Raw genomic sequence first — 57,671 nt, forward strand, 5'->3', positions numbered from 1 at the left:
GTACCAACAAGAAACTATACTAATTCAGATTTCTTAGCAGGTAGCCAATATCAAATAGGAAATTTTGCTAGCCCAGAATTCATCGGGAACCTAGACCTTTACAATACTGAATTATTTGAAGGTGAAGATCTTCCTGAAGAATACATTACAGGAAACTTTGACGTCAATGAAGATGTATATGCTGGTTACGCGATGTTAACTCAAAATTTATCAGACAAATTCAGCATATTAGCTGGTATAAGAGTAGAACATACGTCTATTGAAAGTGAAGGTAGCGAGTTAGTTTTTGATACAGATGGTGATGTTTCAGGAATTAATACGTTGAAAGATAAAAACACTTATACTAACGTATTACCAGGTGTGCATTTAAAATATGATATTAATGACAACACGATATTAAGATTTGCTTGGACAAATACTTTAGCGCGCCCAAACTATGTAGATTTAGTAGCTTACCGTGAAATAAGCAATGAAGATGAAGAGATATTTTTAGGAAACCCTGAACTTAATCCTACAACATCTATGAATTTTGATATTATGGCAGAACATTACTTTAAGTCTGTGGGTATTATTTCTGGTGGTGTATTTTATAAAGATATTCAAGATTTTGTTTACACTTTTCAATCAGAAGATGAAAACGGTTATGAAGTATACCAACCATTAAGCGGTGATGATGCTTCTGTTTTAGGTGCTGAATTTTCTTTCCAACGTCGTTTAGACTTCCTACCTGGTTTTGCTAAAAACCTTAGTGTGTATTTAAACTATACATACCTTACTTCTAGTACAGACGGAATTAGAAATGAAGATGGTGAAGAGCGTGTGGACTTAGATTTACCGCAAACATCACCTAACATGTACAATGCTTCTTTAGGTTACGCAGGTAAAAAATTCAGTTTACGTGTATCCACTAATTACTCAGATTCTTACATCGATGAAATTGGCGGAAATGCTTTTGAAGATCGTTATTATGACGAGCAGTTTTTCTTAGATTTTAATGCAAACATTGCACTTAGTAGCAACTTAAGCATGTATGTTAACTTAAACAACATCACTAACCAACCGTTACGTTATTACCAAGGTGTAAAAGGTAGAACAATGCAAATGGAGTACTACGAAAAACGTTTAACTGTAGGATTAAAATATGACCTATTTAAAAAATAAGAAGATGAAGAAAGTAATAATATTAGGTATCATAGCTATGGTAATTGTTTCTTGCGGAAACGGCTTACCAAAAATAGCACCAACTTTAGTAACCGAAAAACTACCACACGATAGTGATGATCCTGCCATATGGATTAACAAAGAAAACCCTGAACAAAGTATTGTTTTCGGTACCAATAAGGACGAAGTTAATGGTGGTGTTTATGCGTTTGACTTAGACGGAAAAATTATCAAAGAAAAAAGTTTAACAGGAATTGCTTATCCTAATAACGTCGATGTAGAATACGGATTTAAAATCAACGACTCTACAGAAACGGATATTATGGTATTTTCAGAAAGAGAAAAACATCAAATACGTATGTACTCTATTCCAGATATGACACCTTTAGATAATGGCGGATTTAAAGTATTTACTGAGGAAACCGATGTAGAAATGAAACGACCAATGGGAGTTTCTATATATAAAAATCCTAAAACAGAAGCTATTTCTGTATTTGTAAGTCGAAAAAATGGTCCTGTAGAAGGTTATTTACATCAGTATAGTTTAGAATCTGATTCTTTAGGTGTTCATGCCAATCTTTTAAGAAAAGTAGGGAAATTTAGTGGGAAAAAAGAAATCGAAGCTATTGCTGTAGATGATGAATTAGGTTTTGTGTACTGCTCTGATGAAGGTGTTGGCATTAGAAAAATATATGCAGATCCTAAAATGGGAAATGAAGAGATTTCGTTATTTGGTGGTGAAAACTTTAAAAAGGACATTGAAGGTATTGCTATAGCAACTTACCCAAATGATGAAGGTTTTATTATAGTATCTAACCAACAAGATCATAGTTTTAACTTTTATAAACGTAGTGATAATAGCTATGTTAAAACCTTAAATCTAGGAACGTTAGAAACGGATGGTTGCGATATTGTAACGACGTCCTTAGGAAAAAAATTCCCTAATGGTTTATTTGTTTCTATGAATGATGAAAAAGACTTTTTCTATCATGCTGTAGATGCTTTAAATTTGAAATAAAAGCAAACACATAATTACTAAAAACCCTTTCTTATATATTTAAGAAAGGGTTTTTTATTTATATAATTTCCATCTTCTTCAATAGAAAACTTGCATTCATATTTTGGCAAACACCTTGCTTTAATTTATAATCGAAGAAGAGCTCATCATTTATAATTTCGGCATCAAAATAATAGTTTTTTACGGCTACTAATTCTTTTTCAATTTCAGTAAGACTTAAATCGTGGGTCGCAATAATACCTGTAGCGTTTTGTTTCACTAATTTTTCAACAAACTTACGAGAGCCAATAGCTTTATCAGTACTGTTTGTTCCTTTTAGAATTTCATCTAGAATAACAAAATAATTTTTATCATTTTCAATGGTATCTACCACAAACTTTAAGCGTGTAAGCTCACTAAAGAAGTACGAACTATCATCGGTTAATGAATCTGTAGTTCGCATACTTGTAACTAACTTAATAGGCTTGTATTTGCTTTGTTTTGCACAAATTGGTAGTCCAACATTAGCCATCACAATATGAAGCGCTATAGTTCTTAAAAACGTACTTTTCCCAGCCATGTTTGCACCGGTAACAATGAAAAATTGTTCTTCTTTTAACTCTAAATCACTATCTACACGTTTTTCTGCATTTAATAACGGATGTCCTAAACCTTCTGCTAAAATAGTCACCGGATCTTCCGTTATAATTGGGTAAGTAAAATCTTGATGATTAAAGGCATAATTACCAAAACTATTAAAGGCATCAAAAAAGGTAACAACCTCAAACCAATCATCTACTTTATGTCCATATTTAGAAATCCATTTTTCAACATTAAAACTATTTCTAATATCAATAAGAAGAAATCCATTCCCAAAAACAGCAGAGATCAAATTGTTTCTATTATCTAAAGCATCTAAAACCTTTGAGAATTTTGAAAATATCTCAGAAGCTTTCACATCTTCAGACTGAATTAATTTTTGCTTTTCTTTTAATAATTTAGAAGTAAATTCTGTGGTTTCAATCGCTTTTAATAACAATGCATATTGTCTAAAAGTGTCTTTTGCGCGTTCCGTATGTTGTGAAAGGTTATTAATATGTTTTAAATAACGACCTGTAATCCCTAAACCTAACAGCAACCAATAACCGGCTATAGAAATCGATATAATTTCAGTAATTCCTAAGCCTAAAAGTACAACCGATGCCATAGCATATACGATGGTTAAAATATACTGTGTTTTACCTAAAAAAGGTTTATATTCTTTTAACCAGGTAATTATTGACGTTGCAGAATGTTCTATTTCCACACCTTGAGCTACAGCTACATAATTTTGTCGCCATTTTGGTAAATCTGCTAATTCCTTTATAGCTTCTTGTCGCTCTTTGATATTAGTTATATCGTTAGAAAGTAAATTTTCACTCAATTTCTGAGCACCTTCTTTAAGTGCTGTTCTATTCATAAATTGAAAGAAAGAGCCTTTACCAAATAAATCGATATCTAGACTAAAAAAGTGTTTAGGGTTTTGAAACTCTTCCCCATCTGCTCTTTCATAAAAATCACCCTTTGCTATTTTTAATTCTTCCTCATTAATAGCAATTAACCTTTTATGTAAGTTTCGTTTCGATTTTAGATCTGTATAGCGAGTTAATAGAAACAAAAAACAAGCAATACCAACTAAAGCAATTCCTGCAGCGATTTGCCAGTTCTGATAGGTAAAATAAATTCCTGTTACTACAAGTACAAAAATGGTAAGTCTAAGTATACTATATAAGCTAAGCTTTTTAAATATTTGTTTAGAAGCTGCTTGATTTATTTCTAGTTGTTCTTTGTAAAAAGACGCTGGATTTTGCATAAGTCTATAATAAAATTGAAATATAAGAAAAGAAAAAATCCCAAGACATAATTATGCTTGGGATTTATATATCATTTAACGTCTTCTGTTTAGAATACGTTGGGTTTTAATGTTAACCTTTTAAGGTTGTAGATAAATATTCACGATTCATACGTGCAATATTCTCTAAAGAAATTCCTTTTGGGCATTCTACTTCGCAAGCTCCAGTATTTGTACAGTTACCAAAACCTTCTAAGTCCATTTGAGCTACCATGTTTTTAACACGATCTGCAGCTTCAACTTGTCCTTGAGGTAATAATGCGTATTGTGAAACTTTAGCACCAACAAATAACATAGCTGAAGAGTTTTTACAACTCGCTACACAAGCACCACAACCAATACAAGTTGCTGCATCCATAGCTTCATCTGCTGCGTGTTTAGAAATAGGAATTGAATTAGCATCTTGTGTATTACCAGAAGTGTTTACCGAAATATAACCACCTGCTTGCTGAATACGTTCAAAAGACATTCTATCGACTACTAAATCTTTAATTACAGGAAATGCTGCTGCTCTAAATGGCTCTATTGTAATCGTATCACCATCATTAAACATACGCATGTGTAACTGACAAGTTGTAATCCCTCTATCTGGTCCATGCGCTTCACCATTGATGTACATTGAGCACATACCACAGATTCCCTCACGACAGTCGTGATCAAAAGCTACAGGTTCTTCGCCAGAATTTACTAACTGTTCATTTAAAACATCCATCATTTCTAAGAAAGACATGTGTTCTGAAATTTCAGTTACTTTGTAATCGACCATTTGACCCTTAGCTTGTGAGTCTTTTTGTCTCCAAATTTTAAGTGTTAAATTCATATCGTCTTTCTTATTTGTATGAACGTTGTTTTAGTTCAATATCTTTAAATTCTAATTCTTCTTTATGTAAAACGGCATCTGCAGGTTCCCCTTTATATTCCCAAGCAGAAACAAATGCAAAATCTGTATCGTTACGTTTAGCTTCCCCTTTTTGAGGACCATCTAATTCAGCAGATTCTTCTCTAAAGTGACCACCACAAGATTCAGCTCTTACTAAAGCGTCTTTTGCAAATAATTCACCTAATTCTAAGAAATCGGCCACACGACCAGCTTTTTCAAGTTCTGGATTCATTTCAGCAGCAGTTCCCGGTACAGAAACCTCTTTCCAAAATTCTTCTCTAATGGCTTTAATTTCTGCCATTGCTTCAGTTAAGCCTTCTGCGTTTCTAGACATTCCTGCCTTATCCCACATTACTTTTCCTAATTTCTTATGGAAATAATCTACAGATTTTGTTCCCTTGTTGTTTACAAAGAAATTAATTCTTTCAGTTACTTCTTTTTCAGCAGCGTCAAATTCTTTTGAATCTGTTGGAATTTTTCCAGTACGAATATCATCAGATAAATAATCACCAATTGTATAAGGTAATACAAAATAACCATCAGCTAAACCTTGCATTAAAGCTGAAGCTCCAAGTCTGTTTGCTCCATGATCAGAGAAATTAGCTTCACCAATACAATAACATCCAGGAATGGTTGTCATTAAATTATAATCAACCCAAACACCACCCATTGTGTAGTGAACTGCTGGATAAATCATCATTGGAGTTTTGTATGGATTTTGATCTACAATCTTCTCATACATCTGAAATAAGTTTCCGTATTTCGCTTCAACAATGGCTTGACCTAATTCGTATATTTTTTCAGCAGTTGGATTCTTTATATTATGAATTTTTGCTTGCTCTCTACCATAGCGGTCAAAAGCAGAAGCAAAATCTAAATAAACCGCTTCACCAGTTGCATTAACACCATAACCAGCATCACAACGTTCTTTTGCGGCTCTCGATGCAACATCACGAGGTACTAAGTTACCAAATGCAGGATATCTTCTTTCTAAGTAATAATCTCTTTCATCTTCTGACAAATCAGTAGGTTGTTTACGACCTTCTCTAATTGCCATAACATCTTCCATGTTTTTAGGAACCCAAATACGACCATCATTACGTAATGATTCTGACATTAATGTCAACTTCGATTGGTAATCACCTGAACGAGGAATACATGTTGGGTGAATTTGTGTGTAACAAGGGTTTGCGAAATACGCCCCTTTTTTATGAATTTTCCAAGCTGCAGTTGCATTAGAGCCCATAGCGTTTGTTGACAAGAAATATACATTTCCATAACCACCAGAACCAACTACAACAGCATGTGCAGAATGCCTTTCTATTTCACCAGTAATTAAATTACGAGCAATAATACCACGTGCTTTTCCGTCTACAATAACAACGTCTAACATTTCGTGACGGTTAAACATTTCAATTTTACCACGAGCAATTTGTCTATTCATTGCAGAATAAGCTCCCAATAACAATTGTTGTCCTGTTTGACCCTTGGCGTAGAATGTTCTAGAAACTAAAACACCCCCAAAAGAACGGTTATCTAACAATCCACCGTAATCACGTGCAAAAGGAACTCCTTGTGCCACACATTGGTCAATAATATTAGCAGAAACCTCAGCTAAACGATAAACGTTTGCTTCACGAGAACGGTAATCACCACCTTTTACAGTATCGTAAAATAATCTGTATGTAGAATCACCATCACCTTGATAATTTTTTGCTGCGTTGATACCACCCTGAGCAGCAATTGAGTGCGCTCTACGTGGTGAATCTTGATAAGCAAATGCTTTTACATTATACCCTAATTCTGCTAAAGTTGCAGCAGCAGAACCTCCAGCAAGACCTGTACCAACAACAATAACATCGATATGACGTTTGTTGGCCGGATTTACTAAATCAATTTTATTTTTATAATCTGTCCATTTATCTTTAATTGGACCCTTTGGTACTTTTGAATCTAAAGCCATATCAGCTATTTTTTAGTGTGTAAAGTGATGGAATAACGCGATGAAAATAAATCCTAATGGAATTAAAATAGCGTAAGCTTTTCCGAATCCTTGTAATCCTTTTGTGTATTTGTTGTTTACACCTGTAGATTGAAATGCAGAACCAAAACCATGTAATAAATGAAGTGCTAAAAACACAAAACCTACACAGTATAATGCAACTCTCCAGATTGGTACAAATTTCTCTTGTAACTCATGGAAATATCTGAATTCACCATCGTGCATACCAGACATATCACCAACAATGTATTTAGTGTTTATTTCTGGAATCCAAAAATCAATAAAATGAATAACTAAGAATACAAGAATAAATCCTCCACTCCATATCATATTTCTACTCATCCAAGTAGAATTGGCAGCACCATTATTTTTAACGTATTTAACACCGTTTGCTTTTTTGTTTTTGATTTCTAATACAAAACCCATTACAAAGTGAAAAATAACACCAAAAATTAATACAGGCTGCATTAAATATTGAATAACCCAAAATGTTCCCATAAAGTGTGATACTTCATTGAAAGTATCTGGACTCAATACTGAAAGCATGTTAATTACAAAATGTTGTAGGATAAAAATCATTAGGAAGAGTGCCGAAAGTGCCATGGCAAACTTTCTTCCGATCGACGAATTTAGAATTCCGCTCATTGTAGTTCTAATTTATTTTAGTTGAACAAATATACATTGCTAATGGGTTTTAGACAACAGCAACGTATCATTATTAATTTATTTAGAATGAATTTAATTAGGATAAAATCTAGAAATGATCTACGAGATATTAACCCTGTAAAACTTAATATTATACTATTAAATATAGCTCATTTATTAATCAATTTAAAATCGTTAAATTCTTTAAAGCATTGCCATAATTTCAGCAACAACAATTATTAAAACCAGAGAAAAGGGATAAACAGCAGCGTATGCAATTTGAGGGGCCTCAGATTCCGTCATAGAATCTGCAGCACTTAAACCTGGCGTAGATGTCATTCCACCTGTCAAAGCTCCTAAAATTGATAAAAAATTAATCTTCATAAAAAAGCGACCAACAATAACGGTAATAATCATTGGCACCAATGTAATAAGTGCCCCATATAAAAACAATACAAACCCATGTTCCTGAATGGCAGAAACTAAACTTTGACCAGCACTTAAACCGACAGGCGTTAAGAATAGCAAAAGCCCAAATTGACGTAATATTTGATTTGCAGGCCCAGGTAAATTCCAAATTACACCTGCAAATTTCCCTTTCCAACTTAGAAATATTGATGCTAAAAGTACACCACCTGTTAAACCTAGTTTAAGATGTATACTTCCTAATGGAATTGCAATAAAACCAAATATTACACCGATAGCGATACCAAAAGCAACAGGTAAAAAACTTGTCTCTCCTATTCTTTTTAAACTATCCCCAAAAAGCTGTGTTACCGCAGGCACATTTCCTTTTGATGAAGACACTAAAATTTTATCACCGTATTTAACCCTAGTGGTGGGGTGAGGAGCCAAATCAATACTTGCACGTCTTATGCGGGTTATAGTTGCAGAATAATTTTCTAAAAGATTAAGTTCTTGTATTGTTTTATTAACCACAGCATCATTACTAACAACATACCATTTAATGTCGTATTTACCACTACGAGGAATTTCTACATCTGTAACTTTACCTAGCAATAACTCTATACGATCTAAAGCATTTACCGTTCCTACTGCTTTTATAATATCTCCTGTTTCTAAAATAGTATCGCTTGTTGGAGAGATTGGAAGTTGATTAGGTTTCATAATTCGAGAGATGTTAGCCTTCGTCATAAAACGTATTCTCAATTCTTTAATAGTTTTTCCATTGACGTTTTCATTAGAAATAATCAAATTCTTGTTAATAACTGGTGGTGTATTTGATTTCGATACCTCTTCAAAATTCTGTTCTTCTTTTTTAATATTCACTTTAAATAATGAGGGCCCTAATTTCACAAACAAAATAACTCCTAACACTCCAAAAGGATAAGCAATACCATAACCAATGGATGCCAATGGTGATCCCGAAGCTTCTATGGATGCAGCCAAACCAGGTGTAGAAGTTAGTGCACCTGTAAGTAAACCACTCATCATATTCATATCTACATCATAAATATAAGAAATAGATATGGCTGTAAGTCCACCGGCTACAACACTAATTCCTGCAAGTAAAATAAGTTTTGCACCTTGCTCTTTAAACGAACTAAAAAACGACGGACCTGCTTGCATACCTATCGTATAAATAAACAGCACCAATCCAACACTTTGTATTATTGGAGGAATGTTAAATGTTACATCATACAAATCGTACAAATACCCAAAGAAAATAGCAACAAAAATAACAGCAGAAGTATCAAAGCTAATGCCTTTTACTCTCACATTACCAAGTGCAATTCCAAAACCAATAACTAGAAATAATACGAAGTAGTCTTTAGTGAGTAATTCTGAAATAAGTTCCATAAACAATAACTATTTTATTAAAATTCTATTTAATCGAACAAAAGTATAATGTTCACTAATTTCATTATATGATTATTATCACCTTATAAGTTTATAAATGCAACAACTCAACGTAAATCATTTGAAAAACACCTACAAACACTGAGCGAATACGTTGTAGTATTTTTTTATATTAATTTAAAAACTTAAATAAACACAAGAGATAACAGCATGTAAAATTACAATGTTTAAATGTTAAAAAGCATAGATTCAGACTCCCAATTTTTAAATATTGGCTAAATAAAACCTTAGCTTTGTGACTCAAAATTAAATTCAATAATTATGAAATACAATCTAATTAATTCTGACCTCTTCATAACTAACAGAAAAAACTTCAAAGCTAAAATGGTTAACAACAGTTTAGCTGTTTTTAATTCTAATGATGTTTACCCAATTGGAGCTGATAGTACCATACCTTTTGAACAAGATAGAAATATATTTTACTTAAGTGGTGTAGACCAAGAAGAAAGTGTTTTAATACTTTACCCTGATTGCCCTAATCCTAAACACCGAGAAATTTTATTCTTAACAGAAACAAATGATCATATTGCTGTTTGGGAAGGTGAAAAACTAACTAAAGAAAAAGCATTTGAAACCTCTGGTGTGAGTACCGTTTATTGGCTTCAAGACTTTGACCGTGTGATGAAAGAGATTATGTCTCAAGCAGACACAATCTACATTAATACTAATGAGCATTACAGAGCAAGTACAGCCACTGAAACTCGTGAAGATCGTTTTAATAAAGCTGTTAGAGAACAATTTCCTGCACACAAAGTAGAGAAAAGCAATCCAATTCTTCAGCGTTTACGTTCCGTAAAACACCCTTTGGAATTAGATATTATTCAAGAAGCCTGTAACATTACTGAAAAAGGATTTAGAAGAATTTTAAATTTTGTAGAGCCAGATGTTTGGGAATACAATATTGAGGCTGAATTTATGCACGAGTTTTTAAATAACCGATCTAAAGGATTTGCTTACACACCAATTGTAGCTTCAGGTAACAATGCTAATGTATTGCATTATATAGAAAACAATAAACAATGTAAAGCTGGTGATTTAATTCTTTTAGATGTTGGAGCAGAATATGCCAACTACGCAAGTGACATGAGTAGAACGATACCTGTTTCTGGTAAATTTACCAAACGTCAGAAAGAAGTTTATAACGCCATAAATAGTGTTAAAAATCAAGCTACCAAAATGTTAGTTCCTGGAACTATTTGGGCAGATTACCATATTGAAGTCGGTAAAATAATGACTTCAGAATTAATAGGTCTAGGCTTATTAGACAAAGCAGATGTACAGAACGAAAACAAAGATTGGCCTGCTTACAAAAAATATTTTATGCATGGAACGTCTCACCACATGGGCTTAGACACACATGATTATGGTATTTTACACGAACCAATGAAAAAGAATATGGTGTTTACTGTAGAACCTGGATTATACATCCCAGAGGAAGGTTTTGGAATTCGATTAGAGGATGATGTTGTTATTCAAGAAACTGGAGAACCATTTAACTTAATGCGCAACATCCCTATTGAAGCAGATGAAATTGAAGATCTTATGAATTAAGATTCAATTTACACCTTAGATAAAAAAAAACCAAAACATATAATGTTTTGGTTTTTTTAATATAAAAGATATTTTAAATAGAAACAGAACTTTCTTCAAAAACATAACGTTGCAATTTCTTTAAAGTTTCTAATTTATCACTTGTATTTACAAGCAATGATATGTTATTATTACTTCCTCCGTAGGCAATCATTCGGACATTAACATCTTGTAAAACCTGAAATAATTCCGGTGTATCTGGATGATAAATAATGTGGTTTCCCACCAAACAAACAATGCTCATATAATCGTCGATTCCTACTTTTGCAAACTTTTCTAATTCTCCTTTAATAGCATCTAAATGCGTGGTATTATCTATCGTTAAGGACACTGCAATTTCTGAAGTTGTGATCATATCTATAGAAGTTTCGTATTTCTCAAAAATTTCAAATACTTTCTTCAAAAACCCGTGCGCTAACAACATACGAACAGACTTAATTTTAATCGCTGTAATATTATCTTTTGCTGCTATGGCTTTTATGCCTTCTCCATGAATCTGATTGGTTATTAAAGTTCCATGCGCACCTGGATCCATTGTGTTCTTTAATCGTAATGGAATATCTAAAGTTCTAACTGGCATTACCGTTTGTGGATGTAAAATCTTAGCCCCAAAATAAGCCAATTCTGCTGCCTCATCATAAGATAAATGCGATAGAGCCTTAGTATTATCTACATAACGAGGATCATTATTATGAAAACCATCAATATCTGTCCAAATTTGAACTTCTTCTGCCTCAATAGCAGCACCAATAATTGTTGCTGTATAATCACTACCACCTCTTTGTAAATTTGTAATTACACCATCTGCATCTAAGCAAATAAAACCTTGCGTTATATAAATATCTGCTTGGTTTACAGGCTCCATTAAACGTTCTAAATTCTGTTTAACATAAAAATTATCTGGCTCATTAGCTCTATCGATTCTCATAAACTCTAAAGCTGGCAATAGAGCGACTTTTAAGCCCTCTTGTTGTAGTAATTGACTAAACATATAAGTAGAAAGCAACTCCCCATTCGCCAAAATGGTATTATGAAGCAACACTGAATGTGGCTGATTTACAGATTCTATTAGGGATGAAAAAATTGAATTTACGTACTGAATTACCTCTTCTTGTAAGGTTTTATTCTGAATTAAATCTTGAACTGTTTTTCTATAAGTCGCTTCTAGTAGTTTAATTTTTACCTCAGCGTCATTAGTTTCATTTCCCTTAATTAAATCAGAAATTTCAACCAAAGCATTTGTTGTACCAGACATGGCAGACAAAACAACAATTTTTTTTCCCTTGGTGTTTATAATTTCCTTGACGTGGTTCATGTTAACTACAGAACCTACTGACGTACCTCCAAATTTATATACTAACATAACTTTTAATTTTATGGTACAAATGTAGAGGTGACCTTTGTAATAAACATAAAAATTGAAAAAATAGTTATTTTTTACACATTTTGTTAATTATATAACAAATGAAAGTTGTTAAGTATTTAGAATAAATAAACGTTCTATATTTTCTTTCGTAGACAAATTCTCAGCATGCCAAGAAAAAGTCGTCTTAGAAGGCATTTCCCAAATACACTCAAAATCTTCAGGTGCATTATACTCACTTATAAATACTTTGTGCCCCAATTTACTTTGCTTACGGCACCAATTCCAAAATACTTTATGATCAAAATCGTCTCTATACTTTGTTGTAGAAGCATATGGTGGATCGCAATAAATAATACTATTTTTCTTAAATTTTAAATCCAAATAAGATTTACAGGACAAAATAACACCGTCAAGGTTTGGCAATTGTTTTGTGATATTACGATAATGTTCTCCCCAATAATCACGCTTGCCTTCTTTATCACGTCGATATCCGGAAAACCATTTCCCGCCAAAAGAATTAAAACCAACATAACCTACAAGATGCTTTGGGTAATCTTGCTGATTTGTTCTTATATTTTGGTATTCCGCTTCTGTTAGCAATTGTGGAGGGTCCCAATGATCATAAATTAAGGCATGCCACATAGCCATCAATTCTTCGTGCTGATCATTAGCCATTCTAACACCATCAACTTTATCAATCATGTTCATACCTCCCGCAAATGGCTCTATATAAACTTGATTTTCTAACCTATCTTTTAGAATAATAGGTAATAAATATTTTGAAAAACGCGCTTTACTGCCCATGTACTTCATAAGACTATACTTTTTTTCGTTGAAAAATAATAACACTTAAAAAAGTAATAAAAGCAGGCAAAACCCAACCTAAACTATAATTAGCCATAGGAATATACTTCGTTAAAAGTTTTAATCCCTCAGAAGGACTTAAAAAACCTATAACATCTGGAATACTAAATAAAATTGTAATCACAACAACCGTTCTAAAAACTAAAGACGTTGCTATTTTTTCGGGCAATACATTCAATAAAATAAGAATAATAGTAATTGGGTAAATAAATAATAACACCGGAACCCCCACTAGAATGATAGAATTAAAATCTAATTGACCAACTACAACACCGAAAACGCAAGCTAAAACTGCCGAAATAATATAAACCGTTTTAGAATTGTTAAGTAAACCTTTAAAATAATCTGCAGTACCAGCCACAATGCCAATAGCAGTAGTTAAACACGCCAATGAAATTAAAATGCTAAGAATAGTGTTTCCAAATTCACCTAAAGAAGCAATACTAATACCACGTAACAAATTAGCACGCTGCATGTCATTACTCAAGCCTGAATCTATAGAAATATCTGAACTATAATAAGCACCAACTGCAATTAAACCTGCATAAATAACAAAAAGCCCTAAACCGGCTATAAAGCCCGACTTTCTAATTAATGTCCGTTTAGAACCATAGGCTTCAACCGACATGTTTTTAAAATTTAAAGACACAATAATCACAGCACCTACAACAACAGAAGCAATAGCATCAAAGGTTTGATAGCCTTCTAAAAAACCTGTAATAATTGGTGTTTTAGATTGTGAAACTCCCGTATTAAATTCTGAAGAAACCAAAGCAATACCAATAACAGCTAATAAAAGCAATACGATAAAAGGAGTTAAAAACTTTCCGATTACATTGAGGATTCTAGTTCGATTAAGCACAAAAATTAAAACTAAAGAGAAATAAATTGAACTTGTTAGCAACGGACTTGTTCCAAAAGCAGGAAACACAGCAACCTCATGTGTTGCCACAGCAGTTCTTGGTGATGGAATAGCAACAGCAATGACATAAATTAAAATACAATAAATTATACTAAAACTTTTAGATACTTTTTTACCAAAATCAAATAGTGTTCCTTGTAATCTTGCATGAGCAAGAATCCCGAGAATAGGAATAACAACAGCTGTAATCATGAAGCCAATGGTTACTAAAAACCAATTCTCTCCTGCATTATAACCTAATAATGGTGGGATTAATAAATTTCCTGCTCCAAAAAATAAAGAGAACAGACCAAAACTAGTTATTAAAAGTTCTTTACGTTGAATATTCACTTACTCCTTTTTCTTAAGTTCTAAATCTCCAAAATCGAAACTAAAATCGGTAATTGGAGCAATGTAATTCATTGTTGCAGAAACAGCTTCTCCTTTTTCATTAAAGGTAAATTGGACATAAACATCAGCATCAAAACTTCGATTATTCCACTTCGCCACAAAAGTTGTAGCATTAAATGGTAATAACTCACCAAATAATTGGGAAGATCTCACACTCTTTATTGTATATCCTTTTTTAGCTTCATGAGAAATAACAATATCACCAAACCATTCATCGGTATAAGTCCCCACAATCTGTTCCGGTTTTGGTATCGTTTTTAATTTCTTTGCTTTTTTTACTTTAGCATACACCTCAGCTTTTATACTATCATTAAATTTAATGTAATCAACGTTTCCTGAACCATAATTCTCTAACCAATTTCTATTATCATAACCTAAATAAGCATCTTTAATGGTATTTGTAATTGTACTAAAAGCAGAACCATTCATTTGATTGGTTAAAACAACAATTCCTAAGTCTAAATCCGGAATCATTGTAAACTGAGTTACGGTACCTAATAAACCACCGGTATGATAGACTTGTTTATACCCTCCTTTAACATCAGATACAAACCAACCTAAACCATAACCCTTAAAGTTAGAATTATAAGAATCGTTTGGATAAACTTTTAAAGGTGTTTGCAACTGCCAAAGTTCATTAAATTGTTTTTGACTCAATAGACGCTCTCCATTTTTAGTTACAGCATTATTCATTAAAAACTGAGACCATGTTAGCATGTCTGTAATATTACTTACAATTCCACCAGCTGGGTTTGCAAGCGCACTCCAATCATGCGGAATCTGAATAACCTCACCTTCAGTCATTGTATGCGCATCAATAATATTCGATTTATCGGTAACACGATTGTATGATGCTTTACTACTTGTCATTCCAACAGGTTGCAAAATTTTAGTTTCAATAAATTCTTCCCAAGACAAACCACTTACACGTTTTAAAACTTCACCCGCAATGATAAACATGTTATTATTATACTTAAACTCACTTCTAAATGAACTTTCAGGCTCTAAATACTGAACATTAGCAATAACATCGTCAATTGTAAAATCTCCCCCTTCAGGAAAAAACATCAAATCACCTGCGCCTAAACTCAATCCGCTACGATGTGTTACTAAATCTCTAACCGTAAATTGCTCAGTTACCCAAGAATCATGGAGTTTGAATTCTGGAATATACTGACGGACTTTATCATCCCAATTCAACTTACCCGCATCCACCATCATTGCCAAAGCAAAACATGTAAACCCTTTACTATTTGAAGCAATACCGACTAAAGTCTCGTCATTCATTTCCTTGTTATTAGTCAATGAACGCACACCATGACCTTTAGAATACACAATTTCTCCATCCTTATATATACCAACAGAAATACCAGGAACATCAAATGTGGCTAATGTTGCTTCAATTAAGCTATCTAAGGATTGTTCTTTAATTTGTGCATTTAACAAGAAAGCTGAAACAAATAGAACCGAAGTAAAAAATCGTTTTAAAAACATGAAATGAAAATTTAATTTTGAATGCCACCAAAGATACTAAAATGTTACAATGATTAATGGTCCATAATGTTTTCAAAATATATCTTTGCAAATATGATTTTAGACTATAAAAACTGCACTATACATTACACTATTGAAGGGAAAGGACAACCCGTTGTTTTACTTCATGGTTTTTTAGAAAGCGTGAACATGTGGAATAATTTAGTTCCAAAATTATCTAACGCACATCAAGTTATTTGCATTGATCTTTTGGGACATGGAAAAACCGGATGCTTGGGTTATGTGCACACCATGGAAAATATGGCAGAAGCTATTTTTGCTGTTTTAGAATATTTAAATATTGAAAAAGCTCACTTTATTGGTCACTCTATGGGAGCTTATGCCGCTTTAGCCCTCGCTGAAACACAACCAAATTTATTTAACGGACTCTGCTTAATGAATTCTACATTTGAAGCAGATACAGACAAACGAAAACTAATTAGATCTAGAGCCTGCAAAATGGCACAGACGAATTACGAAGCTTTGGTAGGAATGTCTTTTTCAAATTTATTTACAGACAAAAGTAAAATGAAATTTGAAGCAGAATACAATAACGCACTTAAGCTCGCTTTATTAACACCAGTACAAGGTTACATCGCAGCACAAGAAGGCATGAAACTCAGACCTGATCGTTATGAAGTTTTAAGTCAATTAAATTGTAATAAGCTAATTATCATTGGCGTAAATGACGGACTTACTAACAAAGAGCAAATTATACATAAAATAGAAGGCACAACAATTAATTTTATAGAACTTCGGAGTGGGCACATGAGTCATATTGAAAGTAAAAAAGAATTATCTTACAATATATTACACTTTATCGAAAATTAAAGCGTTTTAGCGTTTTGTTTTCATATATTTTCTATGTTTACAATATAAAACAGATAATTAATTGTAAACCGCTTAATATGACACCAACCAAATTTTACTGTGATTTATTTGGGCACAACTACGAAGTAACTAAAAAAGTCACCAACCATGTAAACGAATACACATGCAAATGCTGTAAAAAGCAATTAACTACTGGTAGCAACGGTAAATTAACAGAATTAACACCTAAACATCAAGAGATAAACTTTGATTTAGAACGTATTTACAACAATAAATTAACGCGTTTAAAGCAAAAAACACTCCGTTCGTCGATTTGCTAATTGTTAATAACTTTTTTTCTGCTATTTTTCTTATATTCCAATTTCCCTTTAAAAGTGCGCAAACTCCTAAGAAAACTAGTTAATGAAAAATCTTTATTGTTCCTTGTTTGGCCACCATTACAAAGTGTCCAAAAAAATCACTTATCACGTTAAAGAATACAAATGTAAAAACTGTAAAGCCGAAATGACCATAAATGGTAATGGCGCATTAATCCCTTTAACACCAAAATTTAAAGAAATAAATACGGTATTAAGTTACATCCACAAAAAACGGTTAGAAAAAGGTCAAAAACTTTTTATGACTGATCTTTAAGCGCATTCCATCCTTTAGCAATTATAGGAATTTTCTCTTCCCCTCTTGTTACTAAGTGCATACCTCTGTCTTCATCTGTCATAAATCCGATAACAGTTAAATTAGGGTTACCTTTAATTTTAAGAAAATCTTCTTGCGCAATTGTCATTAACAATTCATAATCTTCACCACCGCTAAGTGCTATTGTAGTACTATCTAAATTAAACTCCTCACAAGTAGAAATAACCTGAGGATCTAATGGGATCTTATTTTCGTAAACATCAACACCAACTTTACTTTGCTTACATAAATGAATTACCTCAGAAGATAAACCATCACTAACATCAATCATACTTGTTGGTTTAACATCCAAATCTTTCAACAAAGCAACTATATCTTTTCGCGCTTCAGGTTTTAGTTGACGTTCAATGATGTAAGTATACATTGATAAATCGGGCTGATTTTGAGGATTCACTTTAAAGACTTCTTTTTCGCGCTCTAAAACTTGCAACCCCATAAAAGCCCCACCAATATCACCTGTAAGCACTAACAAATCATTCGGTTTAGCACCAGATCTTAATACCTCATCACCTTTTTCGACTTCACCAATAGCCGTTACAGAAATAATTAAACCAGAAGTTGAAGAAGTCGTATCACCACCAATCACATCCACATTATAAGTCTCTGCTGCCGCAGTAATACCCGCATACAATTCTTCTAACGCCTCTAACGGAAAACGATTAGAAACAGCAATCGAAACCGTAACTTGAGTTGCCGTAGCATTCATAGCATAGATATCTGATAGATTAACAACAATAGCTTTATAGCCTAAATGCTTTAATGGAGCATAACTTAAATCAAAGTGTACACCTTCAATTAATAAATCAGTAGAAACAACCACTTGTTTCTTACCAAAGTTAAGAACCGCTGCATCATCACCAATACTTTTTATCGTTGACTTCTGAGAGACTTTAAAATGGTCTGTAAGGTGTTCAATTAATTTAAACTCTCCTAATTCACTCAAAGGAGTTCGCTGTGGGTTTTTATCTTCAATCATAATGCAAAAATATTATGCTTTTTTTTAATAAGTTGAATTAATACGATAATTTCTAAAACTATTTCATAACAATTTATTTCACACTCTAAAACGTGAGCTCAAAACACCAACCTTAAAAAACTCATATTCAAACGTTAATCATTATCTAAAAATCTAAATTGGTCTATTTTACTTTTAAAATAGAACTAAAGCTTTAAAAAAAGATGCATTTCATCGAAAAAATAGGCATTTCAACCCGATGTTATTTTCGTTTATTATATATTGTTAATCCCAAACTACCTTAACTAATGAAACCTACTTCTACAAAAACACTTCCGTGTGCCATATTTGGCCATAATTACGTAAAATCTAAAACCAATACAGATCACACCACAGAGTTGACTTGTTCACACTGTAAAACAATTGTTTTAACGGATAGTCATGGCAATTTTGAAAATCATACGGTTTACAACAGCCAAATTACAACCACCTTACAAGAACTTTATCGCCTTACTAAACGGGGCTCAAAAACTAAAGTAACCTCATAAATAATAATCTACTTTGCCTATACTTCATTTCTGCATCATAGTCAAAGCTTATTAAATCATATACTAATATAATGTTAGTACCTATGGTATAACACTTCCTATATTGTATATTTGCAATCTATTTAGAATTAATCTAGCTATGAAATATGATTAAAGTCTCTGAGCATGCAAAAAAGAAAGTCATAGAACTTATGACTGATGATGGTTACGACCCAAATACTGACTTTGTAAGAGTTGGTGTTAAAAGTGGTGGCTGTTCTGGTTTATCTTACGATTTAAAGTTTGATAAAACACAACTAGAAGACGACAAGGTCTTTGAAGTAAATGACGTTAAAATCATTGTAGACAAAAAAAGCTTCCTTTATCTCATTGGTACTACCCTAGAATATTCAGGGGGACTAAATGGGTCAGGTTTCGTATTTAACAATCCCAATGCAAACCGTACTTGTGGTTGTGGAGAATCTTTCTCTCTTTAAACCAAGCCTATCTCAACCTTCCAATTCGGGGGGAGCTTAAACAAACGTAAAAACTATTATGAGTAAATATACAGAAGACGATCTTAGAGAAGAATTAAAAACCAAAGAATATGAATATGGTTTTTTCACAGATATAAAATCTGAAACTTTTCCCATTGGTCTAAATGAAGATATTGTTAAGGCTATTTCTAAGAAAAAAGATGAGCCTCAATGGATGACAGATTGGAGACTAGAAGCTTTTAAGGCTTGGAAAGAAATGACTGAGCCAGAATGGGCGAATGTACATTACAAAAAACCAGACTTTCAGTCTATTGCATATTATTCTGCACCAGTTGCAATAGATCCTAATAAAACATTAGACGATGTAGATCCTGATTTATTAGCGATGTACAAAAAGTTAGGTATATCTGTAGATGAGCAGAAAAAGATGAACAACGTTGCAATGGATATTGTTGTAGATTCTGTTTCTGTGGCAACTACTTTTAAAAAGACTTTAGCTGAAAAAGGGATTATTTTTATGTCTATTTCTGAAGCTATAAAAGAGCATCCAGAATTAGTGAAAAAATATATAGGAACAATTGTACCTATAAAAGACAACTTCTATGCTGCTTTAAATTCTGCTGTATTTAGTGATGGATCATTCTGTTACATTCCAAAAGGTGTAAAATGCCCAATGGAATTATCTACTTACTTCAGAATTAACCAAGGAGGAACGGGGCAATTTGAAAGAACACTTCTTGTTGCAGACGAAGGAAGTTATGTTTCTTATCTAGAAGGTTGTACAGCACCAAGTAGAGATGAAAATCAGTTACACGCTGCTGTTGTAGAGCTTATTGCTTTAGATGATGCTGAAATAAAATATTCAACAGTACAAAATTGGTACCCAGGAAACTCTGAAGGTAAAGGTGGTGTTTACAATTTTGTAACAAAAAGAGGGCTTTGTGAGAAAAACGCAAAAATTTCTTGGACACAAGTTGAAACGGGTTCTGCTGTAACATGGAAATATCCTAGTTGTATTTTAAAAGGTGATAATTCAGTTGGTGAATTTTATTCTATTGCTGTAACTAATAACTATCAGCAAGCAGATACAGGAACTAAAATGATTCACTTAGGTAAAAACACAAAATCAACTATTATTTCAAAAGGTGTTTCTGCTGGTAAATCACAAAATTCTTATCGAGGATTGGTTCAAATTGGACCTAGAGCAGATAATGCACGTAATTTTTCGCAATGTGATAGTTTATTAATGGGTAACGATTGTGGTGCACACACATTCCCATATATTGAAGCAAAAAACAAAACAGCTAAAATAGAGCACGAAGCAACAACAAGTAAAATTGGTGAAGACCAAATTTTCTATTGCAACCAAAGAGGTATTGATACCGAGAAAGCCATTGCGTTAATCGTTAACGGGTTTAGTAAAGAGGTACTGAATAAATTACCAATGGAATTTGCAGTTGAAGCTCGTAAATTATTAGAAATTAGTTTAGAGGGTTCTGTTGGATAACAAACCTAGAGTTGATCGCTACGCTTAGTTGAACAGAAAAATATTGTAGATATAAAAATTTAAATATGAAAAAAATCAACTTAATCATCGTTTTAGCCTTAGCATTATTTGCTTGTAAAAACGAAACAAAACAAGAAGAGGTAAATTTAGAAGCAAATCGTTCAAAATCTTACGATCAAAACGACGGATTTACAACTTTAAAAGGTGAATTTGTATACTATGGAGATGCAGCCGTTTTACAAACAAACAACGAGATATATGGCGTGGTAATAGATCACAATATGCATCAACTAAATAAGCAAGTAACTGCTTATAAAAAAGAAGCTACAGATATGATACCTGTAACCGTTAGAGTTAGAAAGTTTGAAAAAGACACTAACGAAGAAGGTTGGAAGTATCGTGTAGAAATAAAAGAAATTTTAAAGGTGGAAGCACCTGATCCAGAATCAAAAGACGTTATAAAATTAGCAAAATAAGACTATGTTAAAGATCAATAATTTACACGCAAGTATAGGAGATAAGGCCATATTAAAAGGAATAAATCTTGAAGTAAAACCAGGAGAAGTTCATGCTATTATGGGACCAAACGGTTCTGGTAAAAGTACTTTAGCTTCCGTAATTGCTGGTAAAGAAGAATACGAAGTTACTGAAGGTTCTATTTTATTAGAAAATGAAGACATCGAAGAATTAGCAGCAGAAGAGCGTGCACACAAAGGTGTTTTCTTATCATTTCAATATCCTGTAGAAATACCTGGAGTTAGTGTAACTAATTTTATAAAAACGGCAATCAACGCCACTCGTAAAGCTAAAGGCTTAGATGACATGCCAGCTAAAGACATGTTAAAAATGATTCGTGATAAATCTGAATTATTAGAAATTGACCGTAAGTTTTTATCGCGTTCTTTAAACGAAGGCTTTTCTGGTGGAGAAAAGAAAAGAAACGAGATCTTTCAAATGGCGATGTTAGAGCCAAAGTTGGCTATTTTAGATGAAACAGATTCAGGTTTAGATATCGATGCGCTTCGTATTGTTTCTAACGGTGTTAATAAACTAAAATCTAAAGACAACGCTGTAATTGTAATTACACACTACCAACGTTTATTAGATTATATCGTACCAGATTTTGTTCACGTTTTATTAAACGGAAAGATTGTAAAATCTGGAGGTAAAGAATTAGCACATGAGTTAGAGGCTAAAGGTTACGATTGGATTAAAGAAGAAGTAAACGCATAATTTAGTAAGTAGTAATAAGTCTATATTGAGCACAAAGCCCCTAAAGACTAACAACTAACGACTAACAACTGATAAACATGAGTTTAAAAGAAAAATTAGTATCGTCATTTATGGCATTTGAGGACACAGTAGATGTGAACTCGTCAATACATGACATTCGTACTGAAGCTATAAAAACTTTTGAAGCTGAAGGATTTCCTTCAAAGCGTCAAGAAAACTGGAAATACACATCATTAAATTCTATTTTAAAACAGGATTATAGTGTTTTTCCTAAGAGCGAAAATGCTCTTGAATTTAAAGATGTTAAAAAATATTTTATCCATGAGATTGATTCTTATAAAATCATTTTCATAGATGGAAAATATTCATCACACCTATCTCAAACCACACATGATGGTTTAGATGTTTGTTTGATGTCTGCAGCTTTATCTAAGCCTAAATACAAAGTAATTATAGACAACTATTTTAATAAAATAGCGACTAAAGACAGCTTATCTTCATTGAATACTGCTTTTTCTATGGAAGGTGCTTACATCAATATCCCTAAAAACAAACTTGTAGATAAGCCTATTCAAATTATACATTTTTCAACAGGAAACGAAGCGGCAATGCTATTGCAACCTCGTAACTTAATTGTTGTGAATGAAAACGCACATGTTCAAATTATTGAGCGTCACCAAAGTTTAACAGAAAACCCTGTTCTAACTAATAGTGTTACCGAAATATTTGCCAATAAACGTGCTATAGTAGATTATTACAAAATTCAAAATGATAAACCAAGTGCGTCATTAATTGATAGTACTTTCATTAACCAAAAACAAGAGAGTTTAGCAAAAGTCCATACCTTTTCTTTTGGAGGTAAATTAGTTAGAAACAATCTTGAATTCTACCAAAACGGAGAGCGTATTGATTCTACAATGAAGGGTATTACCATTATTGGAGATAAGCAACACGTAGATCACAACACCTTAGTACATCATATTGAACCTAATTGCGAAAGCCACCAAGATTACAAAGGTATTTTTGATGATAGCTCTACAGGCGTATTTAATGGTAAAGTTTTGGTTGATAAATTAGCACAAAAAACAAATGCCTTTCAAGCAAACAACAATATTTTAATCAGCGACAAAGCAACTATTAATACCAAACCTCAACTTGAAATTTTTGCAGATGACGTAAAATGCTCTCACGGTTGTACTATTGGTCAATTAGATGATAGTGCAATGTTTTACTTACGCTCTCGAGGTATCCCTGAGAAAGAAGCAAAAGCATTACTAATGTTTGCATTTAGTAATACGGTTTTAGACTCTGTAAAAATTCCAGAAATTAAAAACAGAATTACTCAGATTATAGCCAATAAATTAGGAGTAAATATTGGGTTTGATTTGTAAAAAGAATTCCAAACCTGTCTTGTTCTAACAACGCGACAGGTTTTATATTTAAAGAAACTATGTTCGACGTACAAAAAATAAGAAAAGACTTCCCTATCCTTAATCGTAAGGTCAATGGAAAACCATTAATATATTTTGACAACGCTGCAACATCGCAAACACCTCAGCAAGTTATAGATGTTATTGTAGATTATTACACCAACTACAATGCAAATATTCATAGAGGCGTTCATAGTCTAAGCCAAGAAGCAACTGATGCTTATGAGCAAGCACGTATTAAAATTCAAAAACATTTTAATGCCAAGCAACCCTACGAAATTATTTATACAGCAGGTACAACTCATAGTATTAACTTAGTTGCTAATGGATTTACTTCCCTATTACAAAAAGGTGATGAAATAATTGTCTCGGCTTTAGAACATCACAGCAATATTGTGCCTTGGCAAATGCTTTGTGCACGTACTGGAGCAGAATTAAAAGTTATTCCTATGAATGAGGATGGTGAATTAATACTATCTGATTTCGATGAGCTTTTAAATAAAAACACAAAATTAGTTTTTGTAAACCATATCTCTAACGCTTTAGGAACTATAAACCCTATTGAATATATTATAGAGAAAGCACACTCAGTCGGTGCTGCTGTATTAGTTGATGGCGCCCAATCTTGTCCACATTTAAAACCAGACGTTCAAGCTTTAGATGTTGATTTTTATGTTTGTTCTGCACACAAAATTTGCGGACCAACAGGAGTTGGAATGCTTTATGGAAAAGAAGAATGGCTTAATAAACTTCCTCCTTATCAAGGAGGTGGAGAAATGATTGCTGAAGTTACTTTCGAGAAAACAACTTACGCAGGTTTACCACATAAATTTGAAGCAGGAACACCGAATATCTGTGGTGGTATTGCCTTTGGAGCCGCTTTAGACTATATGAATCGTATTGGTTTTGAGCAAATTGCTAAATACGAAAACGAACTTTTAGCATACGGAACAGAGCAATTACTAAAAATTGAAGCTTTAAAAATTTATGGAACCGCAAAAGAAAAAACATCTGTTATTTCATTTAATGTTGGCTCCATTCACCCTTATGATATTGGTACTATTTTAGATAAAATGGGAATTGCTGTACGTACTGGTCACCATTGCGCACAACCTATTATGGATTTCTATAAAATTCCAGGAACCATCAGAGCTTCTTTTATGTTTTATAATACAAAAGAAGAAATTGACACTTTTATTGTTGCGCTAAAAAAAGCAATTATGATGCTCTCTTAGACTTTGGCATTAAAAGTGTAACTTAAACCGTTAAACACTTAATAGATGAAATTTTTACTTAGTTTCCTTACTCTTATACTAACATTTAGTTCTTGTGATTCGTCCAAAAAAACGATAGAATCTAACCTAGAAATGCAAAAAGATATACTTTCAGAAACCTACAACATAACTCAAGTTGGCTCTAATGATAATATTTCTACTGAAATAACATTATCTTTTGATCAGGCAACCAATAAAGTTACAGGTTTTGCTGGCTGTAATAGCTTCTTTGGCGCTTATAGTATTCAAGATAATACAATTAAATTTAGCAATATTGCAGCTTCAAAAAAATTCTGTCCTAATGAAATCGGTACTATAGAAAATCATTTTCTAAAAGCACTTAACACTACAACTCATTATTCAATTAAAGATAACACCATTACTTTATCTGATAATGAAAGTACATTAATTAAAGGGGCTACGCAACCAGTTGTTCCAAACAAAAATGATCAAGTTAATTACAAAACTAAACTTGAAGTTACCTACAAAACTTTTTCTAGAACTTCATTTGACTTTATTCTCATATCAGAATCTAGAATTTTAACTTCTAAAGATAAAGGCCTTCAAAATACAATTACAAATAAAACTGAAAGTAACGATTGGAAAGAAATCGATGCTTTAATTGAGGCAATAGATCTAAATACTATTTCAAAATTAAAACCGCCATCTACCAAACATCAATATGATGGAGCTGCACATACAACTTTAGCTATAATTATTGGTGACACAGAATACATGACACCTACTTTTGACCAAGGTAACCCACCACAGGCTATTAAAGATTTAGTTAATAAAGTGTTATCCATAAAAGAAAAACTAGCAAAGCAATAGCGATTTTGTAATTTTGCAATAAACAATGAGACTATGACTATTGAAGAAGTACAAAACGAAATTATTGAAGAGTTTTCTATGTTTGAAGATTGGGAGGAACGTTACCAATACATGATAGACTTAGGTAAAGACTTACCACTAATAGAAGAAAAATATAAGACCGAAGATAATATCATTAAAGGTTGCCAAAGTAGAGTTTGGGTACATGCCAATATGGAAGACGATAAAATAAACTTTAGCGCAGACAGTGACGCCATTATTACAAAGGGTATCATTGCCATATTGATCAGAGTATTTTCTAATCAGCATCCTAAAGCTATTCTTGATGCAAATACTGATTTCATTGATAAAATAGGCTTAAAAGAGCACTTATCTCCAACAAGAGCTAATGGTCTTGTAAGCATGATAAAACAACTAAAAATGTACGCTATTGCGTACCAAACACAATTAAGTTAAGACATTTGTTATCATCTCATTAAACTGAGAGCCTTTAAAGAACATATATCTTAACATCTAAACAGCAAATTATGAGCGATACAACCGTAAATACAGATACATTAGGAGAAAAAATATTACGCGTTATAAAAACGATCTATGATCCAGAAATACCTGTAGACATCTACGAATTAGGATTAATCTATGATGTATTTGTAAATGAAGATTATGAAGTAAAAATCTTAATGACTTTAACAACACCTAACTGTCCGGTTGCAGAAACTTTACCTTTGGAAGTTGAAGAAAAAGTAAAATCTATTAATGAAGTTAAAGATGCAGAAGTAGAAATTACTTTCGATCCACCATGGTCTCAAGAGTTAATGAGCGAAGAAGCCAAGTTAGAGCTTGGAATGCTTTAATTATAATTTATAAATGCCAAGAAGACATTTTACATCATTAAAAGACGATAAGAAAACTAATTTCAAATCGTCTTTTAATGCTTTAGTATATATTCCTCGATTTTTTAAAGAAATTTGGAAAGTCAACAAAGGCCTATTTCTTCTATCTGCATTCTGTAGATTAATAGGTGCTGTACTTCCTGTTATTATTTTATGGATAGGAAAACTGATTGTAGATGAAATTATCTTACAAATCTCATTAGACAATCCAGATTATTACACACTTTGGACTTATGTTGGGACGGAATTTGGTCTAATTATTCTTTCCGATTTAGTGAGCAGAGCTATTTCATTAACCGATGGTTTGCTTGGTGATGAATACAATATAACCAGCTCTATCACTATTATAAAAAAGACCAATCAAATAAATATTAGTTTATTAGAAGATTCTGAATTTTACGATAAATTAGAACGTGCCAGAACACAAACCAACGGTCGGGTTGGGCTTATGTCTAACGTGCTTTCTCAAGTACAAAGCGGCATTTCTATCGCGACACTTATTGCGGGTTTAATTTATTTTGAACCGTATTTAATTATTCTATTAGTTCTAAGTATTATTCCTTCATTTATAAACGAGGTACGCTTTAGCCAACAACAATATTCATTGGCACGAAGTTGGACTTCAGAACGCAGAGAACTCGATTATTTACGCTTTATAGGTGCTAACGATAAAACAGCAAAAGAAATAAAGCTTTTTGGCTTAACGGACTTTATTGTAAATCGTTTTCAAAACCTATCCGAAGAATATTACCAGCTCAACAAAACACTAGCCATTAAACGTTCTGCTCTTGGTTTTCTATTTAACGTTTTAGGTTCTATTAGTTATTACGGAGCTTATGTGTTTATTATCTATCGGGTACTTTCAGGAGCAATAACCTTGGGTGAATTAACCTTTTTATCGGGTGCATTTAACCGCTTAATGAAGAATTTGCAAGACTTCTTTTCTAAATTTACACGTATTTCGGAAAGCGCCTTATATCTTAAGGATTATTTTGATTTTATTGATATTTCAATCGTTTCGAAAGCAAAAGAAGATATTAAATTACCAAAACATATTAAAAAAGGCTTTGAATTTAAAGGTGTTCATTTCGCTTATCCTAATTCTGATAATGAAATTCTAAAGGGAATCACCTTCACTTTAAAAGCAGGCGAAAAACTTGCATTTGTAGGTCAGAATGGAGCAGGAAAAACCACATTAATTAAATTATTACTTCGCTTTTACGAACCCACTTCAGGTGAAATATTATTAGACGGCGTTAATATTAACCGTTTCAACATAGCCGAATATCAAGAATATTTTGGTGTTATTTTTCAAGATTTCTTTAGATATGAATTTACTGTAAAAGAAAATATAGCCGTCGGAAACATCAACGAAATAGAGAACCAAACTAAAATTGAAAATGCTGCGGAACTAAGTTTAGCTAACGATGTTGTTAAAGAATTAAAAAAAGGTTATAATCAGCAGCTAGGAAAACGCTTTTTTAACGGACAGGAATTATCTGGAGGACAATGGCAAAAAGTAGCCTTAGCAAGAGCATACATGAAAAATGCCGAAGTTATGGTTTTAGATGAACCTACTTCTGCTTTAGATGCAAGAGCAGAAAGCGACGTTTTTGAACGTTTTATTGGTTTAACCGAAGGCAAAACTAGTATTATTATTTCGCATCGATTCAGCACCGTTCGTCAAGCCAATCGAATTTTAGTTTTAGAACACGGTAAAGCTTTAGAAATTGGAACCCATGAAGAACTCATGAAAAACAAAAACCTGTATGCTGAATTGTTTACACTACAAGCAGAAGGCTATCAATAAAATAATTACCTTTAAATTATGGCAGAAGACATTATAAATAGAGTTGCAAGTAGCAAACTAAGAGTTATAGATTTAGAAGATTATTACCCTAAAGGGAAACGTGTTCTTTTTGATATCAAAGATTGGCTATTGGAAGGCTTTGTACTTCGTGAAAAAGAATTTAGAGCTTATGTTGCAGCACAAGATTGGTCGCAATACCAAGATTGTTTTGTTGCCTTGCATTGCTCTACGGATGCTATTGTACCAGATTGGGCATATATGCTTATCGCTATAGAATTAGAAACCTACAGTCAACAAACTATCATAGGAACTTTAGATGAATTAGAATCTTTACTTTACGCTCATATTATTTCTAACTTAGATGTTTCAGAATATGAAGGGTTTCCGGTGATTATTAAAGGCTGTTCTAATAAACCTGTACCATCAAATGCTTTAGTGCTACTTTCTCAAAAGTTAAAACCAATTGCTAGGTCTATTATGTTTGGTGAAGCTTGCTCTGCAGTTCCTTTATATAAGAAGCGATAGAACATAAGAAAATCATAAAATTTTATTAAAATCTATTTTTACATTGGCTTACTAAATGAAAACAAAATAATTTTGCACCTTGAAATATAAAAATGACGAAGCATTGTCTACTAGACTATTTCAAAATAGGTATAGCATTAAATGAATATGAATTGTGACTTCACATAATAAGTTGTGTCAAACAATAGAGTAATTTAATTAATGTAACCTAAAACACTAAAAAATTAAAATTTACCTTATTATGAATATCAACAAGAAATTATTTTTATCAGCATCATTAATGCTTGCCGTTAGCTTTGGTTTTTCGCAAACAAAAGAAGAATTACAAGCTCAAAAAGCTGAAAAACAAGCTGAAGCAAACAAGTTTCAAAGTGAGGCAAATGCTATACAAAAACAAATCGATGCTTTACCAGGTTGGAGAGTAGGTGCTTTTGGTACTATTGGTGGTAGCTTATCTGAATTTAATGATTGGTATTCTCAAGGAACACCAAATAACAGTTCGGGAAATATTGGTATTTCTTTTAATGCCTTTGCTAACAAAATTGAAGATAAATATTTTTGGAGAAACGCTTTAACTGCAAATTTTGCATGGGTAAAATTAGATGACAAAGATGACCCAGAAGATAGTGATTCTTTTGAATCTACTACAGATGTCTTTAATATTTCTTCTCTTTACGGATATAAGTTAACTGAAAAGATTGCTGTATCTGGATTAGGTGAGTACAGAACAACAGTATTAGACAACTTTAATGACCCAGGATATCTAGACCTAGGTATTGGTGCAACTTGGACACCTATTGAAAATCTAATCGTAGTGGTTCATCCATTAAACTACAACTTTGTTTTTGCTAGTGATGATACTATTTTTGAATCTTCTTTAGGTGCTAAAATTGTAGCAGACTATACAAGACAAATTGGTGCTATTCATTTTAAAACAAACTTATCTGCATTCCAAAGCTATGAGTCTTCTAATTTATCTAACGTAACTTGGACGAACTCTTTTAGCTATAAATTATGGAAAATGATTGGTGTTGGTTTTGACTTTGGTTTACGTAGTAATAAACAAGAAGCTTTAGATTATTCTGTTAATACTTTAGGTAACGTCACTGAAACTTTTGATTCTGTAGATAACAAATTACAATCTTACTATACTGTTGGTTTAACGTATGCGTTTTAACAACATCTTTTTATAAAATTAAAAAGCCTGTCTAAATGTGATTTAAACAGGCTTTTTTATGTCGTTATAATGAACTTTAGTTGAACTTTTTCTTCTTATCCTTCTTCTTAAACAAGCGTTTAATAAAGCCATCTCGTTTAGTTGGCTCACAATCTAAATCTTCTAATACTTTATTTGAAGGTTTTTCAAACTTAGCCCTTGTTATCGATTTATAGTCGTTATCCTTGTTTAACTTCTGATAGAATTTGGCAAAAATCGGTAAAGCCGAATTGGCACCTTGCCCCATTCCTGTAGATTTAAATCCAATACTATGGTTGTCATTACCAACCCAAGTTATAGTGACTAAATTTGGCGTTAAACCAACAAACCAACCATCTTTATTGTTTTGTGTAGTTCCTGTTTTACCTGCAATATCATTTGTTAAACCATAAGTGTTTCTCAATCGTGTTGCGGTTCCTTTATTTACCGTAGATTTCATCATCTCTAAAAGCACCTGCCTTGTATAATCACTAAAGGCTTGTTTTTCGGCAATTTCAGGTTTAAAGGTTGCAATAACATTTCCTGCTTTATCTTCAATTTTAGTGATATAATAAGGGGTAACGGATTTACTTTTATTTAAATAACTCGCATATGCACCTGTTAATTCTTTCAAATTAATTTCAGCAACACCTAAGGCTAAAGAAGGTTCTTCAGGCATTTCTTTTGTGATTCCTAGTTTTTCAACTTGCTCAATCACCTTTTCAATTCCGACTTCTTCTAACACCTTAACCGAAATGGTATTTACAGAATTACTCAAGGCTTTTTCTAGTGTATAATTGATATACGGATCTTCTTCAGAGTCTCCCGAATTACTAGGTGCCCAATCGTCATAATCCGTGTAAGTTACTTTGCTTAATGAAAAATAGGTACAAGGATCTAAACCATCATCTACAGCTGCTGTATATACAAATGGTTTAAAAGTAGAACCGACTTGACGTTCACTTTGAGAAACATGATCGTATTTAAAATAACGATAATCAACACCTCCAACATAAGCTCTCACAGCCCCTGTAGTTGGCTCAATAGATAGCATTCCTGTGTTTAAAAACTTTAGATAATGCTTCAAACTATCTAGTGTAGATATATTTTTAATCGTATCGCCTTGCCAAGTAAATAAATCTGTTGGTCGTTTAATGCTTAAAGAATCTTTAATTTGTTGATCGGTGAGTCCTTTTTCCTTGTAAGCTTTTACCTGAGGTAATTTATTAATTTCACTTTCTAGAAGTTTCCTATTTGTTTCCCAAGGTCCAAATTTCCCGTAAGAACTTTCAAAAGCAGCTTGCAATTTACTCATGTGCTCTTGCATGGCCATTTCTGCCAATTCTTGCATTTTGTAGTCTAGAGTGGTATGTACAATAAGTCCATCTTTATATAAATCATACTTTTCACCATTTGGTGTTTCTAAAGTATCTAAAATAGATTCTAACTGCTTTTTAACTTCAGCTCTAAAATAAGGGGCTAAACCTACATCGTGATTAAAAGAGCGATAATCTAATTCTAACTCTTGATCAGAATAATAAGTTAAGGAATCTTCAGACAGATAACCATAATTTTTCATCTGAAATAAAACCACATTACGTCGGTCTTTACTGCGATCTAAGTGTACTCTGGGATTGTAATAGGTATTCGCTTTTAGTGTCCCAACTAAAGTTGCTGCTTCATTAATAGAAATATCTTTCACCGATTTATTAAAGAATTTAAACGATGCACTTTCTATACCATAGGTATTATCGGAAAATGGAACCGTATTAAGGTATAGGGTTAAAATTTCGTTTTTAGAATAAACCTCTTCAATACGTTGTGCTACAATAGACTCTTTAAACTTATTAATTAGCATACTAAAAAATGCATAATTCTTCCTTCCATATAGATTTTTAGCCAACTGAAGCGTAATTGTACTTCCTCCTCCGGCTGATTTATCTTGAAGAATTAAATTCTTAACAAACACACGCATTAAACTAATATTATCTATACCGTCGTGCTCATAAAAACGAGAATCTTCTGTCGCAACTAAGGCTTCAATAAGATGTTTGGGTAAGTCTTCAAACTTTACAGGTTGTCTGTCATAAATATAGTATTTACCTATTAATTTTTCGTCTTTATCTAAAAGCTGCGTGGCTTGTTCTTGTTTAATAGAACTGATATCGTCTATGGTTGGAACTTTTCCAAAAAAACCAGCATATATGCTAATGTATAAACCAAAAAGAAATAATAAAATGGCTGCTATTAAAATAACGAGCCATTTTATCCATTTGCTTTTTAATATCTTTTTAATCGAAGTTTTAAAACGCGATTGGGAAGTATTCATAAAAAGGAAAGGTTTTTATTCTATATCTTCAACATCTGGATATAGGAAATGATTGTATGGAAAACGGGTCACATGGATTTCTCTGACTTCTTTATAAACACGTTTTCTAAAATCGTCCATGTTCTCTTTATTTAATGCTGAAATAAATAAAGCATTATCACCTACCCTAGACATCCATGTTTTTTTCCATTCGTCAATAGTAAAATTAGCTTCTGTGCGTACTTCAACTAAATCTTCTTCGTCAAAAGGTTCTGGCTCATAAGCATCAATTTTATTAAAAACCATGATAGTTGGCTTGTCTTTACTATCAATTTCGTCTAAAATCTGGTTAACCGAATCGATGTGCTCTTCAAAATTAGTATGAGAAATATCTACAACGTGAAGTAATAAATCAGCTTCGCGAACTTCATCTAAAGTACTTTTAAAAGATTCCACCAATTGTGTTGGTAATTTTCTAATGAAACCAACGGTATCACTCATTAAAAATGGCAAATTACCAATCACCACTTTTCTAACGGTAGTATCTAAGGTGGCGAACAATTTATTTTCAGCAAAAACATCACTTTTACTAATGACATTCATTAAAGTAGATTTACCAACATTGGTATAACCAACCAACGCCACACGCACCATTTTACCACGATTACCACGTTGTACGGCTTGTTGCTTATCTATAACTTTAATCTTTGCTTTTAGTAATGCTATTTTATCGCGTACAATACGTCTATCCGTTTCAATCTCTGTTTCACCAGGTCCACGCATTCCAATACCTCCTTTTTGACGTTCGAGGTGTGTCCACATTCCTTTTAGTCTTGGTAATAAATATTCACATTGAGCTAATTCTACTTGTGTTCTAGCATAACTCGTTTGTGCACGTTGCGCAAAAATGTCTAGAATAAGATTGGTTCTATCTAAAATCTTACAATTTAGTATGCCACTAATGTTTCGTTCTTGAGCAGGCGATAATTCATCATCAAAAATAACGGTACCAATACCATTTGCTTCTACAAATTGCCGTACATCTTCCATTTTTCCTGTACCAATGAAGGTTTTAGGATTAGGAATAGCCATTTTTTGTGTGAAGCGCTTTATAACTTCACCACCGGCAGTAAAGGTTAAAAACTCTAATTCATCTAAGTATTCTTTAGATTTTTCCTCATCTTGATTTTGAGTTACAACACCAATGAGTACTGCTTTTTCTAAATCTATATCTTTTTTTTCTATCATATTTAAAGTAAAGTACAAAGTTAAGCATTTGGTTTATCCCAATATAATGTTTAAAAACCTATATTTAATCCCTATGAATAATACACCTACAAATTACACTATTGCGTTTTATAATATCGAAAATTTATTTGACATAGAAAACAATAACCTAATAAATGATAATGACTTTTTACCAACATCTAGAAAACAATGGACAAGAAAGCGTTATGAAAATAAAATATTGAAATTAGGATCTGTAATTTCTAAAATAGGTAATGAAAACAGTGAAACGGCACCTATATTAGTTGGCTTAGCAGAAGTAGAAAACAAAAAAGCACTTTCTGACTTAATTAATAGTACTGATCTTAAAGATGAAAACTATAGCTACATACATTACGACTCTCCAGATGAAAGAGGAATTGATGTTGCATTACTATATAAGAGCGATATTTTTAAAGTGAACCACTCCGAAACTTTCTCAGTGTACCTTGAAAGAGAAAATGGAGAACAAGATTACACAAGAGATGTCTTACTAGTGCAAGGTGAACTTAATAATGAACAAATTAATGTGATTGTTAATCATTGGTCTTCACGTAGAGAAGGGATTAAAGAAACAGAATTTAAGCGACTAGAAGCTGCAAGTGTTGTTAATACTGTTATTAAATCATTAAAAAAAGATGATCCTAATGTAAAGATTATTGTAATGGGAGACTTTAATGACAACCCAAATAGCACTAGCATACAATCATTAGAAGACGAAAGCCTTCTATTTAATCCTTTTAAAACGGTTTGGTCTTATGATAATGGGAGTTCTAGTCATAATTTTCAATGGCAATTATTTGATCAAATTTTATTTTCAACCAATTTTTTCGACACTTCTAATTCTGGCTTAATTTTCAATAATGCTCAGGTTTTTAACAGTAAATTTATCACTCAGCAGCATGGAAAATACAAAGGCCAACCTTTTAGAACCTTTGTGGGTCAAAAATACCATGGCGGATATAGCGATCACTTCCCCGTTTTCATTGAATTGAAGACTTCATAAAACACAACCCCCACCATTGACCGAGTATAAATGTCGTTCATCTATTTTCATTATGTTAACAGTGTGTTAATAGGCCTTTTTTATATATTCGGGTTTGCATAGTATCTACCGTCTAACCAACGTGAACTATACAAATTTCAACCTTAATTCCCTGTTTAACTAACAAATGTCTTTATAATCAAATGGTTATAAAAAAACAAACAATTTTTAACAAAACGATTAATAATGAAAAAAATTACTCTCTTTTTATTTTTGCTTTCATTGGTTACTACCATTAGTATTGAAGCACAAATAACTACTTTTCCTTACACTGAAGATTTTGAGTCTGGTGATGGAGGCTGGGTAGCTAACAATACCTCTAATGGTACTTGGGCCTTAGGAACACCAACAGGTGCTATTATAAACAGTGCTGCTTCTGGTTCAAACTCTTGGGTAACGAATCTCTCAGGAACTTACAACACAAGTGAAAACTCTTGGGTAACAAGTCCTGTATTTAATTTTTCGTCTTTAGCTGCACCATCTATTGAATTAAATATTTGGTACGATTCTGAATTTAGCTATGATGGAGCTGTTCTTCAATCTTCTATTGATGGAGGATCTACCTGGAACAACGTAGGTGCAAATGGCGACTCAAACAATTGGTATACAGATAATACTATCGGTGGTTCACCTGGTGGACAATCAGAAGGTTGGTCTGGTACAGGAACAGCAGGAACAAATGCTTGGGTTATTGCAAGACATGCATTAACTGGATTAGGTGGTGAATCTAACGTAATCTTTAGAATAGCTTTTGGATCTGATTTTTCTATTGTGGATGAAGGTTTTGGTTTTGATGATATTAATATTTTTGAAGTTATATGTCCTGAGCCAACTGACATTGCGATAACCAATATAACTGAAACAACAGCAGATATTAGTTGGAGTCCAGGTGGAGCTGAAACACTTTGGGATTTAGAATGGGGAATTTCTGGTTTCACACCGGGCTCAGGTACTATAGAAGCTGGACTGACAACAACTTCATTTAGCCTAACAAGTTTAACTTTAAGTACTACTTATGATGTATATATAGTCTCTGATTGCCAAAGTCTTGGTACTTCTACTGTTGTAGGTCCAATAATATTTAATACACAGGTTCCAGGTGGCTCATGTGCTTCTGCATTGCCAATGGCAGTAGAAGTAGATTGCGATAGTGCAACACCAATAACTTTTGATTTTAGTATTGCTGAAGATACTGTTGCTAGTGGGGAAAATCCGTCTTGTGATGCCTTTGATAATTATGGTTATTGGATAAGTTTTACAGCTCCAGCAATTGGATCTGTTGTAATCAATTTTGATGGTGCAGCAGACAGTATTGGATTACAAGTATTCGAATCTTGTGGTGGAACTGAAGTTTCAGAATGTAATGATAATTTTTTAAATGCTGGCGATGATTCAGGTGTAATTGGTGGTTTAACACCAGGAGACACTTATTATGCTGTTATTTGGAGTGATACCCAAAGTGGTTCAGCAGATGTTTGTATTGAAGAAGGACCTACTTGCCCTTATCCAATCAATCTAGAAGCAACTAATCTTACTGAAAGTACTGCCGATTTAAGCTGGTCAGAAAACGGTGCAGCTACTTCGTGGAATATAGAATGGGGAATTTCTGGTTTCACACCAGGTACAGGTACCATGATTAACAACGTAACAACAAACCCATATAGTTTAAGTGGTTTAGAGCCGGACACAGAATACGATTTCTATGTACAAGCTATTTGTACTAGTGAAACTTCAGATTTTGCAGGACCGCTAACCTTCTTAACAATGCCACAAACTAATTTCACTATTGATTGTGGTGTAGGTCCATTAACACAAGATTATTGTTATGATAATAATGACATTAACGTTTTTACATTCACAAGCAATGATGGCACACCATTAAATCTAACATTTAATTCAGGTTTTGTGGAAAACATCTATGATGAATTAGTGGTTATAGACTCTGATGGCCTACCTTTTGACGGTTACGCACCAGAAGATGATAATTATGGTAATGAAGGTAATATTGCAGGACTTACTTTTCAATCTACAGGAGATACTATTTCGTTTTATATTAATTCTGACACAAGTAACAGTTGTTCTGATGGATATAACACTGGTATTAACTATACCGTATCTTGTGCTACATGTATTAATCCGCAAGCAACCTTCGCAGTTATTGATGATTGCAATAATGGTGAACAATTTTTAATTGATATTGCAATAGATAGTTTGGGTGATGCGTCATCCCTAACTATTACTAACAATATTGATGGTGATGCTATTCCTGTTACGGAAACAGGAACATATCAAATGGGACCTTTTCCATTTTTGCAAGATGTTATTATCTCGGTAAGTAATGATCAAGACTTTAATTGTCTCATTAACAGCCAAGTAATTCAACTTTTAGATTGTCCTCCAGAAAATAATAATCCATGTAGTGCTACTATTGCATTTGTAAATGATGATATTCTATGTGCACAGAGTACGCCAGGAACATTATTAGGAGCAACACCTACATCTAATATTGCAGATCCTTCATGTGGAGGAAACGCCGATGATGATGTTTGGTTTCAGTTTGAAGCTCAGAGTGAGTATCAATTAATTTCTTTAGCTAATATATCTGGAAGTGATACCTCACTCTTAGCACATGCACTTTATGAAGGTACTTGTGACAACTTAAATGAAATAGCCTGTGTTGAACTTGAATCAGACTTTTTTTCTGAGGATCTCCCATCATCTAGTGCTACACCACAACTTGTTATAGGAAACACATATTTTATTAGAATATTTTCATATAATGATTCTAATGAAGACACAACTTTTGATTTATGTATTACACCATATGTTGCACCAATAAACTTACAATGTGATTTGGCAGAGAACTATTGTAGTGGTAGTGATGCTTCTGATATTTTATATACCTATAATACTATTGGCTTAGATGGTGGAGCTGGATCAATAGGTTGCTTGTCTGAAACACCCAACCCAACCTATAGTGTTTTAGAAGTTGGAACAACTGGTGAAATTTTGATTGAAATGGTTCAAAACACAGCTTTTGATGCTAATGATAATCCTATTGGAGATGGGTTAGATGTCGATTTTATACTTTGGGGACCATTTGCAGCAGGAGAGGATTTATGTAATTTATCAACAGTAGTAGATTGTAGTTATTCTGCAGCACCTGTAGAAAACGTAACATTAACAAATGCACAAGCTGGTGAAATATATCTATTACTAATTACAAATTATGCAAGAGATGCTGGTGTTATACAAGTTAGGCAAACTAATGTTGGTGGTGCTGATGCCGGTAGTACAATAGCAGATATAAACGCCTCTATAGTTAGTGATGATGCTTATATAGATCCTAGTAACGATGATAACGAAACTGACATAGTATCTCTTTGTGGTTATACTTCTTTAACTATTGAAACAAACTCACCTTTCGCTGATGACTATATTTGGTTTAAAGACGGAGATGAAATAGCTGGTGAAAACTCTAGCGAACTGACAATTACAGAGTCTGGTGTATATCAAGTTCAAGCTTTTGACTCACAGTGTAATTCAAATGCCCTATCACAATTGGTAGATATTAGCTTATACAATAGCCCAGACCCACTTGCAGATCTAATAATTACAAGATGCCCTAGCTCTGATGGTAATGGAACCGTGGCATTTGATTTAGACGAATTCTCTGCTTCACTAGGTTTAGACGGTTATACTATTACTTATTACACTTCTTTAGCCGATGCTAACCCCGCAGTCAACGCTGTAACTTCACCATACACATCAGCCGGTGAAACGTTAATTATGAGAATAGAAGATACTGCGGCATTTAATGATGGTTATTTAGGTTGTCGTCAATTACCTGAAGTAGAATTAGTTGTCAGTGGTACAGCACCTGTAATAAACGACGTTGAAGACTTCATTGTTTGTGATGATTTAGATGGTACTGTAGATGGTTTTACAGAGTTCGATTTAGCATCTAATAATGCTTTAATAACTTCAGATACCAATATAAATGTTACTTATCATACTTCTTTAGAAGATGCTGATGTAGGTGCTAATGCTTTAACAAGCCCGTATACTAGTGGAGGAGAAACAATCTATGTTAGGGCAGAAGATGCAACAACAGGATGTTACGAAACCACATCATTCAACTTAGTAATTAACGTTGTACCATTAGCTAGCTTTGACCCTCAATACAATTATATTGTATGTCCAGAAGCAACATCACCAATTACAATTGGTATTGCACCAGAGAATTTCACAGCAACGGATGTTACAATAAGTTGGGAATTTAATGGAGTTTCTGTTCCTGGAAATGGTTTAACCTTAGATACCGTTTTATTAGCAGGTGATTATACAGCTATAATAGAATTTAACAATTCTACTTGTACAAACCCAATCACTATAACAGTTGAACAAGCTGAAATTTGTGAATTCCCAGAAGGTATCTCACCAAACAATGATGGTAAGAATGACGCTTTTGATCTTAGAGCCTTTGATGTTACTAAGCTAGAAATCTTTAACAGATATGGCACTAAAGTATACTCTAAAAACAACTATACTAACGAGTGGAAAGGTCAAACAGATGATGGTGAAGAGTTACCAGTTGGTACTTATTTCTACACCGTTATTTATGAAGGTGGAGCAAAGTCTAAAAGTGCTTGGGTATATATTAACAGATAATTAAATAACAGAATCAACTACTAATTATAATGAAAAAACTCACTATTATAGCGGTCTTGCTTTTAGCATTTAAAATGCACGGACAACAAGACCCTCAGTACACGCAGTACATGTATAATATGAACATAGTCAATCCTGCTTATGCAGGATCAAAAGAAAATCTTTCTTTTGGACTATTGTACAGAACCCAATGGACAAAAATTGATGGAGGTCCAGAAACAGGAACATTTTTTGGACACTCTCCAATAGGTAATAACATGGGATTAGGTGTCTCTGTAATTGCAGACAACATAGGACCTGTAAAGGAAACCAATGCTTATGTAGATCTGTCTTACACCTTAAATTTAGGTGGTGAACACAAACTAGCTTTTGGTATTAAAGCTGGTGCGACATTCCATGATATAGGATTAACGGACTTAGAGGTTATTGATCCTACTGATGATTTTTTCTCACAAGACATTAATACAACGACTCCTAACTTTGGGGCAGGATTCTTTTACTACACAGATAAGTATTACGTATCGTTATCTGCACCAAACTTATTATCATCAGTTCATTTAGATGATAATGGTACTAAAATAGGTTCAGAGACACAGCATTACTTTTTAACTGGTGGTTATGTATTTGATCTTTCACCAAATACAGAACTTAAACCTTCTGTAATGGTAAAATCTGCTTTTGATGCACCAACGTCTTTTGATGTTAACTTAAATGCTAGATTTTTTAAGAAGTTTGAAATTGGAGCATCTTATAGATTAGATGATTCGTTTTCTGGGTTAGTAAACTTTGCAGTTACACCTTCTGTTAGAATTGGTTATGCTTACGATGCTATAACTTCCGACATTAAAGAATATGCCTCTGCATCACACGAGATCATGTTATTATTCGATCTTAATTTCCCGAAACGTGTTTCTCGTTCACCAAGATACTTTTAATCAGTTAAGCTAAAACAATTATGAAAAACTTTAATACATTATTACTTATTACGTTGATGAGTGGCTTTTGCTTAACTGCTCAAAACAGCGACACTAAAAAAGCAGACAAACATTTTGACCGGTACGAATTTGTAAAGGCTGTAGATGATTATAATAAACTTGTTGAAAAAGGAAAAGCAGACAGCTATGTTTACGGACAATTAGCAGAAAGCTATTATAATATTTTCAATACAGTAGAAGCAGAACGTTGGTATGCTAAAGCTTTAGAGACTTCAAACGATCCAGAAATGGTTTTTAAATACTCGCAAATGCTTAAAGCAAATGGTAAGTATGAAGCATCTAATACCCAAATGGATAAATTTGCAACAATGCGTCCTGCAGATAACAGAGCTACAGCATATAGAGCGAACCCTGATTACCTTCCTAAAATTTTAGAACAAGGTAAAAAGTTTAATGTTCAGAATGCAGATTATAACTCTGAGCAATCTGACTTTGGTGGGGTAATGAATGATGGTAAATTATACATTACTTCTGGTCGTAACGACAATAGAAAAAACTATGGATGGAACGATCAACCATTTTTAGATATCTATACCATTACTAAAAACACAGACGGATCTTCTCAAGAAGCTACGTTAGCTAATGATGAGATTAATACTAAATATCACGAAGGATTAGTTTCTTTCTCACCTGATGGTGAAACAATGTATTTCTCTAGAGAGAGCTATTTTGAAAAAGATTATCAAAAAGATTCAATTAGCAGTGCAAGATTTAGTCAACTCTATTTATTTAAAGCGACTAAATTAGGATCTGATTGGGATATCGTAGAAAGTTTATCAATTAACAGCGAAAACTATTCCGTTAAAAATCCTTCAGTTAGTCCAGATGGTAAAACAATTTATTTTGCCTCTAATATGCCTGGTGGATTTGGAAACTTTGATATCTACAAAGCACCTATTAATACAGATGGTACTTTAGGAGAACCTGTTAATATGGGACAAAAAGTAAATACTGAAGCACAAGAAATGTTCCCGTACATTAGTAGTAATAATACATTATACTTTTCTTCAACAGGTCATTTAGGCTTAGGAGGTTTGGATGTCTTCTATACTAAAGAAATTGATGGAAAAATGACTACAGTTCGTAATGCAGGTATTCCTATAAACAGTAATGCTGATGATTTTGCATTTATAATTGATGAAGAAAACGATAAAGGATTAGTTTCTTCTAATAGATCCGGTGGAAAAGGAAGTGATGATATCTATGAGTTTAAAAAATTACAACCGCTTTGTGATGTATTAGTTAATGCAACGGTTTTAGATGATAAAACACGTGAGCCTATTGCAGGTGCAACAGTCGCATTATTTGATGCAGAAGGAAATAAGGTTGTTTCTAAAACAACTAATGCAGAAGGTCTAGCTGAATTTATGATTGAATGTGAACAAGACACTGAATTAGAAGTTGTAATGGATGGCTTTGACAGCAAGAAAGTACAAGTTAAAGGTTCTAATGAAGAAGAAAACAATGTTCAAATTTCTTTAGATCCTATCGAAAAATTAATTTTAGCTGAAACTATAGATTTAGCGCCTATTTATTTCGACTTTGATAAGTCTAACATTACAGCACAAGCAGCTTTTGAATTAGATAAATTAGTTCAGATAATGAATAAGTATCCTGAATTGAAAATTAATGCAACCTCTCATACAGACTCTAGAGGACCTGAATCTTATAATACAGGGCTTTCAGATCGTAGAGCAAAAACAACTGTACAGTATGTAATCTCTAAAGGTATTGATGAAGCGCGTATTTCTGGTGAAGGTAAAGGTGAATCAGAACCTAAAGTAGATTGTTCTGCTGGATGTACTAAAGCACAACACGCTGAAAACAGACGTTCTGAGTTTATTATTGTAACTGAAGAAATAATAGCAGAATAAAAAATAAATTTATCTGATAAATAAAAAAGCTCTGAAGAAATTCAGAGCTTTTTTATTTATCGTAAACGAAAACCTTTAGCTGCCCACCAAGGATGTAATTCTATAATTAAACGACCTTCTTTAACCATAGGGTCAGTATGTGCTAAACTGTCTGCGATTTTTAGTGTAGGAACATTATAAATTGTAACACCCTTAATAGCACTATCACCATCCAAAGGTCCCGAAATATCAGCATATCCTAAATCATACATTTTAGATAAATGTGCTAGATGTTCTTCTTGTAGTAAAACAGCTTCCTCTTCATTCTGATTTCTAATAGGTCCCTCCTTAAGAAATGCCATAAAATACTGTTGCATTAGAATTGTATCCTTCGTCTTAGGATCAACATAATCAAATACCTCATAACCTTCTCTAACTAACTTTTTCTTTAAAGCACTAACAGACAGTTCTTTCTCTTTCAACACATCAGCAACTTCTTTACCACTTTCATCAGCATTAAAAACACTCGGAACCTGAGCTTTAGTCTCAGTACTAGTTTCATTTTTACAACTTAAAAAGCTATAAAAAATTATAGCCACTAATAAAATGTGCTTTACTCTTACCATAATTTATAAGGATTTTTACTTAATAATGAATTATAATATTTTACATCACCTGTAACTTCTTCACCTATCCAACTTGGTTTATTATAAGATTCATTTTCAGAAATTAATTCAACCTCTGCAACAATTAAACCTTCATTATCGCCATAAAATTCATCAATTTCAAAAATATGATCGTTAGCTTTCACCTCGTAGCGTCGCTTATCAATTATACCTGGCTCGCAAAGCTTTAATAAGCTTTCTGCTTCTGCTTCAGAGATTTCTTTCTCCCACTCAAATCGAGAGAGTCCATTTGCTGAAGACTTACCCTTCACCGTTATATAACCAAGCTCCTCTTTTAATCTTATACGCACAGTCCGTTCTTTATCACTATTTAAAAACCCTTGCTTAATCTTATAACTCTTAAAAGCTTCCGATTTAAAATCATTAGAAGTCACTAAAAATTTTCGTTCAATTTCCACCATTTTTTTACCTGTAAATACAACAATGTTATTTTATTAATTATAATCTCTTCATAGAGATTCCTGCAACCGCAGGATTTCATAAATTTACAGTATGCTAAGCGATTTACCAATAAGAAAGATAATTCATGTAGATATGGATGCATTTTATGCGTCTGTTGCTCAATTGGACAATCCTGAACTTAAAGGAAAAGCCATCGCTGTTGGCGGAGGAGGAAAAAGAGGCGTTATTAGCGCAGCCAGCTATGAAGCCCGAAAATTCGGAGTAAAAAGTGCCATGTCGGGTAGATTAGCTATTAAACTCTGCCCACATTTAATTTTTGTTAAAACAGATTTTGAACGTTACTCAAAAATATCGCAACAAATAAGAAGTATATTTTTAGATTACACAGATTTAGTTGAACCGTTATCACTAGATGAAGCTTACCTAGATGTTACTCAAAATAAAAAAGGCCTTTACAGCGCTTCATTAATAGCTGAAGAGATAAGAGCAAGGATATATAAAGAAGTGGGCTTAACCGCTTCCGCAGGCATCTCTATAAATAAATTTATAGCTAAGGTTGCTAGTGATTACAACAAACCTAATGGACAAAAAACGGTAAACCCTGAAGATGTACTGCCTTTTCTAGAAGAATTAGATATTAGAAAATTTTATGGTGTAGGTAAAGTAACAGCAGAAAAAATGTACCAAAAAGGGATTTTTACAGGAAAAGACTTAAAAATAAAGTCGATAGATTACTTAAGTGAGAATTTTGGAAAATCTGGTCGGTACTATTATAACGTTGTACGAGGTATTCATACAAGCGAAGTAAAACCAAATCGGATTCGTAAATCGTTAGCTGCAGAACGCACCTTCAGTGAAAATCTCTCATCTGAAATTTTTATGCTTGAAAAACTTGAGCATATTGCTGAAGAAGTATCTAAACGCTTACAAAAAAGTGATGTTTCAGGAAAAACAATAACCCTTAAAATAAAATATAGTGATTTTACTTTGCAAACTCGAAGTAAAACTTTGCCCTATTTTGTGAAAGAAGCTTCAATTATACTCGAAACAGCAAAAGATTTATTATATCAGAACAAGCTGAATAACTCCGTAAGACTACTTGGTATTTCATTATCTAATTTAAATACTAACACCAAAGTTCCTAAACAAGATTTAGTAGATAACAAATCAATTAGTGTACAATTAAAGTTTCAGTTTTAAACTTTAATACACCATTATCTACAAAATAAAAAAGCTGATATAGTGAAAATGTAAATCTCTATATCAGCCTATATTAAATTATTGATACATTAAAAGCTACAGTTCTCAATTTCGCTAACTCTTAAAGTATTCACCATACCTTTATCTTGTATTGGCATCGCTGCTAAACTAATAAGCATATCACCTACTTCAGCATAACCTTTTTTACAAGCTATGGCATTTACATCTTCAATAGTTTCATCTGTACTTACAAACTTATCATAGTAGAATGCAGTAACACCCCATAATAAACTTAATTGATTTAAGATACGACGGTTTGAAGTAAACACTAAAATATGAGCTGATGGTCTCCATGCAGAAATTTGAAATGCTGTATATCCACTATTTGTTAATGTAGATATCGCTTTTGCATTAATTTCATTTGCCATGTTAGCTGCATGATAGCAGATTGCTTTGGTAATGTAACGTTTTGTACGAATATGTGGTGGAGATTGTGGCACTTCAATAAGTGGTGAATCTTCAACACTACGGATAATATTAGACATCTGACGAATAACCTGTACTGGATACTGACCAACAGAGGTTTCACCAGATAACATTACAGCATCAGCACCATCCATAACAGAATTGGCAACATCATTAACTTCTGCACGTGTTGGTGTTAAGCTTGTAATCATTGTCTCCATCATTTGAGTTGCAATAATTACGGGTATTCTAGCACGTTTAGCTCTAAGTACTAATTGCTTTTGAATTAATGGAACTTCCTCTGCAGGAATTTCAACACCTAAATCTCCACGAGCTACCATTAAACCATCACAATATGCAACAATTTTGTCAATGTTCTCAACTGCTTCTGGTTTTTCAATTTTAGCAATAATTGGAATTTTATGTGCACTATGCTCACTAATCAACTTTTCAAGTTGCATTAAATCTTCAGCGTGACGTACAAAAGATAAAGCAATCCAATCTACTTCTTGACCAATAGCGAAGATAGCATCTTCAATATCTTTTTCTGTTAATGCAGGTTGAGAAATATCTGTATTAGGAAGGTTTACACCTTTTTTAGATTTTAACGGTCCACCTTGAATAACTTTGGCTTTTACTTCAGTTTTCTTATCTGTAGATACAACTTCAAAAATTAATTTTCCATCATCCAATAAAATACGTTCTCCTGGTTTTGCATCTTGAGGAAATCTATCATAGGTCATAAAAACACGATCCTTAGTTCCTTCAAAACGTTCTCCTGTTGCAAAAATAATTTCGTCGCCTTCGTTTACAACAACATCCTCTTTCATAACTCCAACACGCAACTTAGGACCTTGAAGGTCTCCTAAAATTGACGCATTGTAACCAAACTCTTCGTTCAGTTCTCTAATCATTTTAATACGTTCTTCTACATCTGCATAATCTGCATGAGAGAAGTTAATTCTAAATACATTTGCACCTTCATCTAGCATTGCTTTTAATACTGCTTTGCTACTTGTTGCTGGTCCTAATGTGGCTACTATTTTTGTTTTCTTGTGTGACATCGATTCAAAAAATTAAATGGTCTTTTGATTTTATTTTTAACGGATCTACCGTATAACTTGTTATAATTTGTGGAATATCTTGCAGTTTGCTAAGGATATTTTTCTCGTTAATGCTCTGAGATTCTTCAGAAATTTTAAGAAAATAATCAACCTTTTTATATTCGGAAATTAAATGAAATGTTTTGAGTACTTTTTCGTTATCACTAAATAACGTCCCAGAACTATATAGACTATCTTCTTCTTTTTTGCACACATTAGAAATTAAATTCCATAAGATGTACTCCGTTTCATTGTCCCATTCAAAAATACTGTATGAGGACTCTAAATATTTAAAATCTATATCTTTTTCCTTACGTTCTAACCTAAGCTCTAAATGCTTATTAAGCAAATAAGCAAGTCGATAATCTTCTAATCTACTATGAATTGCTATTAATTTATAGGAATCATCGTAAAAATCATCAACCTGAAGTTTGTGTAAAGCCATTTAATTACAACTTTGAAAAGCAAATATAGCACATTAAACGCTTAGTTAGCTTAACAAATAGTTAAGATTCCTTTATATAATTTACGAAAACGTTATCGTTAACAACGTTATTTTGAGAATGTTTAAATCGTTTAATTACTCTGATTTGTAATCTTATTTTGTAATGCAAAAAAAGCACGTTTAGAAGCTTTTTCTTCTGCTTTTTTCTTAGAAGTAGCGCGCCCCTTAGAAATTACCTTATCGTTAATCGCTAATTTTACAGAAAAATGCTTTAATTCATCTTTACCTGTATCTTCATAGACTTCATAGTTAAAAGTATTCTTCTCTTTCTGACACCATTCTATTAATAGACTTTTATAACTAATAACCTTCCCTTCTAAAGATTCTATATCTACATGCGGATTAATAACACGTTTGTAGATAAATTTTTCACAAAAGCCATAGCCTTTATCTAAATAGATCGCGCCAACTAAGGCTTCAAAAAGATTACCATGAATATTGTTTCCAAAATTAGAGGTCGGAATCCTACTTTCAACGTAATTTATAAGCCCTAAATCCTCACCTAACTTATTTAGATTTTCTCTACTTACAATTTTAGAACGCATTTTAGTGAGGTAACCCTCATCACCGTGTGGCACTTCTTTAAACAAATAAGCTCCAATTACAGATCCGAGTATAGCATCACCTACAAACTCTAGGCGCTCATAATTAATAGGGTTACCTTTACCATCCTTAATATTCATTGAACGATGCGTAAAAGCAGTAATATAGAGTGCTTTAGTCTTAGGCTTAAAGCCGAGAATTTCTTTGAGTTGAATAAAAAAATTCCCGTCTTCTTGAGAGCGGGAATTTAATATGTTACGAATGAAGCTCATTCGGGATTTAATCTAATTTTTTAAATAATACACAAGCGTTGTGACCGCCAAATCCAAAGGTATTACTCATTGCGACTTTAATGTCTCGTTTCTGAGCTTTATTAAGTGTTAAATTTAATTCTGGATCTATGTTTTCGTCAATCGTTTCATGATTGATTGTTGGAGGTATAATACCATGCTCCATGGCTAATATTGAGGCAATAGACTCAATAGCTCCGGCAGCACCCAACAGGTGACCTGTCATAGATTTTGTAGAATTAATATTTATGTTCTTAGCATGGCTTCCAAACACTTCAGATATCGCTTTTAACTCCGCAACATCACCCAAAGGTGTTGACGTTCCGTGCGTGTTAATGTGATCTACATCTTCAGGTTTTAAACCAGCGTTTTCCAAACAATTTTTCATTACCGCCACAACACCAATACCATCTGGATGTGGAGCTGTCATATGATAGGCATCAGAAGATAAACCACCACCTACAACTTCTGCATAGATTTTGGCTCCTCTTGCCTTTGCATGTTCATACTCTTCTAAAATAATCGCTCCAGCTCCTTCACCTAATACAAAACCATCACGGTTAGCATCAAATGGTCTAGAGGCCGATTGAGGGTCATCATTTCGAGTACTCATTGCGTGCATAGCATTAAACCCACCCATACCAGCAATAGTAACTGCAGCTTCACTTCCTCCTGTAATAATCACATCACAAGTCCCTAAACGTATTGTATTTAAGGCATCGATCATTGAGTTTGCTGAAGAAGCACAAGCAGATACCGTGGTATAATTAGGTCCCATAAAACCATATTTTATAGATATGTTTCCGGGGGCTATATCGGCAATCATTTTTGGAATGAAGAAGGGGTTAAATCGAGGTGTTCCGTCACCAGCAGCAAAATTTAACACTTCATCCTGAAATGTTTCTAAACCACCAATACCAGCTCCCCAAATAACACCAACTCTTAATTTGTTTAAAGAATCTAAATCTAGTTTCGAGTCTGCAATTGCTTCATCTGAAGCAACCATTGCATACTGCGAAAACTTATCCATTCGCTTTGCTAATTTTCTATCAATAAAGTCAGTAACTTCAAAGTTTTTTATTTCACAAGCGAACTTAGTCTTGAATTTTTCAGGATCAAAATGTGTTACTTCAGCAGCGCCACTTTTTCCACTAATAAGAGCATCCCAATATTCATCTTTGGTATTTCCTATTGGTGTAAGTGCACCTAAACCTGTAACAACGACTCGCTTTAATTCCATAAAAATAGAGTTATTATTTAGCTGCTTCTATATAAGAAACTGCTTGACCAACTGTAGCAATATTTTCTGCTTGATCATCCGGGATTTGAATATCAAATTCTTTTTCGAATTCCATTATCAATTCAACAGTATCTAATGAATCCGCTCCTAAATCGTTAGTGAAGCTTGCTTCAGTTACAACTTCGTTTTCATCAACACCTAACTTGTCTACGATAATCGCTTTTACTCTTGATGCAATGTCTGACATAATTTTTTAATTTTAAGTTTTATTAGACGGCAAAAATAAAAAACTTTATCTTAAAAAACACCTTTACCGATAAAATGTACATATTAAATAGTACAAATCGATAGAAGTATTTGGTTTTTACCGCTAATTGTAAATTATTATTCTTTTTTTTGTTCGAATAAGTCTAACAAATATAACTGTTAATGGAATGAACTGAACTAAAGTTTGCAAAACATTTTGTAAATTTTTTATAGACATTTCGTTACACCCTAATTTTAAATTGATGAAACGTATTGTGATTTTTGCGTCCGGAAGCGGATCTAATGCAGAAAATTTAATAAAATTCTTCCATAACAGCGATTCTGCAACTGTTATTCAGGTATTAACTAACAATCCTCATGCCAAAGTTTTAGACAGATGCAAACAACTAAAGGTTAGCGCATTGTCTTTTAATCGAATTGCTTTATCTAAATCTGAAGATGTCTTGAATATTTTAAGAACGTCTAAACCAGATCTTATTGTATTAGCTGGTTTTCTATGGAAATTTCCCGAATTAATCCTTAAGGAATTCACAAACAAAGTCATTAATATTCACCCTGCATTACTCCCTAATTATGGAGGAAAAGGAATGTATGGCATGCATGTTCATGAAGCTGTTGTTAAGAATAAAGAGACCGAAACAGGAATAACTATTCATTATGTGAATGAAAACTATGACGAAGGCGCTGTTATTTTTCAAGCTAAATGTGATGTTTTACCAACAGATTCTGCAGATGATGTTGCTAAAAAAATTCATTTGTTAGAAATGGAACATTTTCCGTTAATTGTAGATAAATTATTGAAATAGATAATATTTATCACTAAACATCATAAAAAACACTTTCAAATTAAAGCTTAAATTAATGATATTACTGCATGCGCAGAAATGACCAACATGAGTAAAAAGAAAAAAAAATATTATACCGTTTGGCAAGGACACAAGAAAGGCGTTTTTAACTCTTGGAATGCTTGTAAAACACAAATTAAAGATTATCAAGGGGCGCAATACAAATCCTTCCCAACACTTGATGAAGCCGAAAAAGCATTAAAAGGAAATTACTTTGATTACATAGGAAAAAATAAAACCTTTAGTAGTGGGCTTTCTGATGCTGAACTAAAAAAAATAGGACAACCCAACTACAATTCCATCTCGGTAGATGCTGCTTCTAGTGGAAACCCTGGTATTATGGAGTATAGAGGAGTAGATACTAAGACCAAAAAACAACTCTTTATTCAAGGTCCTTTTGAGCAAGGCACTAATAATATAGGTGAGTTTTTAGCCTTAGTTCATGGTTTAGCCTTTCTTAAGCAACATAAGAGCGAGCGTATTATGTATACAGACTCTAGAACCGCTATGAGTTGGGTACGTAAAAAAACGTGTAATTCTAAACTAAAACGTAGTGCTAAAAACAAACCGGTTTACGATTTAGTAGATCGTGCTGTACAGTGGTTAAAAACCAATGAATATTCTACAACCATTGTAAAATGGGAAACAAAAGCTTGGGGAGAGATTCCTGCTGATTTTGGAAGAAAATAACGGACCAAAACACGTTAGTTAACCGATAAGCTATCTAGCCATTTTTAATCTAAAAAAAATGGGCTATTAATTAAATTAAGATTTAATTAATAGCCCATTAAGATTATATGTAATGGATATTATTTAAGAATTACTTTTTTAGTAAGTTCTTGCACAACATTATTTAATTTAACAATATAAATACCTGTTGTTAATTGCGATGCATCAATTTCATTTGAATCTGAGCCTACTAGTATATTAGAAGACATTACCACGCGACCTAAAGTATCATAAACATTAACCTGAGTTGTTGCTAACAATTCACCTTTAACAAAAATCTTATGATTGGCTGCATATAAATTTAGTGTAGTTACATCATTATCTATTAGAGATAACGTTGCGTCACCTATGTTTAAATAAAATCTTCCAGTTCCACTAATTGCAGTATCTGCTGTAAATGTGTAATCCCCTTGATTTAATAATGTGTATGTATTTTCAACATTATCTTCAAGATAAACTTCTGCACTTGTTGGCAAAGTAGATGTCTCAATACTAAACGTTATTTGTTGTCCCTGCGATGCTTTAAGACCTAATGGAATACGAACAGAACTAAGATCTGTAGACCCTAAACTTTGAATAGCCATTCCATTTCCTTCGCTATCCTCTAGCAATTCAGAATACAAAGAAAAACTTAATGAAGCTTCTCCAAACAATTTTGCATCGTAACCACGATCTACGCCTTGAGTAGAATTCTCATTAAAATATATTTCTGTTGCAAAATCACCGCCAGCATGTTCTGCCTTTAATCTTACCATTTCATTTACATTATCACTTCTTCCTAATATAAAATCATCAGAGCCACTAAAAACACGCATTGCAGGTGTAAAGCTTATGACGTTAGAGGCAGCAGTGAAATCATTAGCAACTAAAAACCCTTGACCTGGAGTTATATTAAGACCTATATTAACCAATCTATTAATTATCGTAAAATTACCAACAGTACCAGTACCAGACTGCGTACCGCTATTATAACCATATATACCTGCAGCATCTTCTGCTAACACAGCTAAATTTTCATCTAAAAACAAAGTAGAATTTAAATATGTAGGATATGGATTTCCTACTGAATTCCAATTTTTTGGATCACCAGTTGTATCTGGTGTAATAATTGGATCTATAGTAGTAATCGTTACAGTTTCAGTATTTTTGGATATAGTACCAGAAAATCTTAAGGTCTGTCCGTTTAATTTAGTTGCAGCTCTATAGCCAACTGCACGTTGTAATGAAAGTGATGCATCTACAATACCATCATAATTTATGTAAGAATCAGTTACATTACTATAAGGTCCGAAAGCATACAAATCACCTGATCGAGGCATATAGTTATAATTAGCCGTAGAAATAGTGCCATCAGTATTATATAATGAAAAATTATTAAAAGTAGCAGCATCTGTTTTTACAGGTAATGACACCAAATCATTCCCACCATTTACTCCGGGTGTACCAACAACATTAACATATCTATCATAATTAACAAGGGTTCCATCAGTAATGGTTCCGTCTAACATAACACAAGCAAAACTGTCTGATGTAGATTTTAGATTTAACTCATAAGCAGTAAGTTCTGTACCAGATGTAATTGAAACAGAGGTACCAGGACTAACCGTCATAGTACTAGACAAATCTTGAGCACCAAGATTTAGACAAAAAATTGACAATAAAAAAATAAAATTATACTTCATTTTAATCCGAATTTAGCTGGAAGCATGCAATAAACGCTAATAATTTTAATTATTCAAGTGAAATTGCAATAATCTATGTGACTAACAAACATTTAAAAATAATTTATTAACTAAAATTATGGCTTAATAATTAATTACACCTGTTTAATACCTGTAGTAAAGACCTAAAAAACAATTAGTTAAAATAACATAAGTTAATTAATAAAGTATTTTCAGTAAAAAATCCGTAGTAAGAGTATATATTTCATTTTAAAATTATAATCATCGAAGCTTGATAAATTACATTTTTTAATGTTAATTTGTCATCTAAGTTCAACAAAATAAGAATCATGAAGTCTATTTTAAATTTATTAGGTGCTTTTTTAATATGCACAACAACATGTTTTGCCCAAGTAGGTATTGGTACAGAAACTCCAGATGCATCTAGTATTTTAGAATTGCAAAGTACTGAAGGTGGTTTATTATTACCTAGGCTTACAACTGAACAGCGTGATGCTATATTAACACCTGCAGAAGGTCTTACCATTTACAATACAACTACTCAGGGTTTAGAAATTTATACAGATAGCTGGAATAGCTTAACAGCAGAAGCCGGAGGAACACCATCTTTAACAATGCATAGAGATTTAGGAGGAACAACTATTCCTGTTGGTGCTGCTTTTTATAATTTCCCATTAGGAACTGATGATATAACAGAAAATGACACTGAATATTTTAATGTAGTATCAGATGGTGAAATACAAGTACTTAAAGCAGGAAGTTATTTAATAAATGCTAGTTGGGCCGTAAGAAATTTAGAAGCGGGCAATAGAAAATATATCCTTGCCATTTTCCAAAATGGAACGCGTGTAGGTTATATGGCTAGAGGATTTTCATCTTTACCTTCACCTTCTTCCGATTATTTTGGAGCTTCTGGTACGTTTCAATACGTATTTGCAGAAGATGATATTATAGATATTCAGTATTATATACTTAGTACATCTGATACATCGACTTTACGAGGAGATCTAATGCATATTGGTATGGTTAAATTATAATACAAAGATTAAACTTATACTACTTTATAAAAGTTTACAAAAAAAGCCACAATTTAAAAATTGTGGCTTTTTTGCGCAATCTAACCGTTGGTATTAAATATCATCAAGAATTAAAAAAACGCAACACATTAGTCATTAAAAGGATATCAGGTTTAAGATAGAAAGAATTAAAACCTAACTACCATTGTTTAATTTCATGTTTCACATAGAATATATTTTACGTAAATTTGCGACTTAATTCAAATTAAGGTAATGAGCAAGTTAGTAATTGTTGGTACAGTAGCTTTTGATGCTATTGAAACCCCTTTTGGGAAAACCGATAAAATCCTCGGTGGAGCAGCAACATATATAGGTTTATCAGCTTCAAATTTTAATGTAGATTCTGCAGCAGTTTCTGTAGTTGGAGGTGATTTTCCGCAAGAATATTTAGATCTATTAAAAAATAGAAACGTTGATATTGAAGGTATAGAAGTTGTAAAAGATGGTAAAACATTCTTTTGGAGTGGTAAATACCATAACGATATGAATTCTCGTGATACCTTAGCAACTGAGCTTAACGTATTAGAGCACTTTAACCCTGTTGTTCCTAAAAATTACAAAGATGCAGAAGTAGTGATGCTAGGTAACTTACACCCTTTAGTACAGCAAGGGGTATTAAACCAAATGACTAAAAAGCCTAAGTTAGCCATTTTAGATACCATGAATTTCTGGATGGATATCGCTTTAGATGATTTGCTTTCTGTGATTAAAAATGTTGATGTTATTACCATTAACGATGAAGAAGCGCGACAATTAACTGGTGAATATTCTCTAGTTGTTGCTGCTAAAAAAATTCAAGAAATGGGTCCTAAATTTGTAGTCATTAAAAAAGGAGAGCACGGCGCATTATTGTTTCATGATGATAATGTATTTTATGCACCTGCACTTCCTTTAAAAGAAGTTTTTGACCCAACTGGAGCTGGAGACACATTTGCTGGTGGTTTTGCTGGTTATCTAGCAAAAACAGATGACTTTTCTTTTGAAAACATGAAAACAGCTGTTATATACGGCTCTACCTTAGCCTCCTTCTGTGTTGAAAAATTTGGAACAGAGCGCATGCAAAATTTAACTGATAAAGAAATTTATGAACGTTTAGAGCAGTTTAAGACTCTAACACAGTTTGATATCGAATTATCTTAAACTAACGCGCTCTAAAATGAGCGCGTTTTTTATTTTAAATTATTAAAAAATTAATTGCGGACAAACAATTATGAGTGATGCTTTAAAACATGAGTGTGGTATTGCACTTATCAGACTTTTAAAACCATTAGAATACTACAAAGAAAAATATGGTAGTGCTTTTTATGGTGTAAACAAAATGTATTTAATGATGGAAAAACAGCACAACCGTGGACAAGACGGAGCTGGTTTTGCAAGTATAAAATTAGATACAAAACCTGGTGAACGTTATATAAGTAGAGTTCGCTCTATTGCGCAACAGCCAATACAAGATATTTTTGCTCAAATCAATGATCGTATTAATGATGAATTGACCAAAAATCCTGAGTATCAAAATGATGTTGAACTACAAAAGAGTAAAATTCCGTACATCGGTGAAGTCTTATTAGGTCATGTTCGTTATGGTACCTATGGTAAAAACAGTGTAGAAAGTGTTCATCCATTTTTAAGACAAAACAATTGGATGCATCGTAACCTTATTGTTGCTGGTAACTTTAACATGACGAATGTTAATGAACTTTTTGATAACCTTATTGAGATAGGGCAACACCCAAAAGAAAAAGCAGATACGGTTACTGTAATGGAAAAAATTGGTCATTTCTTAGATGATGCTGTTGCTAAAATTTATAAGGATCTAAAAAAGGAAGGTTACAATAAAAATGAATGTTCTCCGCTAATTGCAGAACGTTTAAAAGTTGGAAAAATATTAAAACGTGCCGCTAAAAACTGGGATGGTGGTTATGCAATGGCAGGTTTATTAGGTCATGGAGATTCTTTTGTGTTAAGAGATCCTTCTGGTATAAGACCCGCATATTATTACAAAGATGATGAAATTGTAGTTGTAGCATCAGAACGTCCAGTTATTCAAACTGTTTTCAACGTACCCTTTGATGATGTAAAAGAATTAGCACCAGGACATGCTATTATTACTAAAAAATCTGGAGTTACTCAGATTAAAAAAATATTAGAACCTTTAGAGCGTAAAGCTTGTTCTTTTGAACGCATCTATTTCTCTCGTGGAAGTGATGCCGAAATTTACCAAGAACGTAAAAAACTAGGCCGCTTGTTAATGCCTAAAGTTTTAGAGGCTATTGATAATGACACCAAAAATAGTGTGTTTTCATATATACCAAATACAGCAGAAACTTCCTTTTTTGGGATGATAGAAGCCGTTGAAGATCACCTCAACGAAAAGAAAACAAAAACAATACTTGATGGTAACGGTAAATTATCGGCAGAAACAGTCACCGATATCTTATCTGAACGTCCTAGAATTGAAAAAATAGCTATTAAAGATGTAAAACTAAGAACGTTTATTACAGAAGATAGTAGTAGAGATGATTTAGTGGCACACGTTTACGATGTTACTTACGGTGTTATAAAACCAACTGATAATTTGGTTATTATAGATGATAGTATTGTAAGAGGTACGACGCTTAAAAAGAGTATTATTAAAATGATGGACAGATTAAACCCTAAGAAAATCGTAGTGGTTTCTTCTGCGCCTCAAATACGCTTTATTGATTGTTATGGTATAGACATGGCAAATCTAGAGACCTTAATTGCTTTTAAAGCTGCGCTAGCATTATTAAAAGACACAAATCAATACCATATTGTAACAGATGTTTACAATAAATGTATAGCACAAGTTAACAACAAGGATACTGATATTGTAAACTACGTTAAAGAAATCTACGAAAAGTTTACTGACGAACAGATTTCTGATAAAATTTCAGAATTATTAAGTGAAGAAAATACAAAAGCTGACGTAAAAGTAATTTTTCAGCCTGTAGCAAACTTACATAAAGCTTGTCCTGATAATTTAGGTGACTGGTACTTTACCGGAGATTACCCTACACCTGGAGGTAACAGAGTTGTTAACAGAGCATTTATTAATTTTTACGAAGGTAATAACAGACGTGCTTATTAAAGCTTAGGACAATCATTTTATCCGATAAAATATTTATTTTGTCGGTTAAAATAGTATTTAGTCGGGTTTTTGATTCGATTTAATAAATTTAAATATACATTGCAATCACCATAACATAAGTAGGTTAAGTTCATGGTAGATTTGGGGCAAAAAGGATGAACAACTGTTCATCCTTTTTCATTTTTATTTTGTCTTAAACTCACAAATCATCCACTATTCTTAGGGTATTGTTACTACGCTAATAAAATTTCCACGTTTAGACTAATATATAGGTCGTTTGTCCAAAAAATGAAAGCTTAACCTATTGTCCTCTTATATTTGAAATACCATATACATAAGTAGGTTAAGTTTATGGTAGATTTGGGGCAAAAAGGATGAACAACTGTTCATCCTTTTTCATTTTTAAATGATCGCTTAAATAATCAATCTTCTGAACTCAAAATTAATTGACGACGACGTCTACTTTACGATTTCAAAAAACATAATTTCTTAAAAGTTATGAGACTAATGAAAAGTGAATTTCAGAATCTTTTGGTAATTCAGCTTTATGCTGAATAAATATAATTTCAGAATTATAAATCGCTTCTATTAACCAAACACTTCCATTAAAATAAGATTTTCTTACAGTTGCTTTTAAATTAGATTCTTCTACAACTTGAAGTTGATGGGCATACACAATTCCATAAGGATCAATAATATTAAACTCACCAAAAAAGGACGCTATTAAAGGCAATTTTGGGTTTTTATATAAATTTTGAGGGGTATCTTTAACAATTATCTTAGACTCGTCTAGAACTATAATTTCATCTGCAAATCCAAGAACATCTTTTCTATCATGTGTGGCAACAATACAAGCTATATTTTTAGCTTTTAGATAATTAAAAACATTACGCCTCAAGCCTTGCTTCTGAAAATTATCGATATGACTAAAAGGTTCGTCTAACAATAGAATTTCAGGTTGTTTTGCTAAAGCTCTAGCGATGGCAACACGTTGTTTTTGACCACCACTTAAGAGTTTTACTTTAGTATTAGCAAACGCCTCTAATTCTACAACTTCTATGAGTTCTT

50 protein-coding genes (2 of these 50 only partly in view) are annotated in these 57,671 nt (G+C 32.9%); 29 read left to right on the forward strand and 21 right to left on the reverse strand.

The window, feature by feature from the left end; translation table 11 throughout:
* Positions 1-1,161, forward strand: the 3' portion of a protein-coding gene (locus tag HM985_RS05895) for a TonB-dependent receptor (RefSeq protein WP_179375354.1). The gene continues 1,674 nt to the left of window position 1, outside the view; only the last 1,161 of its 2,835 coding nucleotides appear in the window; the start codon falls outside the window, past its left edge; it ends in the stop codon at positions 1,159-1,161.
* Between the two features lie 4 nt (positions 1,162-1,165).
* Entirely contained in the window at positions 1,166-2,179 is a 1,014-nt protein-coding gene (locus HM985_RS05900; protein ID WP_179375355.1) for a phytase, read from the forward strand.
* A 58-nt stretch (positions 2,180-2,237) separates the two neighbouring features.
* Here the strand turns inward: HM985_RS05900 and HM985_RS05905 are convergent, their stop codons facing one another.
* From HM985_RS05905 to HM985_RS05925, 5 genes are all read right to left on the reverse strand, one after another.
* Positions 2,238-4,010: a MutS-related protein gene (locus HM985_RS05905; RefSeq protein ID WP_179375356.1), complete on the reverse strand. Its 1,773-nt coding sequence runs from the start codon at positions 4,008-4,010 to the stop codon at positions 2,238-2,240.
* Positions 4,011-4,122: 112 nt separating this feature from the next.
* On the reverse strand, positions 4,123-4,869 hold the full coding sequence (locus HM985_RS05910) for a succinate dehydrogenase/fumarate reductase iron-sulfur subunit (RefSeq protein ID WP_179375357.1): 747 nt from the start codon (positions 4,867-4,869) through the stop codon (positions 4,123-4,125).
* 10 nt (positions 4,870-4,879) lie between these two features.
* The gene (locus tag HM985_RS05915) at positions 4,880-6,892 is read right to left on the reverse strand and encodes a fumarate reductase/succinate dehydrogenase flavoprotein subunit (RefSeq protein ID WP_179375358.1); all 2,013 of its coding nucleotides are present in this window, start codon (positions 6,890-6,892) and stop codon (positions 4,880-4,882) included.
* 12 nt (positions 6,893-6,904) lie between these two features.
* Positions 6,905-7,576: a succinate dehydrogenase cytochrome b subunit gene (locus tag HM985_RS05920; protein WP_179375359.1), complete on the reverse strand. Its 672-nt coding sequence runs from the start codon at positions 7,574-7,576 to the stop codon at positions 6,905-6,907.
* A gap of 204 nt (positions 7,577-7,780) precedes the next feature.
* Positions 7,781-9,397, reverse strand: coding sequence for an aspartate:alanine exchanger family transporter (locus HM985_RS05925; RefSeq protein ID WP_179375360.1), 1,617 nt, complete (start codon positions 9,395-9,397; stop codon positions 7,781-7,783).
* Between the two features lie 321 nt (positions 9,398-9,718).
* Here HM985_RS05925 and HM985_RS05930 point away from each other — a divergent pair, with 321 nt between their 5' ends.
* A complete protein-coding gene (locus HM985_RS05930; protein ID WP_179375361.1) occupies positions 9,719-11,008 on the forward strand; it encodes an aminopeptidase P family protein in 1,290 nt (429 codons plus the stop codon).
* 73 nt (positions 11,009-11,081) lie between these two features.
* On the opposite strand, the gene HM985_RS05935 is transcribed toward HM985_RS05930, so the two are convergent.
* From HM985_RS05935 to HM985_RS05950, 4 genes are all read right to left on the reverse strand, one after another.
* Entirely contained in the window at positions 11,082-12,410 is a 1,329-nt protein-coding gene (locus HM985_RS05935) for an aspartate kinase (RefSeq protein WP_179375362.1), read from the reverse strand.
* A 111-nt stretch (positions 12,411-12,521) separates the two neighbouring features.
* Positions 12,522-13,226, reverse strand: coding sequence for a DNA adenine methylase (locus HM985_RS05940; protein WP_179375363.1), 705 nt, complete (start codon positions 13,224-13,226; stop codon positions 12,522-12,524).
* Between the two features lie 4 nt (positions 13,227-13,230).
* Positions 13,231-14,529 carry a branched-chain amino acid transport system II carrier protein gene (locus HM985_RS05945; protein ID WP_179375364.1) on the reverse strand — a complete coding sequence of 433 codons (1,299 nt, stop codon included), beginning with the start codon at positions 14,527-14,529 and terminating at the stop codon, positions 13,231-13,233.
* Positions 14,530-16,083 carry a serine hydrolase gene (locus HM985_RS05950; RefSeq protein ID WP_179375365.1) on the reverse strand — a complete coding sequence of 518 codons (1,554 nt, stop codon included), beginning with the start codon at positions 16,081-16,083 and terminating at the stop codon, positions 14,530-14,532.
* 93 nt (positions 16,084-16,176) lie between these two features.
* On the opposite strand from HM985_RS05950, the gene HM985_RS05955 reads away from it, so the two are divergent.
* The 3 genes from HM985_RS05955 to HM985_RS05965 all read left to right on the forward strand — a co-directional run bounded on the left by HM985_RS05955 (position 16,177) and on the right by HM985_RS05965 (position 17,586).
* Positions 16,177-16,953: an alpha/beta fold hydrolase gene (locus tag HM985_RS05955; protein WP_179375366.1), complete on the forward strand. Its 777-nt coding sequence runs from the start codon at positions 16,177-16,179 to the stop codon at positions 16,951-16,953.
* 77 nt (positions 16,954-17,030) lie between these two features.
* The gene (locus HM985_RS05960; RefSeq protein ID WP_179375367.1) at positions 17,031-17,273 is read left to right on the forward strand and encodes a hypothetical protein; all 243 of its coding nucleotides are present in this window, start codon (positions 17,031-17,033) and stop codon (positions 17,271-17,273) included.
* An 82-nt stretch (positions 17,274-17,355) separates the two neighbouring features.
* Positions 17,356-17,586: a hypothetical protein gene (locus HM985_RS05965; protein WP_179375368.1), complete on the forward strand. Its 231-nt coding sequence runs from the start codon at positions 17,356-17,358 to the stop codon at positions 17,584-17,586.
* Here the strand turns inward: HM985_RS05965 and thiL are convergent.
* Positions 17,570-18,622 carry a thiamine-phosphate kinase gene (thiL, locus tag HM985_RS05970; protein ID WP_179375369.1) on the reverse strand — a complete coding sequence of 351 codons (1,053 nt, stop codon included), beginning with the start codon at positions 18,620-18,622 and terminating at the stop codon, positions 17,570-17,572. The two genes, HM985_RS05965 and thiL, sit on opposite strands and share 17 nt — an antisense overlap.
* A 287-nt stretch (positions 18,623-18,909) precedes the next feature.
* Here thiL and HM985_RS05975 point away from each other — a divergent pair, with 287 nt between their 5' ends.
* From HM985_RS05975 to HM985_RS06035, 13 genes are all read left to right on the forward strand, one after another.
* On the forward strand, positions 18,910-19,149 hold the full coding sequence (locus HM985_RS05975; protein WP_179375370.1) for a hypothetical protein: 240 nt from the start codon (positions 18,910-18,912) through the stop codon (positions 19,147-19,149).
* A gap of 146 nt (positions 19,150-19,295) precedes the next feature.
* The gene (locus HM985_RS05980) at positions 19,296-19,625 is read left to right on the forward strand and encodes a HesB/IscA family protein (protein ID WP_179375371.1); all 330 of its coding nucleotides are present in this window, start codon (positions 19,296-19,298) and stop codon (positions 19,623-19,625) included.
* 58 nt (positions 19,626-19,683) lie between these two features.
* Positions 19,684-21,132 (forward strand): Fe-S cluster assembly protein SufB, encoded by a 1,449-nt coding sequence (sufB, locus tag HM985_RS05985; protein ID WP_179375372.1) that lies wholly within the window; start codon positions 19,684-19,686, stop codon positions 21,130-21,132.
* 65 nt (positions 21,133-21,197) lie between these two features.
* Positions 21,198-21,608: a hypothetical protein gene (locus tag HM985_RS05990; RefSeq protein WP_179375373.1), complete on the forward strand. Its 411-nt coding sequence runs from the start codon at positions 21,198-21,200 to the stop codon at positions 21,606-21,608.
* Between the two features lie 4 nt (positions 21,609-21,612).
* Complete coding sequence (sufC, locus tag HM985_RS05995; protein ID WP_179375374.1) at positions 21,613-22,365, forward strand: Fe-S cluster assembly ATPase SufC; 753 nt, start codon at positions 21,613-21,615, stop codon at positions 22,363-22,365.
* Between the two features lie 77 nt (positions 22,366-22,442).
* Positions 22,443-23,756, forward strand: a complete 1,314-nt coding sequence (gene sufD / locus HM985_RS06000) for a Fe-S cluster assembly protein SufD (protein WP_179375375.1) — start codon at positions 22,443-22,445, stop codon at positions 23,754-23,756.
* Positions 23,757-23,815: 59 nt separating this feature from the next.
* Positions 23,816-25,030 carry an aminotransferase class V-fold PLP-dependent enzyme gene (locus tag HM985_RS06005; protein ID WP_179375376.1) on the forward strand — a complete coding sequence of 405 codons (1,215 nt, stop codon included), beginning with the start codon at positions 23,816-23,818 and terminating at the stop codon, positions 25,028-25,030.
* A gap of 45 nt (positions 25,031-25,075) precedes the next feature.
* Complete coding sequence (locus tag HM985_RS06010) at positions 25,076-25,900, forward strand: META domain-containing protein (RefSeq protein ID WP_179375377.1); 825 nt, start codon at positions 25,076-25,078, stop codon at positions 25,898-25,900.
* Between the two features lie 33 nt (positions 25,901-25,933).
* Entirely contained in the window at positions 25,934-26,356 is a 423-nt protein-coding gene (locus HM985_RS06015) for a SufE family protein (protein WP_179375378.1), read from the forward strand.
* A gap of 71 nt (positions 26,357-26,427) precedes the next feature.
* On the forward strand, positions 26,428-26,754 hold the full coding sequence (locus tag HM985_RS06020) for a DUF59 domain-containing protein (RefSeq protein ID WP_179375379.1): 327 nt from the start codon (positions 26,428-26,430) through the stop codon (positions 26,752-26,754).
* A 13-nt stretch (positions 26,755-26,767) separates the two neighbouring features.
* The gene (locus tag HM985_RS06025; protein WP_179375380.1) at positions 26,768-28,603 is read left to right on the forward strand and encodes an ABC transporter ATP-binding protein; all 1,836 of its coding nucleotides are present in this window, start codon (positions 26,768-26,770) and stop codon (positions 28,601-28,603) included.
* Between the two features lie 18 nt (positions 28,604-28,621).
* Positions 28,622-29,128, forward strand: coding sequence for a DUF2480 family protein (locus HM985_RS06030; RefSeq protein ID WP_179375381.1), 507 nt, complete (start codon positions 28,622-28,624; stop codon positions 29,126-29,128).
* Between the two features lie 241 nt (positions 29,129-29,369).
* Entirely contained in the window at positions 29,370-30,305 is a 936-nt protein-coding gene (locus HM985_RS06035) for a DUF3078 domain-containing protein (protein WP_179375382.1), read from the forward strand.
* Positions 30,306-30,381: 76 nt separating this feature from the next.
* On the opposite strand, the gene HM985_RS06040 is transcribed toward HM985_RS06035, so the two are convergent.
* Positions 30,382-32,652 carry a penicillin-binding protein 1A gene (locus tag HM985_RS06040; protein WP_179375383.1) on the reverse strand — a complete coding sequence of 757 codons (2,271 nt, stop codon included), beginning with the start codon at positions 32,650-32,652 and terminating at the stop codon, positions 30,382-30,384.
* A gap of 15 nt (positions 32,653-32,667) precedes the next feature.
* Positions 32,668-33,879 (reverse strand): GTPase HflX, encoded by a 1,212-nt coding sequence (gene hflX, locus HM985_RS06045; protein ID WP_179375384.1) that lies wholly within the window; start codon positions 33,877-33,879, stop codon positions 32,668-32,670.
* A gap of 73 nt (positions 33,880-33,952) precedes the next feature.
* Here hflX and HM985_RS06050 point away from each other — a divergent pair, with 73 nt between their 5' ends.
* The 4 genes from HM985_RS06050 (at position 33,953) to HM985_RS06065 (ending at position 42,482) form a co-directional block, all read left to right on the forward strand.
* Positions 33,953-34,903 carry an endonuclease/exonuclease/phosphatase family protein gene (locus HM985_RS06050; RefSeq protein ID WP_246284961.1) on the forward strand — a complete coding sequence of 317 codons (951 nt, stop codon included), beginning with the start codon at positions 33,953-33,955 and terminating at the stop codon, positions 34,901-34,903.
* 225 nt (positions 34,904-35,128) lie between these two features.
* Entirely contained in the window at positions 35,129-39,613 is a 4,485-nt protein-coding gene (locus tag HM985_RS06055) for a T9SS type B sorting domain-containing protein (protein WP_179375386.1), read from the forward strand.
* A 29-nt stretch (positions 39,614-39,642) separates the two neighbouring features.
* Positions 39,643-40,548, forward strand: a complete 906-nt coding sequence (locus tag HM985_RS06060) for a PorP/SprF family type IX secretion system membrane protein (RefSeq protein ID WP_179375387.1) — start codon at positions 39,643-39,645, stop codon at positions 40,546-40,548.
* 20 nt (positions 40,549-40,568) lie between these two features.
* Complete coding sequence (locus tag HM985_RS06065; protein WP_179375388.1) at positions 40,569-42,482, forward strand: OmpA family protein; 1,914 nt, start codon at positions 40,569-40,571, stop codon at positions 42,480-42,482.
* 56 nt (positions 42,483-42,538) lie between these two features.
* Here the strand turns inward: HM985_RS06065 and HM985_RS06070 are convergent, their stop codons facing one another.
* Together HM985_RS06070 and HM985_RS06075 are read right to left on the reverse strand one after the other, a co-directional pair.
* Positions 42,539-43,087, reverse strand: coding sequence for a YciI family protein (locus HM985_RS06070; protein WP_179375389.1), 549 nt, complete (start codon positions 43,085-43,087; stop codon positions 42,539-42,541).
* The gene (locus tag HM985_RS06075) at positions 43,081-43,548 is read right to left on the reverse strand and encodes a CYTH domain-containing protein (protein ID WP_179375390.1); all 468 of its coding nucleotides are present in this window, start codon (positions 43,546-43,548) and stop codon (positions 43,081-43,083) included. The genes HM985_RS06070 and HM985_RS06075 overlap by 7 nt, the downstream gene beginning before the upstream one ends.
* 91 nt (positions 43,549-43,639) lie before the next feature.
* Here HM985_RS06075 and dinB point away from each other — a divergent pair, with 91 nt between their 5' ends.
* Positions 43,640-44,749 (forward strand): DNA polymerase IV, encoded by a 1,110-nt coding sequence (dinB, locus tag HM985_RS06080; protein WP_179375391.1) that lies wholly within the window; start codon positions 43,640-43,642, stop codon positions 44,747-44,749.
* An 89-nt stretch (positions 44,750-44,838) separates the two neighbouring features.
* Here dinB and pyk read toward each other — a convergent pair whose 3' ends face one another.
* The 5 genes from pyk to HM985_RS06105 form a co-directional block, all read right to left on the reverse strand.
* Entirely contained in the window at positions 44,839-46,278 is a 1,440-nt protein-coding gene (gene pyk, locus HM985_RS06085) for a pyruvate kinase (RefSeq protein ID WP_179375392.1), read from the reverse strand.
* Positions 46,279-46,282: 4 nt separating this feature from the next.
* Complete coding sequence (locus tag HM985_RS06090) at positions 46,283-46,762, reverse strand: IPExxxVDY family protein (protein ID WP_179375393.1); 480 nt, start codon at positions 46,760-46,762, stop codon at positions 46,283-46,285.
* Between the two features lie 131 nt (positions 46,763-46,893).
* The gene (gene rnc, locus HM985_RS06095) at positions 46,894-47,637 is read right to left on the reverse strand and encodes a ribonuclease III (RefSeq protein WP_179375394.1); all 744 of its coding nucleotides are present in this window, start codon (positions 47,635-47,637) and stop codon (positions 46,894-46,896) included.
* A 7-nt stretch (positions 47,638-47,644) separates the two neighbouring features.
* Positions 47,645-48,895 carry a beta-ketoacyl-ACP synthase II gene (gene fabF / locus HM985_RS06100; protein WP_179375395.1) on the reverse strand — a complete coding sequence of 417 codons (1,251 nt, stop codon included), beginning with the start codon at positions 48,893-48,895 and terminating at the stop codon, positions 47,645-47,647.
* A gap of 13 nt (positions 48,896-48,908) precedes the next feature.
* Positions 48,909-49,142, reverse strand: coding sequence for an acyl carrier protein (locus HM985_RS06105; RefSeq protein ID WP_013869581.1), 234 nt, complete (start codon positions 49,140-49,142; stop codon positions 48,909-48,911).
* Positions 49,143-49,404: 262 nt separating this feature from the next.
* Here HM985_RS06105 and purN point away from each other — a divergent pair, with 262 nt between their 5' ends.
* Positions 49,405-49,968 carry a phosphoribosylglycinamide formyltransferase gene (gene purN / locus HM985_RS06110; RefSeq protein WP_179375396.1) on the forward strand — a complete coding sequence of 188 codons (564 nt, stop codon included), beginning with the start codon at positions 49,405-49,407 and terminating at the stop codon, positions 49,966-49,968.
* A gap of 87 nt (positions 49,969-50,055) precedes the next feature.
* A complete protein-coding gene (locus tag HM985_RS06115) occupies positions 50,056-50,697 on the forward strand; it encodes a ribonuclease H1 domain-containing protein (RefSeq protein ID WP_179375397.1) in 642 nt (213 codons plus the stop codon).
* 119 nt (positions 50,698-50,816) lie between these two features.
* Here HM985_RS06115 and HM985_RS06120 read toward each other — a convergent pair whose 3' ends face one another.
* Positions 50,817-52,418 (reverse strand): T9SS type A sorting domain-containing protein, encoded by a 1,602-nt coding sequence (locus HM985_RS06120; protein WP_179375398.1) that lies wholly within the window; start codon positions 52,416-52,418, stop codon positions 50,817-50,819.
* 329 nt (positions 52,419-52,747) lie between these two features.
* Between HM985_RS06120 and HM985_RS06125 the strand changes: the two genes are divergently transcribed.
* The 3 genes from HM985_RS06125 to HM985_RS06135 all read left to right on the forward strand — a co-directional run bounded on the left by HM985_RS06125 (position 52,748) and on the right by HM985_RS06135 (position 56,603).
* Complete coding sequence (locus tag HM985_RS06125; RefSeq protein WP_179375399.1) at positions 52,748-53,455, forward strand: hypothetical protein; 708 nt, start codon at positions 52,748-52,750, stop codon at positions 53,453-53,455.
* Between the two features lie 252 nt (positions 53,456-53,707).
* Positions 53,708-54,634 carry a PfkB family carbohydrate kinase gene (locus HM985_RS06130; RefSeq protein ID WP_179375400.1) on the forward strand — a complete coding sequence of 309 codons (927 nt, stop codon included), beginning with the start codon at positions 53,708-53,710 and terminating at the stop codon, positions 54,632-54,634.
* 70 nt (positions 54,635-54,704) lie between these two features.
* Positions 54,705-56,603 carry an amidophosphoribosyltransferase gene (locus HM985_RS06135; protein ID WP_179375401.1) on the forward strand — a complete coding sequence of 633 codons (1,899 nt, stop codon included), beginning with the start codon at positions 54,705-54,707 and terminating at the stop codon, positions 56,601-56,603.
* Positions 56,604-57,099: 496 nt separating this feature from the next.
* Here HM985_RS06135 and HM985_RS06140 read toward each other — a convergent pair whose 3' ends face one another.
* Positions 57,100-57,671, reverse strand: the 3' portion of a protein-coding gene (locus tag HM985_RS06140) for an ABC transporter ATP-binding protein (RefSeq protein ID WP_179375402.1). 343 nt of this gene lie beyond the right edge of the window; only the last 572 of its 915 coding nucleotides appear in the window; its start codon lies off the right edge, out of view — the gene reads right to left on this strand; it ends in the stop codon at positions 57,100-57,102.

It is taken from the genome of Winogradskyella wichelsiae, assembly GCF_013403925.1.
In the GTDB taxonomy this organism is placed as follows: domain Bacteria; phylum Bacteroidota; class Bacteroidia; order Flavobacteriales; family Flavobacteriaceae; genus Winogradskyella; species Winogradskyella wichelsiae.

Coding starts and splice junctions, on each gene's coding strand:
- HM985_RS05965 (WP_179375368.1), top strand. CDS start 17,356: ATGAAAAATCTTTATTGTTCCTTGTTTGGCCACCATTACAAAGTGTCC.
- HM985_RS06030 (WP_179375381.1), top strand. CDS start 28,622: ATGGCAGAAGACATTATAAATAGAGTTGCAAGTAGCAAACTAAGAGTT.
- HM985_RS05905 (WP_179375356.1), bottom strand. CDS start 4,010: ATGCAAAATCCAGCGTCTTTTTACAAAGAACAACTAGAAATAAATCAA.
- HM985_RS05955 (WP_179375366.1), top strand. CDS start 16,177: ATGATTTTAGACTATAAAAACTGCACTATACATTACACTATTGAAGGG.
- HM985_RS06125 (WP_179375399.1), top strand. CDS start 52,748: ATGAAGTCTATTTTAAATTTATTAGGTGCTTTTTTAATATGCACAACA.
- HM985_RS05975 (WP_179375370.1), top strand. CDS start 18,910: ATGAAACCTACTTCTACAAAAACACTTCCGTGTGCCATATTTGGCCAT.
- rnc (WP_179375394.1), bottom strand. CDS start 47,637: ATGAGCTTCATTCGTAACATATTAAATTCCCGCTCTCAAGAAGACGGG.
- HM985_RS06020 (WP_179375379.1), top strand. CDS start 26,428: ATGAGCGATACAACCGTAAATACAGATACATTAGGAGAAAAAATATTA.
- HM985_RS05940 (WP_179375363.1), bottom strand. CDS start 13,226: ATGAAGTACATGGGCAGTAAAGCGCGTTTTTCAAAATATTTATTACCT.
- HM985_RS06105 (WP_013869581.1), bottom strand. CDS start 49,142: ATGTCAGACATTGCATCAAGAGTAAAAGCGATTATCGTAGACAAGTTA.
- HM985_RS06130 (WP_179375400.1), top strand. CDS start 53,708: ATGAGCAAGTTAGTAATTGTTGGTACAGTAGCTTTTGATGCTATTGAA.
- sufD (WP_179375375.1), top strand. CDS start 22,443: ATGAGTTTAAAAGAAAAATTAGTATCGTCATTTATGGCATTTGAGGAC.
- HM985_RS06070 (WP_179375389.1), bottom strand. CDS start 43,087: ATGGTAAGAGTAAAGCACATTTTATTAGTGGCTATAATTTTTTATAGC.
- HM985_RS05925 (WP_179375360.1), bottom strand. CDS start 9,397: ATGGAACTTATTTCAGAATTACTCACTAAAGACTACTTCGTATTATTT.
- HM985_RS05900 (WP_179375355.1), top strand. CDS start 1,166: ATGAAGAAAGTAATAATATTAGGTATCATAGCTATGGTAATTGTTTCT.
- HM985_RS05930 (WP_179375361.1), top strand. CDS start 9,719: ATGAAATACAATCTAATTAATTCTGACCTCTTCATAACTAACAGAAAA.
- HM985_RS06060 (WP_179375387.1), top strand. CDS start 39,643: ATGAAAAAACTCACTATTATAGCGGTCTTGCTTTTAGCATTTAAAATG.
- HM985_RS05920 (WP_179375359.1), bottom strand. CDS start 7,576: ATGAGCGGAATTCTAAATTCGTCGATCGGAAGAAAGTTTGCCATGGCA.
- dinB (WP_179375391.1), top strand. CDS start 43,640: ATGCTAAGCGATTTACCAATAAGAAAGATAATTCATGTAGATATGGAT.
- HM985_RS05980 (WP_179375371.1), top strand. CDS start 19,296: ATGATTAAAGTCTCTGAGCATGCAAAAAAGAAAGTCATAGAACTTATG.
- HM985_RS06050 (WP_246284961.1), top strand. CDS start 33,953: ATGAATAATACACCTACAAATTACACTATTGCGTTTTATAATATCGAA.
- HM985_RS06120 (WP_179375398.1), bottom strand. CDS start 52,418: ATGAAGTATAATTTTATTTTTTTATTGTCAATTTTTTGTCTAAATCTT.
- sufB (WP_179375372.1), top strand. CDS start 19,684: ATGAGTAAATATACAGAAGACGATCTTAGAGAAGAATTAAAAACCAAA.
- HM985_RS06025 (WP_179375380.1), top strand. CDS start 26,768: ATGCCAAGAAGACATTTTACATCATTAAAAGACGATAAGAAAACTAAT.
- fabF (WP_179375395.1), bottom strand. CDS start 48,895: ATGGAATTAAAGCGAGTCGTTGTTACAGGTTTAGGTGCACTTACACCA.
- HM985_RS05960 (WP_179375367.1), top strand. CDS start 17,031: ATGACACCAACCAAATTTTACTGTGATTTATTTGGGCACAACTACGAA.
- HM985_RS06040 (WP_179375383.1), bottom strand. CDS start 32,652: ATGAATACTTCCCAATCGCGTTTTAAAACTTCGATTAAAAAGATATTA.
- pyk (WP_179375392.1), bottom strand. CDS start 46,278: ATGTCACACAAGAAAACAAAAATAGTAGCCACATTAGGACCAGCAACA.
- HM985_RS06015 (WP_179375378.1), top strand. CDS start 25,934: ATGACTATTGAAGAAGTACAAAACGAAATTATTGAAGAGTTTTCTATG.
- thiL (WP_179375369.1), bottom strand. CDS start 18,622: ATGATTGAAGATAAAAACCCACAGCGAACTCCTTTGAGTGAATTAGGA.
- HM985_RS06035 (WP_179375382.1), top strand. CDS start 29,370: ATGAATATCAACAAGAAATTATTTTTATCAGCATCATTAATGCTTGCC.
- HM985_RS05915 (WP_179375358.1), bottom strand. CDS start 6,892: ATGGCTTTAGATTCAAAAGTACCAAAGGGTCCAATTAAAGATAAATGG.
- HM985_RS06055 (WP_179375386.1), top strand. CDS start 35,129: ATGAAAAAAATTACTCTCTTTTTATTTTTGCTTTCATTGGTTACTACC.
- purN (WP_179375396.1), top strand. CDS start 49,405: ATGAAACGTATTGTGATTTTTGCGTCCGGAAGCGGATCTAATGCAGAA.
- HM985_RS06065 (WP_179375388.1), top strand. CDS start 40,569: ATGAAAAACTTTAATACATTATTACTTATTACGTTGATGAGTGGCTTT.
- HM985_RS06090 (WP_179375393.1), bottom strand. CDS start 46,762: ATGGCTTTACACAAACTTCAGGTTGATGATTTTTACGATGATTCCTAT.
- HM985_RS06010 (WP_179375377.1), top strand. CDS start 25,076: ATGAAATTTTTACTTAGTTTCCTTACTCTTATACTAACATTTAGTTCT.
- HM985_RS05910 (WP_179375357.1), bottom strand. CDS start 4,869: ATGAATTTAACACTTAAAATTTGGAGACAAAAAGACTCACAAGCTAAG.
- sufC (WP_179375374.1), top strand. CDS start 21,613: ATGTTAAAGATCAATAATTTACACGCAAGTATAGGAGATAAGGCCATA.
- HM985_RS06005 (WP_179375376.1), top strand. CDS start 23,816: ATGTTCGACGTACAAAAAATAAGAAAAGACTTCCCTATCCTTAATCGT.
- HM985_RS06075 (WP_179375390.1), bottom strand. CDS start 43,548: ATGGTGGAAATTGAACGAAAATTTTTAGTGACTTCTAATGATTTTAAA.
- HM985_RS06135 (WP_179375401.1), top strand. CDS start 54,705: ATGAGTGATGCTTTAAAACATGAGTGTGGTATTGCACTTATCAGACTT.
- HM985_RS05990 (WP_179375373.1), top strand. CDS start 21,198: ATGAAAAAAATCAACTTAATCATCGTTTTAGCCTTAGCATTATTTGCT.
- HM985_RS05950 (WP_179375365.1), bottom strand. CDS start 16,083: ATGTTTTTAAAACGATTTTTTACTTCGGTTCTATTTGTTTCAGCTTTC.
- hflX (WP_179375384.1), bottom strand. CDS start 33,879: ATGATAGAAAAAAAAGATATAGATTTAGAAAAAGCAGTACTCATTGGT.
- HM985_RS05935 (WP_179375362.1), bottom strand. CDS start 12,410: ATGTTAGTATATAAATTTGGAGGTACGTCAGTAGGTTCTGTAGTTAAC.
- HM985_RS06115 (WP_179375397.1), top strand. CDS start 50,056: ATGAGTAAAAAGAAAAAAAAATATTATACCGTTTGGCAAGGACACAAG.